This is a genomic window from uncultured Traorella sp. (assembly GCF_944327115.1).
Classification (GTDB): Bacteria; Bacillota_I; Bacilli_A; order Erysipelotrichales; family Erysipelotrichaceae; genus Traorella.
In genome coordinates this window covers 1-47691 of sequence record NZ_CALVGS010000133.1, presented here as the reverse complement: position 1 = coordinate 47691, position 47691 = coordinate 1, and the positions used below count along the sequence as shown (strand labels likewise).

Genomic DNA, 47691 nt, shown 5'->3' with positions numbered 1-47691 from the left:
GTACATCATATTTCATCTTTACGATTTTTTCAAATAAGCCCAATGAAAGAATCGTGCTGACCGGTATTCCCTTTTCCACACATTCTTTGCATCGCTTATTAAGATGCAGGATCACATCCATCATCTTCAATTGCTTATCCAAAGGTACATAGGTATCTTCCGGGTGGAAGGCATTCTGCTGCAGAAAGCCAACACGGATCAGCTTGGCGATTTCTATCGTACATTTCTGATCATCCGGCAAAACATCCGATCCGATCAGCTTCACGATTTCCATCAGCTTCGTTTCTTCATTTAAAATTTGCATGATTTCCTGTCGGTCCTTTAAAAAGCGTGGACTGACATGCTCGTTATAGTAATTTTCAAGATCGCTGATATATTCACTATAACTCTGATTCCAATTGACCGCTGCATAATGTCTTGCATAGGCCAATGCTTTATCCAATGCCCAGAAACAGCGTACGAAACGCTTCGTATTCTGTGTGACCGGTTCAGAAAAGTCAGCTCCCTGCGGCGATACGGCACCGATGATCGAAACAGATCCATTTTGACCATTCAGCGTTTCCATATAACCGGCGCGTTCATAAAACTGCGAAATACGTGAAGGCAGATAAGCCGGGAATCCTTCTTCAGCCGGCATTTCTTCCAAACGTCCGCTGATCTCACGCAAGGCTTCAGCCCAACGGCTCGTTGAATCCGCCATAATAGCTACGTGATAACCCATATCACGATAATATTCAGCTAATGTAACACCTGTATAGATTGATGCTTCACGCGCTGCTACCGGCATGTTTGATGTATTGGCAATCAACACAGTTCGATCGGTCAACGGCTGTTTGCTCTTTGGATCGATCAATTCTCTAAATTCTTCCAATACCTGTGTCATCTCGTTACCACGTTCTCCACAGCCGACATATACGATAATATCTGCATCACACCATTTTGCAAGCTGATGCTGCATCATTGTCTTTCCTGTACCAAATCCCCCGGGAACAGCAGCCGTACCGCCTTTCGCAATTGGGAACAGCGTATCAACGACACGCTGACCAGTAATCAACGGAATTGATAAAGGAAGACGTTTTGCTACCGGACGAGGATCCTTGATCGGCCATTTCTGTGCCATCTTACATTCATGAATGACCCCGTTATCATCCTTTACCTTTATGATCGTGTCTTCGATCGTATAATCACCATCAGCAACACAATCAACAACCTCACCACTTAAATCAGGGTGGATCATACATTTATGAACGATCAGGTTCGTTTCAGGGGTCGTTGCGAAAATATCGCCGCCCTTTACCCGATCTCCTTTTTTTACACAAACCGTAACGGACCATTTCTTATGAACATCCAACGGTGCTACATGGCTGCCAGTCGGAATAAAGGCTCCGGCTTCAGCCTCGATCTGTTCAAGAGGACGTTCAATTCCGTCAAAGATATTTCTTAAAATTCCCGGACCTAATGTAACGCTGATCGGAGAGCCTGTGCCTTCTACCGGTTCTCCCGGCCGAAGACCTGTCGTAGATTCATATACCTGTATCGTCGTTTCCTTCTCACTGATGGAAATTACTTCTCCAACAAGCTGTGCATCTCCGACATAAACCATTTCCATCATGGAAAAATCCTTAGCATTTCTTACCTTAACTACCGGCCCGTTGATTGAATAAATTCTGTTTTCGCTCATATAGCCTCCTTACTGTAAGATCATCATGGAATGATCCTCAAACCAGACACGCTGATCTTTTAATGCACTGTCCAGCGTTTCATCCATGATCTGCTGATTCCATGTTTCAATTTTAAAGCCGCCGATTTCAATGTCACCCGCTAAAACTTCACAATCAAGCTTTTCCTTGAACATCTTCTCTAGCCTTAAATCTTCTTTTTTCACATATACGTTTACCTTTTGATCAAAGGCATACTTATCGATCTTTTTCTTCATATACTCAAGATAATCATCACTTGAACAGAACTCCAAAAGCTTCTCTTTGACTTCATCAAAAAGCTTTTGAGTATAAGCATTACGCTGCTGAATCAATGTCTTGGTCTTATCGCTTTGATATTGAGATATCATCTGTGACTTCTTCTGGCTCATTCTTCGCTTAGCGGCTTCTAAGTGAAGATCCGCTTCTTTTTTTGCCTCATCCATCACCTTTTTCTCTTCTCTTTCCCTGATTTCATCAGCCTCTTTTTGAATATGCTCAACCTCTGCATCCGCCTGCTTATTGATTTCCTCTTTCATGTAGAAAACGATTTTATCTAAATCATTCATCGTTTCACCTCTCATAGTTTTACCCCGATTGCACTTGAAACATACGCATCGATCGTTTCTCCGATTTTAGAATTTCCATGTCGATCCGGTATTTCTACAATCAGCGGTTTCTGCTGCTTCAGTTTGATTTCAGAAATAATATCCGGACACATCGTGACCAGCTTGGTCGTTATCAAAATAATGGCAATGGATTCATCATGCATCTTTTCTTCCAATATTTCCAGAAAATCACGGCGTTCATGAACCACGACCCCTTCAATGCCAACCAGACGCAGGCCCATCTGTGTATCGATATTGTCGCTGATCAGAAAAAATTTCATAATTCGGCCTACAGCTTATTGATGATCAGAATAGAGATCAATACACCATAGATGGCAACACCTTCACCCAAAGCAACGAAGATCATCGCTTTACCGAAGTTCTTGTCATTTTCGCTGAAAGCTCCGATAGCAGCAGGAGCAGCAGCAGCTACGGCAATACCGGCACCAACACTTGAAAGACCGGTTGCCAATGCAGCAGCAAGGAAACCAAGACCCTGAGCCATTGTTCCGGTAATTGAATTGACAGCTGTTTCACCTTCCGCAAAAACGCCCATACCATTCATCTGAAATAAAGAAAATCCGAGCAAACATACAAAGAAGCAAGCTACATGTGTATAAAGTCTATATTTTGCTTCCTTTTTACTTACCTTTCCTGTAAATACCTTTACAAGCGGTAAACAAATCATCACAACACATACTGCAGGTAATAAAATCTCTAATACGTTCATCTTTCTTTCCTCCTAATTTATTGCCTTAAAAACGATTCCGTCACCACTGAAGTAACGTGAGAACATTTCATAAAATTCAAGTCGCAGCACCTGGATACCTACGATCATGCCTTCAAGAACCATGACGAAGATATTTCCGAAAACACATACGATTGGAGCGGCGCCACCTGTAATCTCCATCAAAACCGAAACCACTAACATCATACCGGCGTGACTCAATACGAAGCCGCCAACACGCATATAAGACATCGTATTTGATAAGAATGTCAAAGCGATTTCCAAAAGCTCAAATACATTTGTCATCAAAAAGCCGCCGATCCCTTCAGGAAACAGCTTTTCATGATTCAAGGCTCTTTCCAAAGGCTCCTGCATAAAGATTACCAGCACAGGAATCACGATGATAAACAAAATGTAAACAGGCGTAAATATCTGCCAGCCGGCCAGCATCATACCGCCGATACCACCAAGCAAACCTCCATAGAGAATAAATCCTGCTATTCCATTCTGGGAGAAAAGCATGGCTCCCCAATCTTTTTTATGTATATGGTTAGCAATATTTAACCCCATTGAACATAGAATCAAGATAGCTCCGATCACGATTGCACCGAGAATCAGCGTCATTGTGAAATCCGGTGCCAAGACCTCAAATGGCTTTTCTTCAAAGCCTAAAGCATGGAACATCGGATTCAAGATTTCTTCATTTCCGAATACACTGCCAAACATCAGTCCAAAAAAAGCTGAAAAAATTCCGATTCGCTCCATGATGGCACCCAGCTTCAATTTCATCTTGTGATAAGCAAAAGCACCCAAAATCGATACAACCAGTCCCTGACCTAAGTCTGCGAACATGATACCAAATAAAAGACAATATGTAATTGCGAAAAAAGGTGTCGGGTCGATTTCATCATAAGCCGGCATGCCATACATTTCCACAAACATCTCAAATGGCCGTACAAACCAGTTATTCTTCAATTTTGTCGGTGGCACCAAACGAGCATCCGAATAAGGATCATTGATCTCAATTTCAACCTTGTCATAATCCTTAAAGGCTTCTTTTAATGCTTCTTCCTTATCTTCAGGAATAAAACCACTGATCGAAGCACGCTGTCCATACACTACTACATATTTCTGTAATTCATAAGTTGATGACAAGCCCTTCAGGCTCAGCTCATAAACACTGAGCTCTTCCCGCTTTTGGGCCTTGAACCTTTCCATCTTCTCTTCTACATGAGCAATCAGCTTCTTATTTGATTCAATCTCTTCCCGAAGCGTTTCGACTGCCTCAGCAGGCTTTCCGTGTACAAAATCAGGAATGCGGATCCTTGAAAAATCAAGACTCGAGAAAATGTTGTCGACTTCTCCCTCATATAATAATGTTGTCATATACAGGATCCAAACCATCTTGTCATCTTCGCTTAATTTGATCCACAGATAAGGCCTGCTTCCGTATTTATTCAGACAATCCAGATTTTTCTTTGGCATTTTTCCAATTCTAAGCTTTAGATACGTACATTGAAATAAATGATCAAAGTTGATATCAAGATCCTGGACATTTAAAAGCTGTTCCAAAGCCAGCTTATCTTCATCAATGACCTTTTGAATATCTTTTTTCGCATTGACATACAGCTGGAATTCATTGCCCATCTCATCAAGCTCTTCATTGACCTGCTTTAGATCGATACGCATCAGCTGCTTCGCATCTTTATCTACCTGAAGCTGACAGCTTTCACATATCTCATGGATCTTTGCAAGCGTTTCTGAATAAGGATTCGTCTGGTTCAGTGTCTTAAGTCCGGAAACACGATCCACGATACGCTGTGCCAGCTCCGGATGGAAATAATCCAGGTCCTTGAATTTCAGCAGCACATTCTGGATATGATCGGCATCACTGATCAGATTGACTTCTTTCAATTTTTCAATTGCCATAATATCTCCCTTCTAAAATATACAGGTTTTTTCTATCTGTTCTTCATTCATTCCATAACGTACACCTTCTACGATATTCACCAGATTCATGATTTCGATCTGATGCAGAATGATATAAGTCATGAACACCAAAGGCGGACTGCTTGAGAATCGCATAATCCTTTTTGAAAGGTTATATTTGATCTTCTCAGCATAATATTCAATATAAATATATTCTTTTTCATCCATATAAAGATGATACTTGCTTTTCGCTAACAATGCTAATACTTCTTCACCGCTTTGCGCATGAATCAGATCATCGATCATCTTTTTATTCATTCTGAAATGCGAAAAATCCACATATTTAAGAATGCTTTCAGCACTTGAATGATAATATTTCTTCAAGCGGTAGATCTTACTGATGACCTTCAGCTCAATAGCACTCAAGTATATCGTTAAAGCATCTTTTTTATCCTTCCCTTTCAGATATTTTTCAATATCAGCAAGAATCATATCATCATAAAGCTGATCGATTTCTTTTTCCAAAGAAACATAATCAACAGCACTGCCATCCTTTGGACGGTATTTCAAAACGGTCTTATAATAAGGCGTTCGGATAATTGCCTGAAGAACATCATCATAACTCTTAGCTTCTTCCAGCAGATTTTGATCAAAGCAAACATCTTTATAATGAAATTTATCTAATGTAAACATTTCACCATATAAGGAAGAAGTTACTTGTTTGATTTTTGTCAGGATCCTGTGGATTTCAATTTTCCGCAGTGTTGCTTTATAGAAAGAACGTTCTTTGATCGGCGCATAAGACGCCAGACGAAGCTCTTTATAATAAAGATCTCGATTCAGCAATGTTTCCAGCTGTCCGCGATGAATATCATTTTCTTTTACATCCTTCAATGCATAAGCATAATCTGTTTCATTCTTCAGATAGGAAGCAACTTCACCTACTGTACTTTTCTTTAAAAGTGCATGGTAATCTTCATCCTTCAGCCTCTTTGCGTACATCGCCTTTGCTTTAGACGCTATTGCATTACTACTTCCCATAACGACTTCCTTTCTAACTCAAAACGTTATCAACGATCTGCTTTACCCATTCATCTTTATGAGCTTCAAACTGTTCGTTCAGTTTTTTTAATCCTTCCTCTTTTTCATCATTGCACTGTTTTTTAACCTGTGCTACTTCTTCATCCATTTCTTTTTGAAGCTGGTTCATCTGATTTTTTTCATCTTCCATGAACTGCTGATATATCCTTTGGCTTTTAGAAGATACTTCGCTTGTAATATCTAAAAGCGCACGTCTGGCATTTTCTACTTTTTCTCTGGCTTTTCTATCTTCATTTACAACCTCTTCAATATGTTTTTCCATACACATCTTCTCCTAACTCGACATATTATACTCCTAATCAATTTCAACTTCAACATTTTCAATACTTTTATATTTCTGAATTATGAAATTATTTTTTTGAACGATTTTAATAGCATTGAGATATTCAAAATCCGGCTGATCCGTATGAAAGGTAAGCTTATAAGCATATAATGCCTGATGCTTCATGATCTGCTTGCCATGATACTTGACATCACCGATCAAAGGATGATGGAGATGAGCCAGTTGAGCTCTTATTTGATGAGATTTTCCACTGATCAGATCAACATCCAACAGCGAATATTTTTTCCCCTGATGCAAAGTTTGGACAGCCAGAGATATCTCAGCACAATTATATTTAGGTTCATCAAAAATCAAAGCTATATTCCTTTTTTCATCTTTCATATAATAATGTTTATACAAACCGTCACGAAGCTTTCCTTCAATGATGCAAAGATAATGCTTCTCAACCTGATGCGTACGGATCATTTCATTCATGATCCGAAGACTTTTCGCATTCTTACAGGCAATGATAAGGCCTCCGGTATTCTGATCAAGACGATTTGCAAACGCCGGTCTAAAGCTATTCTCATGTTGTGGATCGTATTGATGGGTATCAATCAGATATTTCATTACCTGATCGATCAGCGTATCCCCCTGAAATTTCCGGCTGCTGTGAACGATGACCCCTTGCTGCTTATCCAAAATTAGAAAATGCTTGTCTTCGTAAACGATGCCTTGCAGCTTTGATGCCTTTGAAACATCTATTTTCTCATCAGCAAAAAAATCTTCATTGATGAACATCTGGATCCTATCGCCTTTTTGAAGCATAGCGTTCGGCTCGCTCCTTTTACGGTTTACCTTGATCTTCTTTTGACGTATCAGCCGATACATCAGACTCTTCGGCATCTTCCTGCATGTTTTTTGAATATATTTGTCTAAACGCTGATCAGCGTCATTTTCATTGATCAGAAATTCTCTCATAGCATCACTCCCCTAACAATTATATCAGTTACGAAAAAAAAAGCCAGACATCAAATGACATCTGGCACTTCCTTATTTAAACTGGTTTTTATTGGTACTGAAGTTATTGTTCTTACGTTTCTGATTGTTATTGCTGTTAAGCTTATCTTTGCAATATTCATTCTTAAACATCGTCTTTTCCTGCTCGATATCAGCTCCCAGTTCATTTCCCATCTCAAACTGGAACAGATTATTCTGCTGTTGTTTGTCCAGAGAATTGTTCTGTTTATTCTGGCTGTTCTGATTCAGGCGGTTTTTGTTCTGACTATTCTGTTTTTTGTTGTTTTGATTGTTCTGCATTTTTTCTCACCTCTACTAATAGAGTGAGTGCTTTTACAACTCATATACCCAGTTTTTAAAAAATATTTTCATCAACATCTTTTGTCGGATAAACATCCACCGTTTCGACTTTTTCTAATGCTTCTTCAAGTAATGCTTCATAATCAAAGCGGCCTTCAAGCTTTTCACATTTTTTGATGGTTGGTTTTGTCACGGGATTTTTCGGTGTAAAAATCGTACAGCAATCTTCAAAAGGCAGGATGCTTGTTTCATAAGTATCGATCTTTGTTGCCAGATCAATGATTTCCAGCTTATCCATCGCTACACAAGGACGAATTACCGGAATTTTGACAACCTCATTGATAGCTCCCATAGAATCAAGCGTCTGACTTGCCACCTGTCCGATGCTTTCCCCATTCACGATTGCTTTACAGTTTTGTTTTTCACTGAGTCTTTCTGCCAAACGATACATCATACGACGCATGATCGTAATTGCATAGCTTTCATCACAGTTTTTATAAATGGCAAGCTGAATATCCGTAAATGGTACGATATGCAAACGGATATGGCCTTGATAACGACTTACGATACGCGCCAGATCCAACACCTTCTGGCGAGCCTGTGAGGAAGTATAAGGCGGTGAAGCATAATGAATACATTCCACATGAATGCCTCGTTTCATCATCAGATAGGCAGCAACCGGTGAATCAATGCCTCCCGAAAGCATGACCATTGCCTTACCGCCGATACCGACCGGATAGCCGCCTGCCCCCTTGATCTTATTTGGCATGATATAAGTATCAAACTGTCGTACTTCTACCATCAGCAAAAGCTGAGGCTGATGAACATCGACCTTCATATCCGTATTTTTTAGTATTTCAGAAGCCATTGCGCGATTAATTTCATCTGAAATATACGGAAAAGGCTTATAATGACGTCTGGCTTGTATCTTAAAGGTTTTCGCCTGTGACTGCTTAGCTACTTCCAAGCCCGTCTTGACCATATCTTCCAATTCACTATTGATCTTTATCGCATAACTAAACGAGCTGATACCAAATACCTGACGAAGATATACGGCAACCTCATCAGGATCTGTACCATTCAGCATGATATATATGCGATCATAGCTTTTCTCATAGGTCAGTTTATCAAAGGCCCGCAAAGCATTCTTAATGTTCACGAAAAGCTTTTTGATAAAATCATTTTTATTTTTACCCTTGGTTGATAATTCACCATAACGTACAAGAATATGATCCACAACCAATTTATTTGATTCGATACTCATGTAAGATCTCCTTTAAATTTCTAATAAATTCATGTACTTCTTCCTCCGTGTTCAAATAAGAAAAAGAAATACGTATTGCCTGTGAGGCTCTTTTCTGATCGATCCCCATCGCTAAAAGAACAGGGCTGACACTTCGGGTCTTGCTGTGACAAGTGCTTTGCGCCGATACATAAATCTGTCTTTCATTCAAAGCATTCAACATGATCTCACTTGTCATGCAGGTGCAGGAAAAATTCAAAATATACGGTGAAGCATCCTCAGGCGAATTGATAACAATGTCATCCATCCGATTCAATTCTCTTCTTAATAAGTCATTCAAGACGGCCACCTTCTGACGATGCTCTTCCATCTTTTCTAAGGCAAGGCGAAGCGTCTTGGCCAACACGATGTTACACGGATGATTGCTTGTTCCACCGCGCAGTCCTTCTTCCTGCTGACCGCCATTGATCAGCGGCAAAAGCTGAATAGGTGCTTTTTTATAAAGAAATCCGCTGCCCTTGCAGCCATAAATCTTATGCGCTGAAAAACTGGCTGCGTCCAGGCATTCCATAGGAATTTCCATCTTAGCCAGTGACTGTGTACAGTCACTGTGAAAAAATGCATGCGAATATGTCTTAACGATCTTTGAAAGAGCTTTTAGATCATTGACAGAACCTACTTCATTATTGATTGACATGATCGATACAAGAATCGTATCCGGACGCAGCGCTTGTCTTAATCGCTCACATTCAACGACTCCCTTTGAATTAACAGGCAGATAAGTCACTTCAAATCCGAAAAATTCTTCCAACTGCTTAAAAGCTCCCATCACTGAAGAATGTTCAACTGCTGAAGTAATCAGATGCTTTCCCTTATGCTGATAAGCAAAGCTGATACCCTTGATCAGCATATTGTTGCTTTCACTCGCACCGCTGGTAAAAAAGATCTCATCATCTTTTACCTTCAGCATATTGGCAATCTGTTCCCGGCTTTGTTCCATCAGTGACGAGCTTTTCAATGCGTAATCATAAAGCGCATCACTATTCGCAAAATAATTCTCCAAAATATATACATATGTTTTCAACACCTCTGGATGCAGAGGTGTTGTTGATGCACTATCTAAAAAAATCATAGCTTAAACTCCCTGAGATTTTCTCAAAAGCTTTTCATAAGAACCGGGATGTATCTTTTCAATAGCCGAGATGGCTATCTTTAAAGCCTTTGTATATTGTCCGTTTCTGAAACAAAGCTCGGCTCTTGTCAGTTCACTATCGATCTCGGCATTGCTGGAACGATAACGGTTACCAAAGACGATCGTATTTTCAACCATGGTAGCCATACCCACCAGATTATTTACCGAATTATACAATGTATAGACAAAATCAATCGATTCCTTGATCTTTACATTCAACGCATCGATATCCAACGGTGAAACATTTAAAATATGTTCAATATCCGCTACCATCATTTCAGCCTTATGATAGTCATCTGAATAAGTCATAGAAACACTTGGCAAACGCTTCTTATTCATCTTGACGTGGATCTCATTAAGAATCAGCTGAAGCTTCAAAAGCTGCTTCTGTGCACGTATTTCATCACTGCAGGCACTTTCCAGCTGCTCCTTGAGCTTTTCAAATCGATCGCATACCTCATTAGTATCTGCACTCAGATCCTTATAGGTCAGCAACAATGTCGTTGCCGGAATCGTTTTTTCCAGCATGCATCCCTTTAATGTTTCACGATCCGCAAAAAGCTTTTTCACTTCCTGATCGATCATATCGAGCTGTGCAGTCATATCGTTAAGATCGAACCGATCCTTTTTCTTTTCATAAAGCTCTCGTAACATCAAACGCTGCTTTTCTAAATGATCGATCTGATCATATAAAAACTGCACATTGCCTTTTAATTCATCATAGGCTTTTTCTTCATGTACGACCTGTTCTTTCAGCTGTGTAAGACGCTTGCGGCTTTCCAAAAGCGAATCCATGATACCATCGACCCTGCCCTCTGAAAGCTGATTTAAATCATCCTTTAACGTACCTGAAATGATTTCCAGATTCTTGCTGACTTCCAGATGCTCCAGATAAACACCTTTGTTGCGGGCCTGTGAATATACATAGCTCGTTTCATCGATGGCCTTTGGCAATGTGAGCTTGGCTTCCTCATACAACGCCGGATATTCCTTCATCAGCAGTTCCAGCTCATCGATCGCTTCACTGATTTCTTCCTGCTGCTTAGCTGCCTTAGAAAATTCGCTGGCATACATCCATTCTTCAAATGTTGAAAACATCTTTTCGATCGTCAATACACGGTCTTCCAATACCTCGATGCCACTGTTATAGATTTCCCGGTTGCTGGCAATGACACCCTTATTCACACGGAAACGATTTTGCAGGCGAATAATCTGTTCACGCTGTGTCGACTGCTGTTCCAAGATAGAATCCAATACCGCATTTAAGGTATTGGCTTCAGCTTCACATCCGTGAAGCTTTTCAATGAGGTCGATCAGCTGCACCTTGGCTGCCTTTGTTTTATGTACATAAATCAAATCATCGATTTCACCTAATTCACTGCTGCACTCCTTCAGACATTCCTGAACGCTTTCAAACTGTGCCTGTGATTTTTCCACAGCTTCTTTAATGCTTGTATTTACCCTTGCCAGTGATTCTGCTTTATTCATTTTAAAAGGTAAAGAAATGCTTTTTATGGATGTATAAAGCGTTTCCGCCTCATCCTGCATCGCTTTTACCTTTTTTCTGGACAAAGCTGTTATCAAAATGATCAATACCAGCAATGCAATACAAACACCTATGACAATAAACAGCATTGAATTACTGCCTGTAAACTGATTTAAAAATTCTCTTATCTGATCCATATCATTCCACCTACTTACTGTATTATTGTATCATAATTTTGAACCCTTGAATCATTAATCTTCATCTTTTTAGATCATTCATTTCATTTTGCTCGCTGAACATATCCCAAAAGTGCAAAAAAGTCCCATTTTTAGGTAAATTATATTTGACTTACCCGATATTATCTGATATCATTATTAAGCGTCAAAATGATGGCAGCAAGCAAAGTCTGACTATCCGCGTCAATGACCAAAGAGTGATTCAAGTAGCACGGCTGCATTGGTGAAAGAATCGAATATTGACACACAGGCAGATGATTTGCATCTGTTATTGTTTTATGCAAACCATAAAACAATTATAGGAGGAAAAATTATGGCAAGAATTACAGGACCTGTTTGGAAGAAATCTCGTCGTTTAGGATTTTCTGTTTTGGAAACAGGCGAAGAATTGACAAAGAGAAATTATGCACCTGGTCAGCACGGACCAACAAAAAGAGTCAAGCTGACAAACTACGGATTGCAGCTGAGAGAAAAACAGCGCATCAGATACATGTATGGCGTTAACGAAAAGCAGTTCCACAACACTTTCGTAAAAGCCAGCAAGATGAAGGGTGTCAAAGGTGACAACTTCTTATTCATGCTTGAATCAAGACTTGACAACCTGGTTTACAGAATGGGCTTTGCAAGAACCCGCAGAGCTGCAAGACAGTTAGTTAACCACGGACACATCTTGGTTGACGGCAAGCGTATAGATATTCCTTCATGCCTGATCAAGCCGGGACAGACAATTTCTGTCAAGGAATCGATGATGAACAACAGCGCTATCAACGAAGCTTTGGAAGCTACATTGAACACAGTTGCTTTCGTAACCGTTGATAAGGAAGCTAAAAAAGGTGTCTATGCACGTTATCCTGAACGCAGTGAATTGAATCAGGAAATCAATGAAGCCTTAGTTGTTGAATTCTACAACAGATAATCTTAAGCCCCATACGGGGCTTTTTTATGTCATATTTTATTGTATAAAATCTGTATTTCTCTCAATCAGATAAATTTTACTGAATTTGTCTATATCATTAATAATTGAAACAAATATTACCTGCTGCCTCTTTTTTTCAAACTAATAATTATATTTGGACAAATATGCCTTTTTGACGAAAAAAGCTCTTTATTATATCCTATGTCCGAAAAGGAGGTCAATTTATGATCAATACATTTATCGTAGAAGGAAAGCTGAAAGAAATAAGCGAAATCAGAGAAACGGATAAAGGCATCAAATTTTCACGGGTCACTCTTGATGTTGAACGTAATTTTCGCAACAGTGAAGGTTTTTATGACGAAGACACGATAGAAGTAGAACTGTGGAGAGGCATAGCGGAAATCTGCTATGAAAATTCAAAGGAAGGAGATATGCTCAGCATTCAGGGACGGATTCAATCTTCAAAGCTGAAGACAAATGAAGGCAAACCATTTCTCGCATATAAATTTGTTGCTGAAAAAGTATCGTTTCTTTCATAAGCAGCCGAAGCGGTTCAAAAGAATCGCTATTATAAAAAAAGAGGCCTTAGCCTCTAAATGGTAGACATTCAATAAATGAGAAATGACTTAGATCCAGTTTATCCATCACTTTCTGAACTTCTTCCAAGGTTACATTCTCTATTAAATCATAAATTTCAAAGTAAGAAAGCTGATTGAAATAGTTACGGATATAAGTAATGGCAATACCTTCAAAATCATTCAATTCCCGGATATTTTCACCATAATATCTTCGCTTCAGCTGATCGAATACCTCTTTCTTCAAAGGCGTATTCTTCATCCTGTTCAACTGGTCAAAAACCAATTGTTTAAATTCTTCTGTTTTATCTGTTTCACTGTAAAGCATGCAGTAACCGTAATCTTCGCCAAAATCAAACTCATATCCAAAGAAATCGTTGATAATTTTCTGATCCAGCCATTTCTGATATTCATCATTGATGGACGAGAACCATGCATCAAAATAAAAACGCAGATAAATTTCTGTCCGACAGCGTTCTTTCGGATCAGCAATGCCATCTAATTTAAAAGCAAGATTGACTTTTGGCCGATTGATATCCATTTCAAATGAAACATGGTCTTTGACCACTTCTTTGGGTTCATGAACATATTTACGTTTTGCGGTATTGATGCTGGCGAATTTCTTCTTAGACTGATTTTCTTCGATGATCTTCATGACCTCTTCAGGATCTTTGCCGGTTACTACAACACAAATCATTGAATGTGGATGATAATTGTTGTTAAAACAACGCTTTAATTCATCCAAAGTGGTTTCCGTAACGCTTTGGATCGTACCTCCGACATCATTTTTTAGAGGATGCTCATGATAAAGTGCCGCAAAGCTCTCCCTGACAAGACGGAAATCACTCATCTGCTGATACATATTCAATTCCTGAATGATGATTCCCTTCTCTTTTTCAACACTTTTTTCATTGATGTCAAGGCTTTGGGTAAAATCAAGAAGCAGATTAAGAGGCTCCTTCAAATCATGACTTGTTTGAAAATAATAACAGGTCATATCATATGTTGTAGTTGCATTCACATTTGCACCCATCCTAGAAAAATCTTCCATAACATCACGATGCCGGGATTCAAACATCTTATGTTCAAGAAAATGAGCAACGCCTGAATGATATTCAAACTCATTGCCTTTTGAATCTATTTGCGATACATCAAAAGCTCCCATGGGCGTTGCCATGATCGCAAAGCTTTTTTCATAGCCTTCCTTATGCCAGATAACTACCTTTAACCCATTATCTAATGTTGTTTCGTAATAACATTCCTGATATTTATTTGATACAACCTTATTCATAATCCTTCTCCTTTGAAGCACATATAAAAGTGGCAACGTGCGTCATCTTCTGAAACACCCTGACTACATCATCTTTGGTAACAGCAGATACTGCTTGAATATTTTCTTCGATCGGATATTTGCGTTTTAATATGGAATTTCCCAACTGATAACCGATGATGCTGCTCATCTCATCAAGCGAATTCATCAATGCCCCGACCAGCATCTTTTTAGTAGTTTCAAGAAGCTCATCACTGATATCTCCCTGCTTACAGCGTTGGATCTGTTCTTGGATTAGACGCAACGTCTTATCTATATTTTCTTCCTCAATACCTGTCGAGATCAGACAGGCACCATCATAAGAAATAAGATTGGAGGATATGGAATAACATAGTGAATTTTGCTCACGGACGACCTGGAAAAGATAACTGCTTGGCAGTTGACCTAAGATGCCATTCGCAACTTTCAATGCCGGATAATCAGCATCCTTTACCGTTACATTTGTCGCATAGACCATTGCGATATTTGTCTGAGGCTGATTTTTCTCTTCCCTGCTTATTCCACACTCCTGTGATTTTAAAAGATAATAAGTTTCATAACAAGCTTTTCTATCACTAAAACTTAACTTTTGTGTAATCAGCTTGACAAAAGCATTTTCATCAAGATCACCACAGACAATAATTTCAATCTGATCCTCTTTCATCATTGAATGATAACAAGAAACCATATCTTCCGCTTGGAGTTGTTCAAGAAGTTCTTTGCTTCCTCTCACCCGAATACTGAGCGGCTGATCCTTACCTGCTATCTCAAATGCTTTCATGATCGTATAGCTTTGAGCATCATCCTCTTTACGCTTGATTTTCGACATCAAGATATTTTTATTTTCCTGAAACAGATCAGCATCAAAACTTTCATGCTTCATCAGCGGCTGAAATAAAATATCGCTGATAAAATTTAACCAGTCATTTAAAATATTGTGATTTTCATGAATATAGAGCGGATTGATGATTTTACTGCGAATCTCTACGCAATGAGCTTTTCCATATGTAACGGTACGGCTTCCTAATGTACAGCCATATAAATGATCACAGACCTCATTCATCTTTTTCTTGGTATCATAGCGGGCACATCGATCTACCAGCATCATTGCCAGCAGCGATCTCTCTGTTGCTTTTTTTTCTTCATTTTTATTGATAAAATTGATAGATATACAGATGTCCTTGAATTTTTTGCTTTGAATATAATTCAAGCTAACACCTTCGGCAATCGTTTTGATCATAAAATTCCTCCCCTACTAGTATAAACATCCTATATACTTTAACACAATATTCAATCAATTTACATTTATTCGATAACCCGTATCCAAATCCACCTGATTTAGACACGGACGATTTTCGCTGATTCGTTCAACATTTTCAATACATAGCTGAATAAATCTTTCTCTTGTGCTTTTCCATATGAAGCCACCGGCACTATGAGGAGTGATCATCACTTTATCATTTCTCCATAATGGATCATCAGCAGGAAGCGGCTCCGGGTCAGTCACATCCAGTCCAACCCCGCCAAGATGATATGGCAAGATTTCAACAAGATCATCATGAACAATGGCACTTCCTCTTCCTACATTGATCAGGATGGCATCTTTTTTCATCTTAAGCAGCTTTTCTTTATTGAAAAGTGAAGATGTTTCTTCTGTTTGCGGCAGACAGAGAATGACCGTATCCATATCGCCTAATACATCATCCAGCTGGTCAATTGTTTTTATTTCATCAAAATATTTTAAAGCGGTTGTCTTTCTTCGCTTGATACCGGTGATATGACAGTCAAAGGCTTGCAGCCTTTTAGCCGTCTGAGTACCCAGATCACCACAGCCCACAATAGCAATTTGTGAATGATAGATTTCTTTGCCCTGATGCAGATTCTTCCATAATCCCTGATCCATTTGATGTACATAGGTCGGTATATTTTTAGAAAGAGCTAAAAGCAGTGCCAAAACGTGTTCACTAAGCGGAATGCCATAGCAGCCGCTGGCATTGCAAAGAACCGTATCCGGATATATTCGTTTTACAAATGTATCACTTCCGGCACTTCTTAGCTGAATCAGCTTAAGATGTTTTTTCTTGATATTTAAATCAGGTGTCGGATTTCCCAAAATGATCTGGGCATCATCAATATCTTCCTGAGATAATTTCCGAACAAATTTTAAATGATGCTTTGATAGTCCCTTTGCTAATAATTCCCGTTCTGATTCATTCAATCGATCTTGTATTACTATTTTCATACTTTCTCCTTTGAAAAGAGATTTGCGCTAAACGCAAATCTCATGATTACTCAGCAGCTTCCTTATTCACCTTTTTAGGCTTTGGTTTCTCAAGCAAGGCTTTGCGAGATACATTGACTTTTCCTTTATCATCGATCTCCATGACCTTGACTCTCACAATATCGCCGAGCTTCAAGACATCCTCAGGCTTTTCAACTCGTTCATGAGCAATCTTGGAAACATGAAGCAATCCGTCACATCCCGGGAACAATTCCACGAAAGCACCGAATTTTTCAAGACGCACGACTTTCGCATCATAAATTTCCCCTACTTTTGCTTCACGCACGATATTGCTGATCATATCTGCAGCCTTTTTGATCGGTTCGAGATCCGTATGATAAATCACAACATGTCCAAAATCATCAATATCGATCTTCACATCATCACAAGCAGCGATGATCTGATTGATCATCTTTCCGCTAGGACCTATGACATCACGAATCTTTTCAGGTGAGATCGTCATCTGATAGATCTTTGGTGCATACTTGCTTACTTCTTTACGTGGCTCACTGATAGCTCCCATCATGTTTTCCATGATCTGCTCACGACCCTTATGTGCCTGAGCCAAAGCTTCCGTCAATATCTCACGGGTGATTCCATCAATTTTGATATCCATCTGCAAAGCAGTAATGCCGTTTTTAGTACCGGCAACCTTGAAATCCATATCTCCGTAATGATCTTCCATACCTTGGATATCTGTTAGGATCGTATAGTTTTCTTTTTCCTTCACAAGTCCCATCGCAATACCGGCCACCGGTGCTTTTATAGGAACACCTGCAGCCATGAGAGCCATTGTACCGGCACAGATCGATGCCTGTGAACTTGAACCGTTGGATTCCAATACCTCTGCAACCACACGAATCGTATATGGGAATTCTTCCAGCGAAGGCAGAACCTGACTCAATGCCTTTTCACCTAAAGCACCATGCCCGATTTCTCGTCTTCCCGGAGAACCCATACGTCCTACTTCACCAACAGAATATGGCGGGAAGTTATAGTGATGCATGAAACGTTTCGTTTCGATTTCTGTAAGATCATCAACGATTTGATTATCATTGACAGGTCCTAAGGTACATACAGAAAGTACCTGTGTTTCACCTCTTGTAAACAAAGCACTGCCATGAGCACGAGGCAGAAGATCCACTTGAGAATTCAAAGGACGTACTTCATCGATCTTTCTGCCATCAGGTCTTATTTTATCGACGGTGATCAAACGACGAACCTCTTCTACGACGATATTGTGACAGATTTCATGAACCTGCTTCAATACCTGATTCTTTTCTTTTTCATCTGCATATTCTTTTGCTTCATAAAGCGCAACGGTTTCAGCTTCCAGATCATCGATCTTTCCATAACGCTCTAATTTTTCATGAATACGTACAGCTTCTACCATACGGTCCTGTACATAATCACGAACCTCACGATTCAAATCTTCATCAATACCATACAAAACTACCTCACGTTTTTCCTTACCGCAGTCACGTATGATTTCTTTCTGGAACTGACAAAGCTTTTTAATGTATTCATGTCCAAACATGATGGCTTCGACCATTTCATCTTCACTGACTTCGCTGGCACTGCTTTCCACCATGTTAATCGCTTCTGAAGTCCCTGCTACCGCTAATAAGATACGGCTTTTTTCAATTTCTTTAACTGTTGGATTAATAATATATTCACCATCTACATAACCAACATATACACCGGCGATCGGTCCATTGAAAGGAATATCGCTGATGCACAATGCCAAAGAAGCTCCGAACATTGCTGTCATCTCCGGTGTTACATCGGTATCGACAGATAATACTGTATTTACGACCTGAACCTCATTTCTGAAGCCTTCTGCGAACAGCGGACGAATCGGACGGTCAATCATACGAGCCGTCAAAGTAGCATGTTCGCTTGGACGCCCTTCTCTTCTTAAAAAACCCCCAGGGATCTTTCCAACGGAATAAAGTTTTTCCTCAAACGTAACAGTTAACGGAAAAAAATCAATTCCCTCCTTGGGTTGTTTGCTGGCAGTTGCTGTTGACAAAACAACTGTATCATCATAACGTACTAAAACAGATCCTCCTGCCTGCTTTGCAAGCTCGCCTGTTTCAACTGTGATCACCCGACCACAGAAATCTAAACTATATGTATGTTTAGCCATTCTTTCACCTCTATTTTCCTTGTCTATCTTATCATATTTTTATCATATTTGAAACAATAAAAGACATCTTTCGATGTCTTTTCACTACTTTCTTAAATTTAATCTCTCAATCAGATTTCTGTAACGGTTCAGATCCTTCTTCTTTAAGTAAGCCAAAAGATTACGGCGATGACCTACCATCTGAAGCAAACCGCGCTGTGAATGATAATCATGCTTATGCTTTTTCATGTGTTCAGTCAGGTTATTGATATTAGCTGTCAATACTGCTACCTGAACTTCAGGACTACCTGTGTCACCTTCATGAGTGGCAAATTCCTGCATGATTCTTGTTTTTTCTTCTCTACTGATCATTTTTAATTTCCTCCTGTTTCATCGTCGTTCCAATCCGAGATAGAAGCTGAGGATTCAACTATCACAGAATGAAACCTCTAGTATAATATCATATTTTTTTATCGACCGCAATCATTATTTGATTAAATCGGTTCAATCATCGTAAGCTGTACCTTTTGCTTTTCTTCATCGATCTTTTTAACCCAGACATCAACGATATCTCCTACGCTGACAATTTGAGATGGATGTGATATTTTTTCTTTTGACATATTAGAAATATGTACAAGACCGTCATCATGCAAGCCGATATCGACAAAAGCACCGAAATCAACGACATTGCGTACAGTTCCCTGCAATTTTTCATTTATTTTCAGATCAGACAGCTCCAGGATATCACTTTTTAATAATACCTTGTCAAATGAATCACGATAATCTCTTAACGGAGAAGATAAGGCATCACAGATATCTTTCCATGTATAATCATCACAGCCTGTATCCTTTTTGATCTTATTCTCATCGCAGCTTTTCAAGGCTTCTTTGATTTTATCGCTGCCAATATCACTGCTGTCCATCTTTAAAGCATCTAATATTTTATAGGTCAGCTCATAGCTTTCCGGATGGATCGCAGTTTTATCTAACACCTCATCCGAATCGATGATCCGTAAAAAACCCGCTGCCTGTTCAAAGGATTTAGCACCGATCTTAGGAATCTTTTTGATTTCATTGCGATTTTTGATCTTGCCATGATTTTCACGATAATCCACGATTGACTGAGCACTGGCAGCACTCAGACCGGAAACATTTTTCAAAAGCTCAACACTTGCCGTATTAATATTTACGCCTACCAGATTGACCGCTTTTTCTACGACAAAGTGCAATCGTTCCTTTAACTTTTTATTAGGAAGGTCATGCTGATACTGACCCACACCAATTGATTCCGGATCAATTTTGATAAGTTCACAGAGCGGATCCATGAGCCTTCTGGCAATCGAGATCGCACTTCTTTTTTCAACGCTTAATTCAGGATATTCCTTGCGTGCCAATTCGCTTGCGCTATAAACCGAAGCCCCGGCCTCACTGACAAGCGTAAATTGAATATCATAATGATATTCCTGGATAAACTGTGCAACAAATCTCTCACTTTCCCTGGATGCCGTACCATTTCCGATTGCAATCACTTCGACATGGTATGTATCGATCAATCGTTTCAGCTCTTCCTTGCTTTGTTTGACTCTTGCATTCGGCTCATGCGGATAAATCACGCTGACCTCCAGCATCTTGCCCATCTGATTGATGACCGCCAATTTACACCCGGTACGAAAAGCAGGGTCAAAGCCAAGGATCACCTTGTCTTTTAAAGGCGGCTGAAGCAAAAGCTTTTCTAAATTCATCGAGAATACATCCATGCTGCTTGCCTGTGCTCGTTCAGTCAGCTCGCTGCGGATCTGATTTTCAATGCTTGGTATTGCAAGACGCATACATCCGTCTTCTACCGCTTTTTCGATCAGCGTTTTACAGGCTTCACTTTGATGACGAACAAACTTTCTAATGGCATAATTGATACAATACTGATGATCAAAGCTGATCTCACATGTTATGACTTTTTCCTTTTCAGCACGATTGATTGCCATGATATTATGATTTGCGATACGATCTGCCCGTACTGAGAAATCGTAATACATCCGATATACCTTCTTTTCATCATCATGCTTCTTTTTCTCTCTGGTTACGATTCTTCCATAATGCATCATTGAATCATAAATTTTCTGACGGATCTCAAGATGATCGCTTGCCATTTCCGCAATAATATCGCTTGCTCCCTGAAGGGCCTCTTCGACGCTTGTCACCTGCTCGCTGATATATTTCTCTGCTTCCTTTGTCAAGTCATGATCTTTATTTTTTAAGATCCACTCGCTCAAAGGCTTCAAGCCTTTCGATATCGCTTCGCTCGCCCTTGTCTTACGCTTTTGCTGATAAGGACGATAGATATCTTCTACTTGAGAAAGCTTCACGCAAGTGTCCAACTGCTGTTTGATCTCCTCTGTCAGTTTGCCCTGAGTTTCAATCAGGCGGGCCACATCTTCCTTTCGCTTTTTAAGATTTTGCTGATACGTATATTTTTCTGAAATGCTGCGGATCTGTTCCTCATCAAGTCCCTGTGTCATTTCTTTTCGATAACGAGCAATAAAAGGGACCGTATTTCCCTCTTCAAGCAGTTTTAATGCTGCTTCTACCTGCTCTTTTCTTATTTGCAGCTCTTGAGCTATTGTTTCTAATTCCATCTTATTCACCCATACTTATTATAACTGAAAACTAACCGATAAAAAGACTTGACTTATGCAGATACGATTTTAATCAATACCTCTGTCATCACATCCATATCTTGAATGCTCACATATTCATATCTGCCATGACAATTTTCACTTCCGGTTCCCAGATTCGGACAATTCAGCCCCTTATAAGTCAACATGGCACCATCAGTACCTCCTCGTATCGCTTCACTGTCCCCACGCAATCCACATTCTTTCAAAGCTTTAACTGCCTTATCAATACAACGCATATCTTTTTCAATATAAGTTCTCATATTTTTATATTGCTCATGTATTTCCAAATCAATGATTTCATAACCATAACGCTGATTCATAAAATCCCGAACATTTTCAAGCTCCTTGATCATAGCCGCTAATTTATCTTCATCATGATCGCGGAGAATATAAGAAAGCGTTGCTTCATCACATTTTCCCTGAAAATCAGTCAAATGATGAAAGCCTTCATATCCTTCGGTAATTGCAGGATCTTTAAATGGATCCAAACACATATGAAACTGCATTCCTGCCAAAGAAGCATTGATCATTTTTCCTTTGGCATCACCCGGATGAACACTTTTCCCATGTACATGGACAACCGCCTCGCAGGCATTAAAATTCTCATAAGCAATGACATTGATATCACCGCCATCCACCGTATAAGCATAATCACAATGAAAAGCCTGTAAATCAAAATGATCCGCACCACGCCCAATTTCTTCATCACAGGTAAAAGCTATCCCGATATAACCATGCTTCAAAGATTCATCTTCCATGATTCGCTCTGCCATGCTCATGATAATCGCTATTCCCGCCTTATCATCACCACCAAGAAGCGTATTACCGTCAGTGACGATCAGATCCTGATGAAGATGCCGATATAAATTTTTAAATTCTTTCGGTGAAAGGATCACCCGGGGATTCAATTCAATATCACTGCCATCATAATCTCTAATAATCCGGGGACAAACATCCTTCCCCGAACAATCCGAAGAAGTATCCATATGCGCAATAAAACCAATTCTCTCCTTCATATCACAATTGGCTTCAATATGTGCATACACTTCACCAAAATCATTCATATAAGCATTTTCAATGCCCATTTCATGCAACTCATCCACTAAGAATCGAGCCAGCTCTTTCTGCTTCATCGTACTAGGTACCGTTTCAGAAGCCGGATCTGAAGTTGTATCAAATTTCACATAATTCAAAAATCTTTCTTCAATTTTCATAAATTAATCTCCTTCTGTTTTTCATTCATTATAATCAAACAAAGACCATCTTTCAATCAAGATGGCCCCTATCAATCATCATTTGTTTCATTTTTTCTAAGATCCACGCATAATCTGCCAGCATTTCCTCATCAGCCTCCAATTTCTTCAATTCCTGATAGGCCATGCGCAACGAATCAAAGGCTTCACGAAGAATCTCCAGATCCGCTTCAAAGATAAAATAATGAAGACGATGGAAGAAAAACGTGATTCTTTGTACCCACGTCAGCTCATGGGTCATCGGATGTCGTTTCATCCTTTCCATAAAATCAAGAAAATCAACTCTTAAAAGAACATCATAAAGATTTTGATAACAGCAATGCAAATGCACATACTCTGTGTGATTTTTATAAGCGATCATATCTTTCATGAATGCATTTTAAAATAAATCAAGCAAAAAGATTGTTGGAATTTAGTATCAGATCAAGCATTTCACGTATTTATAAATCATCTTTTTATACCATGGCAATGAACGATAAACTTCAAGTGAAGATGCTTGTACAAAATCAAACATAATACGATATTCCTCTTCATCAAGCCCTTCTTCCGAAAAACGATTCTTTTCAAATAAAGAAAGTATTTTCTCATTCTTGACCTGCCGGTATTTTTCAATCCTGCATAAATAATGATAAATTTCAAAAACAGCCTGCTGACGATTCCTCTGGCTCATTTTCCCAACTAATGAACGACGGCGAACGATACGATAGATCACTAACAGCAACGGTAAAACCAGAATCGTTAAGGTCACGTATAAAACAGATGATACAGGTTGCCGATCGATCACTTCCTCTGAACCATTTTCTATCGGATCATCCGGTGTATTATCCGGCTGATTCACTGAAGGATTATTCGGAGAATTATTTGTCGCATCATCCGGGCGATTGTTTTGGATATTTGAAGGCTGCTCAGGATCATTAGACGAAGATCCCTGTGTACTGCCAACGGTTACCTCAACCGGAATCCAGCCATAATTTCGATCAAAAATTTCTACCCATGCATGCGAATCAGAATCAACGACTTTTGCGTTCATATATGAATCAAAGGATGACGCATCAATATGATAGCCCTCCGCATAACGGGCCGGTATTCCATAATAACGAAACAACAGGGTTGCAGCAGTCGCAAAATGTACACAATAACCTCTTTTATTTTTCAAAAGAAAATACTCTAAAAAGTCTTCACCGTCCGGAGTAGCACCCGGACTCAGCGTATAACGGTATTCACTAAGCAGTGATAAAATCCGACTTGTTGCTTCATCGACAGAAAGTGTCGCTTTCGCCAGATCCATCCTATCTCTAAAGATGCTTTGAATCTCACTTGGAATATCCAAGTAATGTTCATTTACAAAATTGATATATTCTCCATATTTCCGATTATTGGTAGCAGTATTAGGATTCCATACCTGATAGACAACCGTATCATTCTTATGATCCAGCTTGATATAAATATCATGATTGATACTGTAATCAGCCTCTATCGAACGAAGATAATAAGGTATGGGCGCAAAAACATTCCCTGACCTCAGATCTGTGACCGTAATTTTTTCAGTATCCACCGAGCTTACCTCATATTTCACGATCCATTCATACGAACGTTCAAACTCCGAAGCGCTTAATTCCGAATAAGCTTCATCCTTTAGGGCTTTCCAGCTATTATCCTCATAAACGGCTCCGCTGTAATATTTCAGATAAAGGTCTTCCCTTCTGTTGCGCCTCACCTCAAGATGCTGGGCTCCTGTATAAAATCGATTTCCTGCAAGGTTCAGATCCAGCTCATCATCATCAAATTGCAGGGTTGAAAAAAAGGTAATCAATGAATTAAACCGATCTAAAAGCGACTCGATGGAAAAGGGCTTATAAGCTGTTTCCTTGAAGCGTGCTTCACTCAGTACGAACATAAATCCACCTGAAACGACAAAGACCGTAATTCCTACAAGCAAAAGCTGTTTTCCTCTTGCTTTCCAATCGATCAATATCTTTTTATCATTAAACGTTACAAAAAGCATGAACCAGAAAGCAAAAACCAAAAGCATCAATATCCAGTTCAAACGGATCTGAAAAAATAATGAAGGAGATACGAGAAGCAACGATACTATAAAGATCAAAAATGGTTTTCTTCTGTCGAAAAGAAAGCACATGATTTCCGACACAAAGATCTGCATCAGCGAAAGCAGAAGCAATACTTCAATTTGTACTTGATTTCTGGAAAAATAGATATCAAATTTCTGAAAGCTCAATCCTGTATATTGCCTATATGTTTCTACGACCTGATTATATGCATACATCAAAGCATCGATCAATATGCTCTGATTCATGAACACCACAGCGATGCCGCCAGCCAAGATCAGCCAGCAAATCCATTTATATTTGACATAATGCCACAATAAATAAATACAAACAGAAATAAGAAGCAGCAAGAAAAATGCACTCAACGCACTGTCTAAGACCCCGAAATGAACGATAAGCAGCAAAGGCGAAAACATACATCCCATGCAATAAAGAACAAATGTGATCCGATCATTCTTTTCCACCTTATTCGCCTCCTTCAATTCCCATCTTTGTAATGACCCATTCAGCATGAACAAAATCTTCTCCATCTGCCTTTGGATTTGAAAGAATAGTATGTAATGCCTCTTCATACTCTTTGAGATCAGAAATCTTTTCTTCCATCAATTTATTTTTTGAATACCATTGCACCTGACATTTTGATTTCTGAATCGTCAAATGACAGACAAACTGATATAGATATGAAAGAACCTGCCGGCAGTCTTCTTCATCACCCGAAAGATCTAAAAACAGCTTCATCATGAGGCCTGCATCCTTATATTTATCCTTGATCATCAGTTTCGACTGACGATAACTGACCTTATAATGAATATCCTTGACAGAATCTCCTTCTCGATATTCCCGAATATCATAGTCCTCATTTTTCTGCTGATTATAGTTACGCAACTTCTCATTGACCTGAGCATTCAATTTTCGATACGATTCATCAATATAAGGATAACAAAAGCTCTCCATTTTTTCCTGACAACGTATCTTTTTTGAAAAGATGCCTAACATATCAATGATCCGACACGACTTGATGGAAATCACAGATTTTCCTAAATGAAAAAGTGATTCATCCAAAGGTATATAAACGCTGCCGCCACATACTAAAAACTGTTTTGACTGTGAAAGGGATGTATCCAAAAAAAGATTGTTTATGACGATTTCAATTTTTATTCGTCCAACGGGAAAAAAGCCCTTTCCTCTAAATACTAAATTCATTTCATTTTCTGATTGCAGAAACTGAAAGCTGATCTTTCGATACATCATGAGCATGCAGAAAACACTTATCACTATCAATGAAAACAAAAGCACGATCAGCAGCAATAAATAATAGGCTCTTGTTATAAGGAACGTAATGATAAGAAGAAAAGCTAACAATAAAACAAATAAGCGTCTAGCCAGCATGTTTCTCACTCAGGGAAGGCTGCTGAACAGAATTCAATACTTCCTGAAGAATCTGTCTTTTAACCTCATTTTCCTTTGAATGACGGGCACTGGCAGATACGATTCGATGTCCTAACACATCAAAGAATACTTCTTGAATATCTCGTGGAATCACATAACTGCGCTCATGCAGATATGCGTTTGCCTTTCCCATCTGAATCAGACAAATCGATCCACGCGGCGATGCTCCCAAAGAAAGCTGATCATGGGAACGAGTCGCATCAACAAGACGAACGGCATATTTCATGATTTCATCATGAACATATATACGATCTACCTCTTTCTGCATTTCGCAAAGCTCATCAGCTGTAAGTACCTGTGATATCTGATACTTTTCGGGATGCTGCTTACGGCGAAGAATCTCCACTTCACTTTCCGCATCAGGATAACCTAATGAAAGACAGATCATGAATCGGTCAAGCTGGCTTTCAGGCAAAAGCTGTGTACCGGCAGAACCAAAAGGATTTTGGGTCGCAATGACATTAAACGGATCATATGCCTGAAAAGTAACCCCATCTACAGTAATCTGGTTTTCTTCCATGACTTCCAGCAATGCCGACTGTGTTCTGCTTGATGTACGGTTGATTTCATCTGCCAGAAAAAGATTACAGAAAACTGCTCCCTTATGTAATACAAATTCACCGCTATTTTGATCCAGAGCATTAAAGCCAACGATATCGCTTGGCAAAACATCCGGTGTAAACTGGATTCGGCGCCATTCAAGGCCTAAAGCCTTCGCAAAAGCATTTGCCAGAGTAGTCTTTCCGACACCGGGCATATCCTCAAGCAGAACATGTCCCCTGCTCAGAATAGCCATCATGATCTTGTTGACCTCATTTTCCTTGCCAACGACAGCTTTGTTGACCTCATCAATTATTTTTTTCGCTCTCATCTTTCCCTCCTGTTTTTTTATAATTAGTCACTTAAAATTACTACCAGCCGCGGGAACCGCCGCCACCGCTGCCTCCGCCGGAGCTTCCGCCACCAGAGAAGCCGCCGCCACCTCCACTGTAACCGCCACCATCAGAGCTGGAAGATGAAGGTGAAGACATACTGCTGCTCATTGAACGTGTCAGGGTATGCGCAAAGGAATTAAAGGTTGCATAAGTCATGATATCACCTGTTTGATAAGAAGGCGGTTCCATTGCCAGCTCACTAAATTTATCCTGCCATATCTTTGTCACGTGCAGTGCCTGCGCATAAGGAAGAATATGATAGTAATACTCAGGATCTTCCTCTAAAAGCCTTTCCAGCTGATCCTTTTGCGCTTCTTTGATAAACCGTTTGAACCCTTTTAACTCACCGATCAAAGCCAATGCCTGAGGCGAATATTTTTTGATTCCCCTGGCAATAAGAAACGCAAAAATGCATTCAAATGCCGTTACCATCAGCTGTGTCTGATATATCTCAGTTACGACACTGATGATCAGGTAAAACATGCCGATAGGCATAAATAGAAATAAATAATAGAAAATCTTCGAAATGATACGATCTTTATGTTCAAATAATCTGGAAATCAACAGCATCAATATCATAAAGATCATAGCCGGAGAAAGAGAAATTATTTTTATGATACATTCACTGACCCATTCTTTCGACTCTGCCATGCTTAAAACAGCGATCATGGTCAAAAAGAGGAGCAATGCTGCGATATAAATCAATAATTTGATTCCATTGCCCATTTTTTCATACATAGGCATCTCTTTGTACTTCTCAATGATCTTTTTCCGTGCACGATTGATATCAACATAAAATCTGCCTTTTAAATCATCACTGGTGACCTCATGATCATGACCATGCTCAAACATGCTGTCAAAAAGTTTTCTCTCATAAGAAGGACAATGTCCGGGAAGCTCATTGACCTTGATTAATGTAAATTCACCATCAATTCCCTTGATTTGCAAAGCACCTAATCCCGCCCAATAGAAAATCAATGAAGTCATATCCTCATTAGAAAGCCTGCCATCAATGACATATCCTGCCTCAGCACTGTTCATGGACCTTGGCGGATAAAAACTAACAGGCTCTACAAAACGTGGCCGAAACACGACATATCGAATGAAGGCTGCAATCATTACCAATATCACACCTATCATCGGTATCACATTTACAGCCGGCGGTGTAGGACGATAGAAATCAGCTGCCGACAAGTACAATGAAAGCTCCAGCTTTTCTTCCGGCTGCAAAACATCACGGGTTATCAAGGTCAGCGTATGATCATTCTGAGTGACTTCATAGCGCTGTGAACCCGTATCATCATTCCATCTGCCTATAAATACCCTGTAATCAGAAAGCACAGGCATGGTAATTTCCACATGCACATTTTCTGTCTGGGCATCTTCATAATAATCCAACAGTGACAACTTCAATTCACCATCCGCAATGATCTTTGGATGTAAGAGATACTTCATTTCAATCGTATATTCACCGGCTTCATCTAAATGAGCATAATATTCAGAACTCTTCTTTACCCGATTAACAAGACACTCAAAATCATACAGCTCTGTTTCAGAACTATAAAAAGCATCAAAATCCGGACTTAAGGGATAAGACACATCATCTTCGTTTGCAGTAAGCTGAATGATTTGTGTTACATGAAAATCCTGTGCTTCATCGATATTGATCTGAATCGTTTTTTGGTGAACGATATACGGATAAACATAAGCAGGTGCATCTGCAAATGCTCCCTGATTAAGCTGTATCTGTACGGTTGCTGCTTCATATGGCTCAATCGTTTGATTCGATTCAATAAATATTTCATTTTCACCCATCGTATAATCCAGTTTTTTATTTTCTTTGCTTCCATAATATCCGTCACGAAGCGTAACATTCTCAACCGTCGCATGATTTGGCCATACGATATGTGCACTTAAATGACAGGTAGGTGAATCAAAATCATCTCCAATCAGATTCAGATAGATATAATCATAATTCTCATCATAATCCTGATAGTGAGCCAGCGTATAAGTCAGCACATAACGCTTTTTACCACTCACCGTCTTATCTGCATCACCTATTCTTATTTCTACTCCTGAATAGGTTTCCTCAATTTGATACGGGGCTCCTTCGACATGGATATCCTTGATCTTATATCCCTCAGCATCACTTTCTTCGGGAATACTGCGGATGATCCCATGCATTTCTTCTTCATAATAAACATCCAGCGTTTCCGTGATCTTAAATTCCCTTTTAGAATTGACCTCAACTTCAACATCAATATTTTCATAATAATATCCCGTTGAATCTGCCTTTATCGTCAATGAAGGAAGAAATACAAGCAGCATCGAAAAAATAATGCAATAAACCATATTTTTTCGCATCGTCATTCCCCCCTTTCTTTTTTTACTAATTATAAGCTATCAGAGCAATAGAAAACAAGATAAAAATCATGAACCATCCATAAAAAACATAGACCTTCAATAGACAGTAAAATACCACATACTGCCTCCTTTTTATAGTCAAAGCTTACATCAACAGACATGCCCCAAATGATTTAAGCATGCCAGCCAAAGTCAACATCAAATATTAAATAAAATATCAAGCTATAAATATCATGGTGAAATCATCGATCACACCGACTATTTTTTTCAAACAATGCTAATAAAATCATCAGCGCAAGAAATATCAATACTCCAAGCTCAATTACGATAATAAATTCAAATTCTGGCATATTGCTCACCAAATAAATACAGATGATCGCTGAAGTCTATTATTTATAGCTTGGATAAGTACCTTGTCGATCAAGGATAAAACATATACACTGATACTACGATTCATTTCTTTCATGCTGCCTCCTTTACAAAATTATAGTAAGTCGGTAAATAAATGAAACAAAAAATCTTTTTATGTAAGTCCTTTCACCTTTTTATATTATAATATTTTATATACATCGTCAACAATACATAGATCCTATATGCATACATTTACATCAATCACGATTTATAATATCTCTTTTGTCATAAATTTCCTAAAATATACCTAAAAAAAGTACCTTCAAATGAAAGTACTTTTTCAGTCATTTATTTATTGCGAATTGCTGCCTGTGCAGCCGCTAAACGGGCAATTGGTACACGGAACGGTGAACAAGAAACATATGTCAATCCTAAACGATGACAGAAATCAATCGAACTAGGGTCACCGCCATGCTCACCGCAAATACCTAATTTGATATCCGGGCGAGTCTTTCTTCCGCCTTCAGCTGCCATCTTGATCAGTTTTCCAACACCTTTCTGGTCAATACGGGCAAACGGATCTTGCTCATAGATCTTCTTATCATAGTAATCCTTCAAGAATCCGCCGGCATCATCTCTTGAGAAACCGAAGGTCATCTGTGTCAAATCGTTCGTTCCGAATGAGAAGAATTCAGCTTCTTCAGCAATTTCATCCGCCAATAAAGCAGCACGTGGAATTTCGATCATCGTTCCAACTTTATAATCTAAGCGAACTCCATTTTTCTCCATGATTTCTTCGGCTTTCTTCACAACGATATTCTTGACAAACTTAAGCTCTGCCTTATCACCAACAAGAGGAATCATGATTTCCGGATGTACATCAAATTCAGGATGCTTCTTATTGACATTGATCGCTGCCTGAATCACGGCTTCCGTCTGCATTTCGGCAATCTCAGGATAGCTGACAGCCAAACGGCAGCCACGATGACCCATCATCGGGTTAAACTCATGCAGAGAAACAACGACATTCTTCAATTCTTCAAATGTCATCTTCATTTCATCAGCCAAAGCAGCAATTTCTTCATCCGTATTCGGAAGGAATTCATGCAGAGGCGGATCTAAGTAACGAATCGTTACCGGAAGACCCTGCATCACTTCATAAATTGCTTCAAAGTCACCCTGCTGCATCGGCAGGATCTTTGCCAGTGCAGTACGGCGCTGTTCTTCCGTCTTAGAAACGATCATTTCACGAACCGCTTTGATACGGTCGCCTTCAAAGAACATATGCTCGGTACGAACCAGACCGATACCTTCAGCACCAAACTCAACAGCCTGTTTCGCATCTCTCGGTGTATCCGCATTCGTTCTTACTTGCAGCTTACGCGTATTGTCAGCCCAAGTCATAAATCTTTCAAAATAACCGCTGATCGTTGCCGGAACAGTCTTAACCGCTTCACCATAAACATTTCCTGTAGAACCGTCAAGTGAGATCCAGTCTTTTTCATGATATGTCACACCATCTACTGTGAACGTCTTGGCTTCTTCATTGATCTTAACGGCATCACAGCCGGATACGCAGCAAGTACCCATACCACGGGCAACTACTGCGGCATGACTTGTCATACCACCGCGAACCGTCAGGATACCTTCGCTCGCAGCCATGCCCTGAATATCCTCCGGACTTGTTTCTAAACGAACCAGGACGACTTTTTCACCATTGGCATGAGCAGCAATGGCATCTTCTGCTGTGAAATATACCTGTCCCGCTGCAGCTCCCGGTGAAGCAGCAAGACCTCTTGCAATCACTTTCGCCTTCTTTAACTCATCAGCATCAAACTGTGGATGTAACAACGCATCCAGCTGCTTTGGATCCACCTTCATCAACGCTTCTTCCTCATTGATCAAGCCTTCATCCACCAGATCACAGGCAATCTTCAATGCTGCGGCAGCCGTACGCTTACCGCTGCGTGTCTGAAGCATATACAGATTTCCGTTTTCAATCGTAAATTCCATATCCTGCATATCTTTATAATGATTTTCCAAAATTCCACAAATTTCCACGAACTGCTCATACGCATGAGGAGCTACTTCCTTCAGCTTGTCAATCGTCTGAGGTGTACGAACACCAGCAACAACATCCTCACCCTGCGCATTCATCAAAAATTCTCCAAACAGCTTCTTCTCTCCCGTGGCCGGATTACGGGTAAAGGCAACACCTGTACCACAGTCATTTCCCATATTACCGAAGACCATCGACTGAACATTGACAGCCGTTCCCCAAGAGGACGGGATATCGTTAACTTTACGATAATAAATCGCACGTTCATTATTCCAGCTCTTAAACACCGCTTCAACAGCCTTGATCAGCTGCGTGCGAGGATCCGTTGGAAAATCATCATGAAGCTGTTCACGATAAAATTCCTTAAACTTAGAAACCATTTCCTTCATTTCATCAGCATTCAGATCAGAATCCAGCTGTACGCCGCGTTCAGCCTTGATCTCATCAATGATCGTTTCAAAACGAGCTTTAGACAATCCCATGACAACATCCGCAAACATCTGAATGAAGCGTCTGTAAGAATCATAGGCAAAGCGCGGATTATTCGTCTTTGCGGCAATCGTTTCCACGACCTCATCATTGATACCCAAATTCAGAATCGTATCCATCATACCAGGCATACTAGCTCTGGCACCGGAACGCACGGATACCAACAAAGGATTATCCTTATCCCCTAATTTTTTTCCGGTTTTCTTTTCTAATTCACCTAACGCTTCAAAGATTTCTTTCTGAATCTCATCATGGATTTGTTCTCCGTCATCATAGTAACGGTTACAAGCTTCCGTCGTCACCGTAAAGCCAAAAGGAACCGGCATTCCAAGCTTCGTCATTTCCGCCAGGTTCGCTCCCTTTCCTCCAAGAAGCTCACGCATTTGACCATTACCTTCAGAGAACAGATAAACATATTTTGTCATTAAAAATTCCTCCTAGTAATATGTAATCGCTTACCAACATATTATAGCTTTTTTTTTCTTAATTGACTAGTCTAAACTATAAATAATTCAAATCCGGTTGACAAAACCAAATCTCAATAGTATAACAACATCACAAAAGGAGTTTATATGAAACATTCAAACAACATTGAACATCAAATATCTATCCGACAATTCAAAGCCTTATCCCTTGTAATACTTTCAAGCTTTCTTTCAGCAGTTGCAGTACAGGGATTCGTGGAAACGGCCCATCTCTATCCATCCGGTTTTTTGGGGATCGCTGTTTTGATCAATCGTCTTTCTTTAAAATTTTTACATTTTGATCTTTCATTCAACCTTCTGTATCTGATATTGAATCTGGCTTCTATTTTTCTGGTAAGAAAGGTAGCCGGCAAAAAGTTTCTTCTCTATTCAGGACTGCAGTTTGTTCTCGTTTCTTTTTTCATTACCCTGATTCCCCGTTTTTCTCTTGTCGATGATCCGCTGCTTCTCAGCCTTTTCGGAGGTGTCATTGCCGGTTTTTCAAGTTTATTGGCCTTACAGGCAAATGCCAGCAGCGGCGGCATGGATTTCATTGCGATTTATATGTCACACAAATACAATAAGCCCTTTTGGAATCAGATCATGCTCTTCAATATCCTCATCTTGATCATTGCCGGCATTTATTTTGGCTTTTATGATGCCTTCTATTCCATGATCTATCAGTTTGCAGCCACCTACATCATCAATAATCTTCATGACCGTTATAAGCTTGTTTCCTTGCGCCTGATTACATCTAAACCTGAAGAAATCAGCAATCTGATATTTAAGATGACCCAGCATGGTGCTACCCAACTCTATGCCCAGGGCGCATATACAAAAGAAGAAAAGACCATGCTGATCCTTGTCTGCAATTCCTTTGAGGTCAATGAGCTCGCATCACAGGCCCAGCTCATTGATCCCCAGATATTCATCACTGTATCGAAGACCGAACAGATCATCGGTAACTATGAACAAAAAAATATCGAATAAAAGACTGCAGCCAGATATTGACTTATCTGAATGCAGTCTTTTTTTAAAATAAGGACATTTGATTTTCTTCCTGAAGATCTTTTAATACGCCCATGCTTTCCAATTTTTTGATGTGGGTTCCATTCAAAGAAGTACGTGCCATCAGATCCTGTTTTGATAAGAATGGACGTTTTTCTCTTTCTTCAACAACCGTTTCCGCAACGTTGCTTCCCAATCCATCAATCGTCGTAAATGGCGGTATGATCGTATTCTTATGATCCGGATCTACGATAAAAGTGCTTGCCTGTGAGCGATTCAGATCGATATTGCCGATCCGATAACCGCGCAATACCATTTCCAAAGCCAGTTCCAAGGTTGAATAAATATCTTTTTCTTTTTTAGATACTTCATTTTTATATTCATTGGAATTCATCTTTTGGGCAATTTCATTCATTCTTGAACGAATCATGTTTTCACCGGCAATCATCGTTTCAATTTCATAGGCATCACAGCGAATCGAAAAGAACATGCAGTAATAATATAAAGGCTGATGGACTTTAAACCAGGCAATACGCACCGCCATCATGACATAGGCAACCGCATGGGCTTTCGGGAACATGTATTTGATCTTTAGACAGCTGTCAATATACCAAGGATCGATATTATATTCCTTCTTGCTCATTTCCTCTTTCCACTCATCCTTCAAGCCTTTACCTTTACGAACGCTTTCCATGATCGTAAAAGCCAGCTTCGCAGGAAGTCCCTTATGAAGCAGATACACCATGATATCATCACGACATCCGATAACATTCTTCAATGTACACTGACCGCTGTCGATCAGATCCTTGGCATTATTCAGCCAGACATCCGTACCATGAGAAAGACCGGAAATACGTACCAGTTCATCAAAAGTCGTAGGTTTGGTCAATTCCAGGATACCGCGGACAAACGGTGTACCAAACTCCGGAATACCGGCAGCTCCCGTAACTTCTGTATTTTTAGAGGTATCAATATGTAAACTTTCGACACTTGAGAAAATTTTCATCGTTTCCGGATCATTCATCGGAATCGTTTTCGGATCGATCCCGCTTTGTTCTTCCAATAGCTTCATCGCTGTCGGATCGACATGACCGAGAATATCAAATTTCAAAAGATTGTCATGGATATCATGGAATTCAAAATGGGTCGTTTTCCAATCGGCAAATGGGTTATTCGCCGGATACTGTACCGGTGTGAAATCATGAACATCAAATTCATTCGGTACGACAAGGATACCTCCCGGATGCTGTCCGGTCGTACGCTTGACCCCGTCACAGCCCTTCGCCAAATGAAGGATCTGTGCCTGACGCATCTGCCCCTCAATGCCCATTTCTTCTTCATACCCCTTCACATAACCAAAGGCCGTCTGCTGGGCAACCGTACCAATCGTACCCGCTCTAAATACATGGTCTTCACCAAAAACTTCTTTAAGATAATTATGGGCTCGCGGCTGATAGTCACCCGAGAAGTTCAAATCAATATCAGGAACCTTGTCCCCTTCAAATCCCAGAAAGGTTTCAAACGGGATATCCTGTCCGTCACCACGAATGATCTCACCGCAATTCGGACATTTCTTATCCGGCAGATCAAAGCCACTGGCAACTGAACCGTCAGTAAAAAACTCGACATAATGACATTTTGGACAAACATAATGAGGTGCCAATGGATTAACCTCTGTGATATTGGCCATGGTCGCCACAAAGCTGCTGCCGACAGAACCTCGGCTTCCGACCATATAGCCATCTTCCAGACTCTTCTTCACCAACAGATGTGAAATATAGTAAACCACATAAAAACCATGTCCGATGATCGAATCCAGTTCACGCTTCAAGCGGTCCTCAACGATCTTCGGAAGCGGATTGCCATATTTTTTATACGCATTTTCATAACAGATTTCTGCCAGCTTCTTATCTGAATTTTCCATCTTAGGCGGGAAAAGCGTATCATAGACCCGATTGATCTTTTCAATCTGATCGGCAATCAGATTCGTATTTTCGACAACGATCTCATAAGCCTTCTTCTCATCTAACCAGTTAAAGCATTCCAGCATTTCATTCGTGCTTCTGAAATGCTGATCCGGATTGATCGTCGTTCTGCGGCGCTGGGCATCATAGATATATAAAGGATGACGTTTGCCTCCGATCGCTTGCGAATTGATATAGATATCACGGATTTTCTTTTGCGATGGCTCTACATAATGACAATCACCCGTCGCAACGACCAATTTTCCCAACTCATCCGCCGCTGCAATGATACCCGATAAGATCTCTTTTAAGCGATCCTGGCTGGCAATCGTATTCCTTTCGATCAAAAAGCGATAATTTTCTAATGGCTGAATTTCTATAAAATCATAGAAAGAAACGACTTTTTTCAATTGCTCTTCATTACGGGTATGAGCGATCTCAAACACTTCGCCATTGCTGCAGGCACTGCCCAATAAAAGGTTTTCCCTTCTTTCCTCGATCTCTCTTCGAAAGATACGCGGTTCGGCGACAATATTCGCACTGCTTTTGCCATTATAAGCCAAATGCTTCGTATGAGATAAGGTAATCAGTTCAAACAAAGATTTCAGTCCTGCCTTATTTTTCGCAAAGACAACGATATGCTTTACCCTTACCTTAGAAAAACAGGCTTCTGTATAATAATGAGACAGCTCATTTAAGGTCTTTACATCTTTGAGTTCATTCAGCATATTCAAATAAACATCACTCAGCACCTGCGCATCATAATCAGCACGGTGAGCAACCTCTTCATCATATTTGATATTATAGATACGGGCAACATTGCCAAGACGGTGGGCCTTGCGATCCGCGTGCATCGAATAAGACAGATCCAAGGTATCAATCACCGGATTTTCCAATGGCTTCCGGCCGATACGGATCAGTGAATCATTGATAAAGTTTACGTCAAAAGAAGCATTATGAGCCACCAATACCCGATCTCCAATAAATTCTAAGATTTTATCAGCAGCTTCTTCAAAAGGCAAAGCATTTGCCAGATCATCTTCCGTGATATTTGTCAAATTGGTCGTAAAAGCACTTAAAGCAACAGGAGGCTTGATAAACATCTGTAATTTGTCTTTTACTTCACGATTTTCAACGATGACACCACCAAATTCGATGATATGATCATAACGGCTCGATAAGCCGGTCGTTTCAAGGTCAAAGATACAATAGCTCGCTTCTTCCAGCTTCGTATCATTCGGATGGGTCACGATGTTCAATTCAGGATCGACCATATTCATCTCAACCCCATACAGCATCTTGATCGGATGCTCTCTTCCCTTATTGATCTTTTCCAGGTAACGCTGGGCCTTTGGAAAATCCTGTACGACCAGATGATCCGTGATCGCTAAAGCCGTATGGTTCCATGCTGCTGCCTGATCGATATACTGGGAAATATCACTGACCCCATCCATTTCTGAAAGCTTGGTATGCAGATGAAGCTCGACCCTTTTCTTTTCGGCAGTATCTTCACGCATTTTTTTCTCGATCACTTCTATTCTGTCCGGCATAAAAACAAGAGTGCGCAAATAAGAGTCATCGACCACTCTTCCATAGGCACGGATTCGCTGACCTACCTTTAGCTGGTTCATCTCTTCTTCGCTTAAACGCGCTCCTGAAAAACGTTTCATGACGATCGCATCGTCATCGTCTGCCAGATAAACGCTTTGCAACATGCTCTTTCCTACCGGACGCATCTCGATTTCAAAGATATCTCCCCATATCTCTACATTTTCACAGGCTTCATGAATTTCATGAAGCGTAAGCGGCAGATATGTTTTTTTACCTCGTGGGACATAACTCTTTTTTTCCTTAGGAGCTTCAGGTGTATAAGTAACTTTCGGTGCTTTTACCTTTTTCACCTCTTCAATCAAAACAGCTGTTTCCTTTTCCTCTTCAAGCTTTAAACCTGCTTTTTTCAGCCATTCCTGAAGCACGTAAAAATCTTCTGTCTGCTCCTCGCTGATCTTCATCTTTCCTTCGTGAATCTCATTATGCAGATGCAAGTGATTTAAAATGATGCACTCATCCGCATATTCCTTTAAAAGCCCATCCTCCATGCTCATGTTCAAAACAGAGATTTCCATCTCTACGCTGCATTTGAGATGCTTCATCAGGCGGTCCTTCAACATGCGCCATATTTGAAAAGGAAGCGGCTTTTCAAGCTTCAGATAGACACAAAGCTTTTGGCTGCTTTTATAATAAACGGGCTTCTCCATTTTTGCTTGTTGAAAATAAGAGCTTTCTTCTTCCATTTTCAGCTGTTTCAACAGATACTCAATATTCATGAAAATCTCCTTTCTAAAAAAATGGCTATTTCACCATTTTCTCAAAAGCATCCTTTGCTGCTGCCTGCTCAGCTTTTTTCTTGGAAGGACCCTTACCCTTGCCAAGAATGATATCATCCATCTTTACGATTACTTCAAATACCGGCTGATTATTCGGGCCCTCCATATGAATGACCTCATAATTGACGGTCCTGCGGGCATCTGCCTGCACATATTCCTGGAGCTTGGTCTTATAATCAATGAGATTTTCAGCCTTAGGCGCCAAAATATGCGGTGTGATCACGCTCTCCAATACCTTGCAGACATTATCAAAGCCGCTATCCAGATACAATGCCCCGATAAATGCCTCAAACATATCCGCCATGATCGATTCACGTTCACGACCTCCGGTCTTTTCTTCACCGACTCCCAGCAATAAAAACTGATTCAGCTTCAATTCCCGTGTATATTGTGCCAAAGCTGCTTCACTGACAAGCTGCGCACGCAATGTCGTCATATGCCCCTCATCCAATGGCGGCTGAAGCTCGAAAAGCTTTCTGGCCGACCATACCTGCAAGACAGCATCTCCCATAAATTCCAATCGCTCATTATCGCTTTTAAAAGTACGATGTTCATTCACATATGATGAATGAACAAACGCATTCTGTATCAGATTTTTATCATTTACCTCGATATTTCTTTCTTTAAGCCAGTCGAATATTTCCATATTTCCTCCATGTTCCCCCATTATATCATATTTTAATCAAGATATTTATTTTCTAAAGTATATTTTTCGCAAATCTTTTTCAAGCCTGGATAATCCTCAATATGTTTTACAATTTCCACCGCATCCTCACGGGCACTGTTCAAAATATTGGAATCCTGAACAAGATCTCCCAATATAAAGCTTGGCAATCCGCTTTGACGCTTGCCGAGGATATCTCCCGGACCCCGCATCTTCAGATCATAAAAAGAAAGCTCAAAGCCGTCATGACATTCCTCCAGCTTTTTAAGGCGGGCAATGCTTTCTTCATCCTTCGTATCACTTAAAAGGTAACAGATTCCCTGACGTTCACCCCGCCCCACACGTCCGCGAAGCTGATGGATCTGGCTCAAACCAAAACGGTGGGCATCATAGATCACCATGATATTCGCATCTTTCACATCGACACCGACTTCAATGACGCTGGTAGCAACTAAGATATCCAGCTCATGAGCAAGAAAACGATTCATGACTGCATCTTTTTCTTCACTTTTCATCTGACCGTGAAGAAGTCCGATGCGATATCCCTTTAAGATTTTACACATTCCTTCATATATTGAAATGACGCTGCTCATCTTATAATCTTCATTTTCTTCGATGCTGGGACAAACCACATAACACTGTTCACCTGCATCGATCTTCATAAGCACATCCTTTAAGATCGGTTTCATGCTTTTTGAAGCAATATAATACGTCTGAGTGACATTCCTTCCCTTTGGATATTCTCTGATCGTTGAAACATCCAGATCACCATAAATAGAAGAAGCCAACGTTCGCGGGATCGGCGTCGCACTCATTAAAAGCATATCGACCTTTTTCCCTTTATTTAACAGTTTTCTGCGTTGTTCCACACCAAAGCGATGCTGCTCATCCGTGATCACCAAACCCAGATCCGCATAATGGACATCGTCCTGAAAAAGCGCATGCGTTCCGACGAGGATATCCAATTGTCCTTTAGTAAGCTTTTCTAAGATCTCTTCTTTTTCACTTTTCTTCAAAGAAGAACAGTAGAGCCGCAAGCGTACACCAAAGCCTTCATAGACCTTCGAAAGAGTGGCCAGATGCTGTTTCGCCAGGATCTCTGTCGGAGCCATAAAAGCCACCTGCTTATGCGCACAGACACAAGCATAAGCGGCAAAAGCCGCAACCAGCGTTTTTCCACAGCCGACATCTCCCTGAAGCAAGCGCATCATGCACGTCGAAGCATGCAGATCATGTAAGATCTCATCAATGCATGACTTCTGATCACCGGTCAGTTCAAAGGAAAGATTACGTGCCAGCTCATATACCTCATCATTTGAAAACTCCTTACCTACACCCTGAATTTTCATATTTTCACTGCGGCTGATCTGCATACAGCACTGAAAAATCAAAAATTCCTCATACTTCAGTGTCCGAAGCGCCTGGACAAGCGCATGCCGGGTCTTCGGCTTATGAATGAAATAAAGAGCTTCCCTTCTTGGCAATAGCTTATATTTCAAGCGGTATTCCTCCGGAATCCGCTCTTCGATCTTATCTGAGCATACCTCCAAGGCCTTATCGACCAGCTTGATCCAATCCTTCTGGGATAATGCCTGCGTCGTGGAATAAACGCTTTGCAAGCCCAGCTGCGATTCAATCGGCATTGAATTAACATTTGTCAGGGTAATCTTATTGCCTCCCTGATAAATACCGCTGATCGTCAAGGTCTTGCCGACAGGAAAGATATTTGTCCATGGACGATTAAAGATACTGCAAAAAAATTCTTCATCATCGATCATCATTGAAAAACGGGTCATGCTTTTCTTGCCCCCCAAACGAATGACACGGGCAGATGAACAGATGACACCGCTTGTAAAAATCTTTTCATTGATCTTCCATTCACTTATCGGCTTACGTTCATGTTCCTCATAACGAAAAGGATAATGCGTCAATATATCCTCAACACTTTCGATTCCCATGGTCTTTAAGATTTCAATTTTTTTTGGCGTTGTGATCTCTTTTAATTCCATGCGGATATTATAGCACAAAATCAGCCAAACAGTGAGAGCTGACGTACTTCTTTTTTATGAGATCTGATCAGCTTCACGATATCCTCCATTTGATAAAGGATCCCTCTTTTTAAACATTCCTCTTTCAACAGCTCATAATTTTCACGCCATTTTAACGATTCACAGTGATAGCGATTGCCATAGATACGCTGATATTGATAAGAAAGGCCCGGATAAAGTTCCTCTAATTTTTTATAATAATGATCCCGCTGATTCTGCCGCAATGTGACTCCCATATACGTCATGATATAATCCGCATGACACAAGTGGGCCATTTCGATGATTTTTAAAATATTTTCTTTGCTGTCCGTAATAAACGGTAAAACAGGATTCATGATGATGCCGCATATCAGACCTGCTTCCTTACATCTTCGCACAGCCTCAAACCGTTTTGACGATACGGCAACATGTGGTTCAATTTTTAAAGAACATTCATCAGAAGCACTCGTGATCGTAAAATTAACGACCGTTGTCATATTTTCATGAATTCTTTTCAAAAGCTCCAAATCTTCCAGTATCAGATCACTTTTTGTCGTAATTCCCGCACCAAAACCATAACGCTCGATAAGCATGAGCGCCTCTCTTGTCAGATGAACCTCTTTTTCAAAGGGATTATAAGGATCGGACATGGCTCCCATCCCAATGATGCCCCTGCTTTTTTTATGACGCAGCTCCTTTTCAAGGATCAAAGCGGCATCCTTTTTACCTCGGACCACATCAAAGCGGTCGATCCGATAACACTGACTTCTCGAATCACAATAGATACAGCCATGACAACAGCCCTTATACAGATTCAGATTATAATCAAAACCAAACCATTCTTCAGGACATTTATTTTTAGAAAGAAGGCTTTTTGCTTCTATCCACTCCATGCTTACTCCAAAAATGACGCATCGATCACCCGATCGGTAATTTCATGTATATAATCTAAAGAAACCACATTGCCATCATAGCCATTTAATACATGCTTGGAAGCCAGTTCATCCGTATAATCGGAAACCTTATAGGATTTATAATTATAGCGTTCAGCATTGATATTGGCGGCATTCCCTTCAAAATGAATCATCAGCGGCACCCATCTTACATGATCGATATAAATATCATCCTCTTCCTTCACAAAGTCAAATTGGATCATACCACCGATCGCATTATTCGTCGTCAGCATACCACCGATAAAATTCCCTAACGAATATACCACCAGCGTCCGATTTCCCATCTCACCGCTCACCCACTCAACAGGCTGGATCACATGCGGATGGGTACCAATGACCACATCAACGCCCAGATCGGCAAATAACTGCGCATAATGACGTTGAAAGCTATTCGGAACAAACGAATTCTCATCACCCCAATGTGCACTCACGATGACAACATCACTGATTTCCTTTGCCCGTTGTACATCACTTGTAATCTGTGCATCATCAAAATAAGAAACTTCATAGGAATACTCCGGCCGGATACCGTTGGTGCCATAGGTATAAGCTAAAAAACTAAAAGTAATGCCTTTGACCTCAAACGTTGGAATCGTATCATAAGCTTCTTGTGACGTATAAGCACCATCAACGACCATCCCTTTCACAGAAGAAAAGGTATTCAATTCATTGACAATACCGGACAATCCTCGATCCAACGTATGATTTGTTGCCAGATTGACCAGATTAAAACCACTTTCTTTTAAGTCAGAAGCAATTTCACTAGGTGAATTAAAGCTCGGATAACCGCTCAATCCCAATTCGCTGCCACCCAGTATTGTTTCCTGATTGATAAAAGCAATATCGCTCTTTCTCATATCATCCGCCACATCCTCATACATCTTCGTAAAATCATAACTGCCATCAGATGTCAATGCATCCAGATACACCGTTTCATGGATCAGATTATCCCCGACTCCCGAAAAAGAAACAACTGTGATCGGACTTGGCTCATAAACACAGACAAGCGGATCCTGATCTTCATTTTTTGTTGAACAAGCCAGCAGCAGAAAAGCTGCCAGCACCATGCTTACTTTCTTCATAACTTCCTCACTTTCGTGCTAAATATTCTTCAAGGCACCAATTGTTCTCATACATGATCGCTGCGGCTTCTGCACCGACATAACGCAGATGCCAGCTTTCATAGCCATAGCGGGTTATCTCTTGCTTATCTTCAGGATAACGCAAAATAAAGCCAAAACGATGCATATTTTCTAAGATCCATGGATAGGCTTCATGATTTTCAATATCCGTATAACGAATGTGATCAAAGGTAATATCTACCGCTAAACCACTGTTATGCTCGCTCTGTCCGGGGCGGGCATAGAATTGATCGGTTCTTTCCTGCCCATAGATCGGCAAATAATAATTATATAAATCTTTTTGATACTGATAAGAGCGATAAGCGGCAATCGCCACGATCCCAATGCCCTTTTCCTCCAAGGCACTCTCGACAAACCGTTCAAAAGCTTCTTCCGCTTCCTGACGCAAGACTACCTGATCCATCATTGTACATGAATAATCAATTCCTTGCGTACAGACATATTTGACATGGACCATATCATCAGGAACATATCCTTCCGGCAGCGCATTGAATTTATTCACCAGCAAGGTCATGTCAGAAAAATCATTGACAATGGAAATCATTTCAAATGGTTTTAGATCCATATTCATGTTTACATTCAATACCCTTTCTTCATAGCTGCCTTCAGCTTTTAAATAACGTTCAAGATTTTCTTCCCTGAAATAAGGAATCGCACTGTAACCCTCTACATCTTCATCACTCAATCCTCTTTCCAAAAGAAAATTCACATGTGACGAAGAAGTCAGATCCATCCGGCAATAATCTTCGATATATCCTTTTTGAAAAGCTTCCTCATCCAGCATCAGCTGCAGTGAAGCAACCTGCTCACAGTTATTTTCCGCAAATTCCAACACATCCTCCTCACGAAGGATCTCTTGTTGTTTTTCTGTATAATGACTCTGTTTGATCTGACATCCGCTTATAAACAGACATAAAATCAAAAAAAATATTTTCTTCATGTTCTCTCTCCTGAATTCATTATATCATAAACATTCTCATAAATTCATTGAAATTATATCACTTTGCCATGTATAATAAATAAGTGCGAGGTAATGAACATGAATTATGATATTTTGATTATTGGTGCCGGTCCCGGCGGTATTTTCTCTTGTTATGAACTGGTAAAAAAAAGAGCGGATCTAAAGATTGCAGTATTTGAAACGGGCAATCCCCTTGAAAAAAGAAAATGTCCGATCGATGGCAAGAAAATCAAATCCTGTATCAACTGTAAGACCTGTGCCATCATGAATGGATTTGGTGGTGCCGGTGCCTTCAGCGATGGCAAATACAACATCACGAATCAATTTGGCGGTGATCTATATGAATACATCGGTAAAAAAGAAGCGATCGATCTCATGCATTATGTCGATGAGATCAACACATCCCATGGCGGTCAAAACACCCGTCTTTATTCAACAGCCAATACACGTTTGAAAAAAATCTGTTTGCAGAATGATCTTCATCTATTAGATGCCAGCGTCCGTCATTTAGGAACCGATATTAATTATATCGTCTTAAAAAATCTCTATGAAGAATTAAAAGATCATGTCGATTTCTATTTCAACAGCAAAGTGGATGAGGTCCATCATCTGGATGACGGCTATGAGATCATCACTAACGCACAAAGCTATGTTGGCAAGCAATGTATCATTTCTACCGGCAGAAGCGGTTCCAAATGGATGCAATCCATCTGTGATCATTTAAATATCAAGACCAAATCAAATCGTGTAGATATCGGTGTCCGCGTTGAGCTTCCTTATGAAGTATTCTCTCATCTGACGGATGAATTATATGAGAGCAAGATCGTATATCGTACCAAAAAATTTCAGGATAAGGTAAGAACCTTCTGTATGAATCCGAAAGGTGTCGTCGTTAATGAAAATACAAACGGTATCGTGACCGTCAATGGTCATAGCTATAACGATCCGGCTCTTTATACCGAAAATACAAATTTTGCCCTTTTGGTATCCAACCATTTCACAGAACCTTTTAAAAGCTCAAATGAATACGGAGAAAGCATTGCCCGTCTATCCAATATGCTTGGCGGCGGCGTCATCGTTCAGCGCTTTGGCGATCTCATCCGTGGTCAGCGGTCAACACCTTCCAGAATTGAAAGCTCCTTTCTGACACCTACCCTTTCCGCAACACCGGGCGATCTGAGCCTGGTCATTCCTAAACGCCAATTAGATGACATCATCGAAATGATCCACGCGTTAGATAAAGTAGCACCGGGTACTGCCAGTGATGATACGCTTTTATATGGTGTTGAAGTCAAATTCTATAATATGCAGGTAGAAATCAATGAAAATCTGGAAACCTGTCATAAGGGATTATTCGTCATCGGCGACTGTTCAGGAGTAACACACTCCCTTTCCCATGCTTCAGCCAGCGGCGTTTATGTTGCCCGCTATATCTGTGATCATTTAAAATAAACCTGAGTTCAAGCTCAGGTTTATTTTAATTTATTATGAATGAAAGTGTAAGCAATGAAACACAAAGCTCCATATAAAACCCAATAATATAAATTATGCAGACCATATCCAAAAGGAAAATGAATCAAAGGTTGAAACGCCAAAATATTATTTAAAATGACAAAAGGATAAAAAAGCAAGATCCAAGTATTCAAATACCAAAAGATACGATTTGCCTCTATTTTATCTTCTTGATTTTTCTGATTCATCATTGCCCAAATATAAAAGACGCAACTCAAGATTATAAGAAGCGGACCTGCCACAAAAGAAGGATAGCTCATATATTCAAACCATAGTGCACATCCGAAAATCAGACCACATAGATTACATGCACTTACGAGCAACACGATCGTTTTAATATTTAGATGTTTTTTTTCTTCTAATTCTTTCCCTAAAACAAGATGATCGATCGATATATCAAAATAAGCACAAAGCTGAATGATTTTATCTAAATCCGGAACGCTTTGGGAGCTTTCCCACTTACTAATAGACTGTCTTGACACACCAATCACTATTGCCAATTCTTCCTGTGACAGACCTTTCTTCTTTCTTAATATGGCAATGCGCTCTCCCATTTGCATAGCATCACTTCCTCCCAGAGAAATTGTAACACTATTAGAAGATTTCTTTCAATCAACTTTTATAACCAAAATGTCAACTGCTGGTTGCATCCATATTTTTTAGTCTTTTTTTGACATGATAAATACCTGCTCATCCATAAACCTGCCATCATAGCGATGATAGGCTTTTTCTAAGTGTTTATAATAGTGAAAGCCACACTTCTCAGCCACTCTTGCTGAGCGAAGATTATCATCAAAACAACAGATGAAAAGATGATCCTGGTGAAGTCTTTCAAAAGCAAACTGACTTACCTGTTTCACAGCTTCGCTCATAAGACCATGACCCCAGTAATCTTTACAAAGTACATATCCAAATTCCAGGCTTCGATCTTTTTTGATCTTAGAAGGATGGAATCCAATCGAACCGATGACCTTGTGATTTTCTTTAAGCTCAATTGCCCATTCTTTTTGATTTATGAATAATTCTATGATTTTTGCGGATTCCTCCAGCGATTCATGAGGCTTCCAGCCGGCCATCGGGCCTACCTCCGGGACACTGGCATATTCATAAAGATCATAAACATCCTCTTTGCGCCATTTTCTTAACAGCAATCGCTCTGTTTCAATCGTTTCGCCAAACAAAAGCTGAGGAAAACGGCTGATATAAAACCGGGCTGCTGAAGATGTTTCTTCCAAATGATATTTTTTAAAGTCATCTTGGATAGAAGATAAGACCATTTGGCGTACTTTAGGACTGATCTCTTCATAACGATGCAAAATCAGTTTTCCATCATCGATCTTCTTTTGAAGCCAGCTTCCCATATCCTTGATTTCAATGATATCGATCACTTTTTCTTCATGTTTGCTGACCACCACATCTTTAATTTTTGTAGGATTGTCCCCCTGTATATCTTCACATACATATAGATATCCCTTCTGACCGCCATAAATGTCCATGAACCCATTTTCATAATATTCCTCATAGACCACCCTTCCCTTGGCATCAAAGCCATAAGGATACCAGTTAAGTGGCTTTGGTAATGCATGTACACAATATAATGCCGCTAACACAGGATTGGTGGAAAAATAAACATAGGCTTTTTCATGTTCACTGACAAAAGGCTTTAATACCTTTAAGCCTGCCTGATTGCTTCCATGGTAATACTTCATGCCTGCTCCTTATAAAGTGATCCAATATCTTTCGATATAATCATTTTCTTCTTTTTCAAAACGTTCATCTTCATAGACCCCACCATTTTTCAAAATCGTTTTTCTTGAAGCCTGATTACTTTTCAAACAAGTAACCAATATCTTCTCCATATTTTTCTCACGACAAACCCCTATCATCTTAGAAAGCATGAGCGTTGCATACCCTTTTCTTCTCTCACCCGGCCGGACACTATAACCAATATGACCACC

Annotated in this window: 38 protein-coding genes; 4 read left to right on the top strand and 34 right to left on the bottom strand. The window is 40.0% G+C overall.

The features are described from left to right. The 12 genes from Q0K35_RS11525 to Q0K35_RS11470 all read right to left on the bottom strand — a co-directional run. On the bottom strand, nucleotides 1-1681 hold a 1681-nt coding region (locus Q0K35_RS11525), incomplete at its 3' end, for a V-type ATP synthase subunit A (RefSeq protein WP_294563010.1). Nucleotides 1682-1690: 9 nt separating this feature from the next. Further along, on the bottom strand, nucleotides 1691-2266 hold the full coding sequence (locus Q0K35_RS11520; RefSeq protein WP_294563009.1) for a V-type ATP synthase subunit E: 576 nt from the start codon (nucleotides 2264-2266) through the stop codon (nucleotides 1691-1693). 11 nt (nucleotides 2267-2277) lie between these two features. Next, on the bottom strand, nucleotides 2278-2586 hold the full coding sequence (locus Q0K35_RS11515) for a V-type ATP synthase subunit F (protein WP_294563008.1): 309 nt from the start codon (nucleotides 2584-2586) through the stop codon (nucleotides 2278-2280). Between the two features lie 8 nt (nucleotides 2587-2594). Beyond that, nucleotides 2595-3035, bottom strand: a complete 441-nt coding sequence (locus Q0K35_RS11510) for an ATP synthase subunit C (protein ID WP_294563007.1) — start codon at nucleotides 3033-3035, stop codon at nucleotides 2595-2597. Nucleotides 3036-3047: 12 nt separating this feature from the next. Next, nucleotides 3048-4961, bottom strand: a complete 1914-nt coding sequence (locus tag Q0K35_RS11505) for a V-type ATPase 116kDa subunit family protein (protein ID WP_294563006.1) — start codon at nucleotides 4959-4961, stop codon at nucleotides 3048-3050. A gap of 12 nt (nucleotides 4962-4973) precedes the next feature. Beyond that, on the bottom strand, nucleotides 4974-6002 hold the full coding sequence (locus Q0K35_RS11500; protein ID WP_294563005.1) for a V-type ATPase subunit: 1029 nt from the start codon (nucleotides 6000-6002) through the stop codon (nucleotides 4974-4976). A gap of 13 nt (nucleotides 6003-6015) precedes the next feature. Then, complete coding sequence (locus Q0K35_RS11495) at nucleotides 6016-6324, bottom strand: hypothetical protein (RefSeq protein WP_294563004.1); 309 nt, start codon at nucleotides 6322-6324, stop codon at nucleotides 6016-6018. A 33-nt stretch (nucleotides 6325-6357) separates the two neighbouring features. Further along, on the bottom strand, nucleotides 6358-7305 hold the full coding sequence (locus Q0K35_RS11490) for an RluA family pseudouridine synthase (RefSeq protein ID WP_294563003.1): 948 nt from the start codon (nucleotides 7303-7305) through the stop codon (nucleotides 6358-6360). A gap of 72 nt (nucleotides 7306-7377) precedes the next feature. Further along, nucleotides 7378-7644, bottom strand: a complete 267-nt coding sequence (locus Q0K35_RS11485; protein WP_294563002.1) for a hypothetical protein — start codon at nucleotides 7642-7644, stop codon at nucleotides 7378-7380. 55 nt (nucleotides 7645-7699) lie between these two features. Beyond that, entirely contained in the window at nucleotides 7700-8908 is a 1209-nt protein-coding gene (thiI, locus tag Q0K35_RS11480) for a tRNA uracil 4-sulfurtransferase ThiI (protein ID WP_294563001.1), read from the bottom strand. After that, on the bottom strand, nucleotides 8889-10019 hold the full coding sequence (locus tag Q0K35_RS11475; protein WP_294563000.1) for a cysteine desulfurase family protein: 1131 nt from the start codon (nucleotides 10017-10019) through the stop codon (nucleotides 8889-8891). The genes thiI and Q0K35_RS11475 overlap by 20 nt, the downstream gene beginning before the upstream one ends. Before the next feature lie 3 nt (nucleotides 10020-10022). Further along, nucleotides 10023-11762 (bottom strand): septation ring formation regulator EzrA, encoded by a 1740-nt coding sequence (locus Q0K35_RS11470; protein WP_294562999.1) that lies wholly within the window; start codon nucleotides 11760-11762, stop codon nucleotides 10023-10025. A 352-nt stretch (nucleotides 11763-12114) separates the two neighbouring features. Here Q0K35_RS11470 and rpsD point away from each other — a divergent pair, with 352 nt between their 5' ends. After that, nucleotides 12115-12717, top strand: coding sequence for a 30S ribosomal protein S4 (gene rpsD / locus Q0K35_RS11465; RefSeq protein ID WP_294562998.1), 603 nt, complete (start codon nucleotides 12115-12117; stop codon nucleotides 12715-12717). Nucleotides 12718-12941: 224 nt separating this feature from the next. Then, nucleotides 12942-13256, top strand: coding sequence for a single-stranded DNA-binding protein (locus tag Q0K35_RS11460; protein ID WP_294562997.1), 315 nt, complete (start codon nucleotides 12942-12944; stop codon nucleotides 13254-13256). Between the two features lie 46 nt (nucleotides 13257-13302). On the opposite strand, the gene Q0K35_RS11455 is transcribed toward Q0K35_RS11460, so the two are convergent. The 13 genes from Q0K35_RS11455 to ppdK all read right to left on the bottom strand — a co-directional run bounded on the left by Q0K35_RS11455 (nucleotide 13303) and on the right by ppdK (nucleotide 33076). Next, nucleotides 13303-14583 carry a pitrilysin family protein gene (locus tag Q0K35_RS11455; protein ID WP_294562996.1) on the bottom strand — a complete coding sequence of 427 codons (1281 nt, stop codon included), beginning with the start codon at nucleotides 14581-14583 and terminating at the stop codon, nucleotides 13303-13305. After that, on the bottom strand, nucleotides 14576-15841 hold the full coding sequence (locus tag Q0K35_RS11450; RefSeq protein ID WP_294562995.1) for a pitrilysin family protein: 1266 nt from the start codon (nucleotides 15839-15841) through the stop codon (nucleotides 14576-14578). The genes Q0K35_RS11455 and Q0K35_RS11450 overlap by 8 nt, the downstream gene beginning before the upstream one ends. Nucleotides 15842-15895: 54 nt before the next feature. Next, nucleotides 15896-16843, bottom strand: a complete 948-nt coding sequence (locus tag Q0K35_RS11445; protein ID WP_294562994.1) for a D-2-hydroxyacid dehydrogenase — start codon at nucleotides 16841-16843, stop codon at nucleotides 15896-15898. A 46-nt stretch (nucleotides 16844-16889) separates the two neighbouring features. Continuing rightward, the gene (pnp, locus tag Q0K35_RS11440; RefSeq protein ID WP_294562993.1) at nucleotides 16890-19031 is read right to left on the bottom strand and encodes a polyribonucleotide nucleotidyltransferase; all 2142 of its coding nucleotides are present in this window, start codon (nucleotides 19029-19031) and stop codon (nucleotides 16890-16892) included. Between the two features lie 84 nt (nucleotides 19032-19115). Continuing rightward, the gene (gene rpsO, locus Q0K35_RS11435; RefSeq protein WP_071442591.1) at nucleotides 19116-19382 is read right to left on the bottom strand and encodes a 30S ribosomal protein S15; all 267 of its coding nucleotides are present in this window, start codon (nucleotides 19380-19382) and stop codon (nucleotides 19116-19118) included. Between the two features lie 122 nt (nucleotides 19383-19504). Further along, entirely contained in the window at nucleotides 19505-21643 is a 2139-nt protein-coding gene (locus Q0K35_RS11430) for a Tex family protein (protein ID WP_294562992.1), read from the bottom strand. A 53-nt stretch (nucleotides 21644-21696) separates the two neighbouring features. After that, nucleotides 21697-22899 (bottom strand): peptidase T, encoded by a 1203-nt coding sequence (gene pepT / locus Q0K35_RS11425; protein ID WP_294562991.1) that lies wholly within the window; start codon nucleotides 22897-22899, stop codon nucleotides 21697-21699. A gap of 52 nt (nucleotides 22900-22951) precedes the next feature. Beyond that, nucleotides 22952-23308, bottom strand: a complete 357-nt coding sequence (locus tag Q0K35_RS11420) for a hypothetical protein (protein WP_294562990.1) — start codon at nucleotides 23306-23308, stop codon at nucleotides 22952-22954. 48 nt (nucleotides 23309-23356) lie between these two features. Further along, nucleotides 23357-25468: a transglutaminase domain-containing protein gene (locus Q0K35_RS11415; RefSeq protein ID WP_294562989.1), complete on the bottom strand. Its 2112-nt coding sequence runs from the start codon at nucleotides 25466-25468 to the stop codon at nucleotides 23357-23359. A 1-nt stretch (nucleotide 25469) separates the two neighbouring features. After that, nucleotides 25470-26393, bottom strand: a complete 924-nt coding sequence (locus tag Q0K35_RS11410; RefSeq protein WP_294562988.1) for a DUF58 domain-containing protein — start codon at nucleotides 26391-26393, stop codon at nucleotides 25470-25472. Then, nucleotides 26383-27324: a MoxR family ATPase gene (locus Q0K35_RS11405; RefSeq protein ID WP_294562987.1), complete on the bottom strand. Its 942-nt coding sequence runs from the start codon at nucleotides 27322-27324 to the stop codon at nucleotides 26383-26385. The genes Q0K35_RS11410 and Q0K35_RS11405 overlap by 11 nt, the downstream gene beginning before the upstream one ends. A 40-nt stretch (nucleotides 27325-27364) precedes the next feature. Beyond that, entirely contained in the window at nucleotides 27365-29752 is a 2388-nt protein-coding gene (locus Q0K35_RS11400; RefSeq protein ID WP_294562986.1) for a DUF2207 domain-containing protein, read from the bottom strand. A 699-nt stretch (nucleotides 29753-30451) separates the two neighbouring features. After that, entirely contained in the window at nucleotides 30452-33076 is a 2625-nt protein-coding gene (gene ppdK, locus Q0K35_RS11395; RefSeq protein WP_294562985.1) for a pyruvate, phosphate dikinase, read from the bottom strand. 147 nt (nucleotides 33077-33223) lie between these two features. On the opposite strand from ppdK, the gene Q0K35_RS11390 reads away from it, so the two are divergent. After that, a complete protein-coding gene (locus tag Q0K35_RS11390) occupies nucleotides 33224-34105 on the top strand; it encodes a YitT family protein (RefSeq protein ID WP_294562984.1) in 882 nt (293 codons plus the stop codon). A gap of 43 nt (nucleotides 34106-34148) precedes the next feature. Here the strand turns inward: Q0K35_RS11390 and Q0K35_RS11385 are convergent, their stop codons facing one another. Genes Q0K35_RS11385 through Q0K35_RS11360 form a run of 6 tightly spaced genes read right to left on the bottom strand, consistent with a single transcriptional unit; the run spans nucleotide 34149 to nucleotide 44200 of the window. After that, a complete protein-coding gene (locus tag Q0K35_RS11385) occupies nucleotides 34149-38414 on the bottom strand; it encodes a PolC-type DNA polymerase III (protein WP_294562983.1) in 4266 nt (1421 codons plus the stop codon). A 25-nt stretch (nucleotides 38415-38439) separates the two neighbouring features. Continuing rightward, nucleotides 38440-39120: a ribonuclease III gene (gene rnc / locus Q0K35_RS11380; protein WP_294562982.1), complete on the bottom strand. Its 681-nt coding sequence runs from the start codon at nucleotides 39118-39120 to the stop codon at nucleotides 38440-38442. Between the two features lie 32 nt (nucleotides 39121-39152). Continuing rightward, nucleotides 39153-41147 carry an ATP-dependent DNA helicase RecG gene (recG, locus tag Q0K35_RS11375; protein ID WP_294562981.1) on the bottom strand — a complete coding sequence of 665 codons (1995 nt, stop codon included), beginning with the start codon at nucleotides 41145-41147 and terminating at the stop codon, nucleotides 39153-39155. 20 nt (nucleotides 41148-41167) lie between these two features. Beyond that, complete coding sequence (locus tag Q0K35_RS11370) at nucleotides 41168-42058, bottom strand: radical SAM protein (protein ID WP_294562980.1); 891 nt, start codon at nucleotides 42056-42058, stop codon at nucleotides 41168-41170. 2 nt (nucleotides 42059-42060) lie between these two features. Further along, nucleotides 42061-43200 carry a CapA family protein gene (locus Q0K35_RS11365; RefSeq protein WP_294562979.1) on the bottom strand — a complete coding sequence of 380 codons (1140 nt, stop codon included), beginning with the start codon at nucleotides 43198-43200 and terminating at the stop codon, nucleotides 42061-42063. A 7-nt stretch (nucleotides 43201-43207) separates the two neighbouring features. Next, nucleotides 43208-44200, bottom strand: a complete 993-nt coding sequence (locus Q0K35_RS11360; RefSeq protein ID WP_294562978.1) for a M15 family metallopeptidase — start codon at nucleotides 44198-44200, stop codon at nucleotides 43208-43210. A 99-nt stretch (nucleotides 44201-44299) separates the two neighbouring features. On the opposite strand from Q0K35_RS11360, the gene Q0K35_RS11355 reads away from it, so the two are divergent. After that, complete coding sequence (locus tag Q0K35_RS11355; protein ID WP_294562977.1) at nucleotides 44300-45673, top strand: NAD(P)/FAD-dependent oxidoreductase; 1374 nt, start codon at nucleotides 44300-44302, stop codon at nucleotides 45671-45673. Between the two features lie 20 nt (nucleotides 45674-45693). Here the strand turns inward: Q0K35_RS11355 and Q0K35_RS11350 are convergent, their stop codons facing one another. The 3 genes from Q0K35_RS11350 to Q0K35_RS11340 form a co-directional block, all read right to left on the bottom strand. Beyond that, on the bottom strand, nucleotides 45694-46293 hold the full coding sequence (locus Q0K35_RS11350; RefSeq protein ID WP_294562976.1) for a helix-turn-helix transcriptional regulator: 600 nt from the start codon (nucleotides 46291-46293) through the stop codon (nucleotides 45694-45696). Nucleotides 46294-46392: 99 nt separating this feature from the next. Then, entirely contained in the window at nucleotides 46393-47442 is a 1050-nt protein-coding gene (locus tag Q0K35_RS11345) for a GNAT family N-acetyltransferase (protein WP_294562975.1), read from the bottom strand. 9 nt (nucleotides 47443-47451) lie between these two features. Continuing rightward, on the bottom strand, nucleotides 47452-47691 hold a 240-nt coding region (locus tag Q0K35_RS11340; protein ID WP_294562974.1), incomplete at its 5' end, for a GNAT family N-acetyltransferase.

What these genes read in the sequence shown, in the direction of transcription:
- Q0K35_RS11520 (WP_294563009.1), bottom strand. Translation starts at nt 2,266, where the DNA reads ATGAATGATTTAGATAAAATCGTTTTCTACATGAAAGAGGAAATCAAT.
- Q0K35_RS11515 (WP_294563008.1), bottom strand. Translation starts at nt 2,586, where the DNA reads ATGAAATTTTTTCTGATCAGCGACAATATCGATACACAGATGGGCCTG.
- Q0K35_RS11510 (WP_294563007.1), bottom strand. Translation starts at nt 3,035, where the DNA reads ATGAACGTATTAGAGATTTTATTACCTGCAGTATGTGTTGTGATGATT.
- Q0K35_RS11505 (WP_294563006.1), bottom strand. Translation starts at nt 4,961, where the DNA reads ATGGCAATTGAAAAATTGAAAGAAGTCAATCTGATCAGTGATGCCGAT.
- Q0K35_RS11500 (WP_294563005.1), bottom strand. Translation starts at nt 6,002, where the DNA reads ATGGGAAGTAGTAATGCAATAGCGTCTAAAGCAAAGGCGATGTACGCA.
- Q0K35_RS11495 (WP_294563004.1), bottom strand. Translation starts at nt 6,324, where the DNA reads ATGGAAAAACATATTGAAGAGGTTGTAAATGAAGATAGAAAAGCCAGA.
- Q0K35_RS11490 (WP_294563003.1), bottom strand. Translation starts at nt 7,305, where the DNA reads ATGAGAGAATTTCTGATCAATGAAAATGACGCTGATCAGCGTTTAGAC.
- Q0K35_RS11485 (WP_294563002.1), bottom strand. Translation starts at nt 7,644, where the DNA reads ATGCAGAACAATCAAAACAACAAAAAACAGAATAGTCAGAACAAAAAC.
- thiI (WP_294563001.1), bottom strand. Translation starts at nt 8,908, where the DNA reads ATGAGTATCGAATCAAATAAATTGGTTGTGGATCATATTCTTGTACGT.
- Q0K35_RS11475 (WP_294563000.1), bottom strand. Translation starts at nt 10,019, where the DNA reads ATGATTTTTTTAGATAGTGCATCAACAACACCTCTGCATCCAGAGGTG.
- Q0K35_RS11470 (WP_294562999.1), bottom strand. Translation starts at nt 11,762, where the DNA reads ATGGATCAGATAAGAGAATTTTTAAATCAGTTTACAGGCAGTAATTCA.
- rpsD (WP_294562998.1), top strand. Translation starts at nt 12,115, where the DNA reads ATGGCAAGAATTACAGGACCTGTTTGGAAGAAATCTCGTCGTTTAGGA.
- Q0K35_RS11460 (WP_294562997.1), top strand. Translation starts at nt 12,942, where the DNA reads ATGATCAATACATTTATCGTAGAAGGAAAGCTGAAAGAAATAAGCGAA.
- Q0K35_RS11455 (WP_294562996.1), bottom strand. Translation starts at nt 14,583, where the DNA reads ATGAATAAGGTTGTATCAAATAAATATCAGGAATGTTATTACGAAACA.
- Q0K35_RS11450 (WP_294562995.1), bottom strand. Translation starts at nt 15,841, where the DNA reads ATGATCAAAACGATTGCCGAAGGTGTTAGCTTGAATTATATTCAAAGC.
- Q0K35_RS11445 (WP_294562994.1), bottom strand. Translation starts at nt 16,843, where the DNA reads ATGAAAATAGTAATACAAGATCGATTGAATGAATCAGAACGGGAATTA.
- pnp (WP_294562993.1), bottom strand. Translation starts at nt 19,031, where the DNA reads ATGGCTAAACATACATATAGTTTAGATTTCTGTGGTCGGGTGATCACA.
- rpsO (WP_071442591.1), bottom strand. Translation starts at nt 19,382, where the DNA reads ATGATCAGTAGAGAAGAAAAAACAAGAATCATGCAGGAATTTGCCACT.
- Q0K35_RS11430 (WP_294562992.1), bottom strand. Translation starts at nt 21,643, where the DNA reads ATGGAATTAGAAACAATAGCTCAAGAGCTGCAAATAAGAAAAGAGCAG.
- pepT (WP_294562991.1), bottom strand. Translation starts at nt 22,899, where the DNA reads ATGAAAATTGAAGAAAGATTTTTGAATTATGTGAAATTTGATACAACT.
- Q0K35_RS11420 (WP_294562990.1), bottom strand. Translation starts at nt 23,308, where the DNA reads ATGAAAGATATGATCGCTTATAAAAATCACACAGAGTATGTGCATTTG.
- Q0K35_RS11410 (WP_294562988.1), bottom strand. Translation starts at nt 26,393, where the DNA reads ATGCTGGCTAGACGCTTATTTGTTTTATTGTTAGCTTTTCTTCTTATC.
- Q0K35_RS11405 (WP_294562987.1), bottom strand. Translation starts at nt 27,324, where the DNA reads ATGAGAGCGAAAAAAATAATTGATGAGGTCAACAAAGCTGTCGTTGGC.
- Q0K35_RS11400 (WP_294562986.1), bottom strand. Translation starts at nt 29,752, where the DNA reads ATGCGAAAAAATATGGTTTATTGCATTATTTTTTCGATGCTGCTTGTA.
- ppdK (WP_294562985.1), bottom strand. Translation starts at nt 33,076, where the DNA reads ATGACAAAATATGTTTATCTGTTCTCTGAAGGTAATGGTCAAATGCGT.
- Q0K35_RS11390 (WP_294562984.1), top strand. Translation starts at nt 33,224, where the DNA reads ATGAAACATTCAAACAACATTGAACATCAAATATCTATCCGACAATTC.
- Q0K35_RS11385 (WP_294562983.1), bottom strand. Translation starts at nt 38,414, where the DNA reads ATGAATATTGAGTATCTGTTGAAACAGCTGAAAATGGAAGAAGAAAGC.
- rnc (WP_294562982.1), bottom strand. Translation starts at nt 39,120, where the DNA reads ATGGAAATATTCGACTGGCTTAAAGAAAGAAATATCGAGGTAAATGAT.
- recG (WP_294562981.1), bottom strand. Translation starts at nt 41,147, where the DNA reads ATGGAATTAAAAGAGATCACAACGCCAAAAAAAATTGAAATCTTAAAG.
- Q0K35_RS11370 (WP_294562980.1), bottom strand. Translation starts at nt 42,058, where the DNA reads ATGGAGTGGATAGAAGCAAAAAGCCTTCTTTCTAAAAATAAATGTCCT.
- Q0K35_RS11365 (WP_294562979.1), bottom strand. Translation starts at nt 43,200, where the DNA reads ATGAAGAAAGTAAGCATGGTGCTGGCAGCTTTTCTGCTGCTGGCTTGT.
- Q0K35_RS11360 (WP_294562978.1), bottom strand. Translation starts at nt 44,200, where the DNA reads ATGAAGAAAATATTTTTTTTGATTTTATGTCTGTTTATAAGCGGATGT.
- Q0K35_RS11355 (WP_294562977.1), top strand. Translation starts at nt 44,300, where the DNA reads ATGAATTATGATATTTTGATTATTGGTGCCGGTCCCGGCGGTATTTTC.
- Q0K35_RS11350 (WP_294562976.1), bottom strand. Translation starts at nt 46,293, where the DNA reads ATGCAAATGGGAGAGCGCATTGCCATATTAAGAAAGAAGAAAGGTCTG.
- Q0K35_RS11345 (WP_294562975.1), bottom strand. Translation starts at nt 47,442, where the DNA reads ATGAAGTATTACCATGGAAGCAATCAGGCAGGCTTAAAGGTATTAAAG.